The 57,671-nt window shown below is 41.7% G+C and carries 41 protein-coding genes and 1 tRNA gene (2 of these 42 cut by a window edge); 18 read left to right on the forward strand and 24 right to left on the reverse strand.

Features of this window, described 5'->3' with window-relative positions; translation table 11 throughout:
* The 7 genes from ACM0OW_RS14785 to pdxA form a co-directional block, all read right to left on the reverse strand.
* On the reverse strand, positions 1-994 hold the 5' portion of the coding sequence (locus tag ACM0OW_RS14785) for a CO2 hydration protein (protein ID WP_414550856.1). 320 nt of this gene lie to the left of the window's left edge; 994 of the gene's 1,314 nt are visible here — the first part of the coding sequence; the start codon lies at positions 992-994; its stop codon lies off the left edge, out of view.
* Positions 995-1,081: 87 nt separating this feature from the next.
* Complete coding sequence (locus ACM0OW_RS14790; protein ID WP_414550857.1) at positions 1,082-2,584, reverse strand: NADH-quinone oxidoreductase subunit M; 1,503 nt, start codon at positions 2,582-2,584, stop codon at positions 1,082-1,084.
* A 122-nt stretch (positions 2,585-2,706) separates the two neighbouring features.
* Positions 2,707-4,566, reverse strand: a complete 1,860-nt coding sequence (locus ACM0OW_RS14795; RefSeq protein WP_414550858.1) for an NAD(P)H-quinone oxidoreductase subunit F — start codon at positions 4,564-4,566, stop codon at positions 2,707-2,709.
* Positions 4,567-5,035: 469 nt separating this feature from the next.
* On the reverse strand, positions 5,036-6,766 hold the full coding sequence (locus tag ACM0OW_RS14800; protein ID WP_414550859.1) for a diflavin flavoprotein: 1,731 nt from the start codon (positions 6,764-6,766) through the stop codon (positions 5,036-5,038).
* Positions 6,767-6,909: 143 nt separating this feature from the next.
* On the reverse strand, positions 6,910-7,407 hold the full coding sequence (locus ACM0OW_RS14805; protein WP_414550860.1) for a phosphate-starvation-inducible PsiE family protein: 498 nt from the start codon (positions 7,405-7,407) through the stop codon (positions 6,910-6,912).
* A 146-nt stretch (positions 7,408-7,553) separates the two neighbouring features.
* Entirely contained in the window at positions 7,554-9,281 is a 1,728-nt protein-coding gene (locus tag ACM0OW_RS14810) for a diflavin flavoprotein (protein WP_414550861.1), read from the reverse strand.
* A 378-nt stretch (positions 9,282-9,659) separates the two neighbouring features.
* The gene (gene pdxA / locus ACM0OW_RS14815) at positions 9,660-10,742 is read right to left on the reverse strand and encodes a 4-hydroxythreonine-4-phosphate dehydrogenase PdxA (protein WP_414550862.1); all 1,083 of its coding nucleotides are present in this window, start codon (positions 10,740-10,742) and stop codon (positions 9,660-9,662) included.
* 316 nt (positions 10,743-11,058) lie between these two features.
* On the opposite strand from pdxA, the gene ACM0OW_RS14820 reads away from it, so the two are divergent.
* The 3 genes from ACM0OW_RS14820 (at position 11,059) to ACM0OW_RS14830 (ending at position 13,501) form a co-directional block, all read left to right on the forward strand.
* Positions 11,059-11,163: a PetM family cytochrome b6-f complex subunit 7 gene (locus ACM0OW_RS14820; protein ID WP_063872377.1), complete on the forward strand. Its 105-nt coding sequence runs from the start codon at positions 11,059-11,061 to the stop codon at positions 11,161-11,163.
* 231 nt (positions 11,164-11,394) lie between these two features.
* Positions 11,395-12,399, forward strand: coding sequence for an SDR family oxidoreductase (locus tag ACM0OW_RS14825; protein ID WP_414550863.1), 1,005 nt, complete (start codon positions 11,395-11,397; stop codon positions 12,397-12,399).
* Positions 12,400-12,583: 184 nt separating this feature from the next.
* Entirely contained in the window at positions 12,584-13,501 is a 918-nt protein-coding gene (locus ACM0OW_RS14830) for an NAD(+) kinase (protein WP_414550864.1), read from the forward strand.
* A gap of 123 nt (positions 13,502-13,624) precedes the next feature.
* Here ACM0OW_RS14830 and ACM0OW_RS14835 read toward each other — a convergent pair whose 3' ends face one another.
* A complete protein-coding gene (locus ACM0OW_RS14835) occupies positions 13,625-13,780 on the reverse strand; it encodes a hypothetical protein (protein WP_414550865.1) in 156 nt (51 codons plus the stop codon).
* Positions 13,781-13,860: 80 nt separating this feature from the next.
* On the opposite strand from ACM0OW_RS14835, the gene nblR reads away from it, so the two are divergent.
* Both nblR and ACM0OW_RS14845 read left to right on the forward strand, forming a co-directional pair.
* The gene (gene nblR / locus ACM0OW_RS14840) at positions 13,861-14,547 is read left to right on the forward strand and encodes a response regulator transcription factor NblR (protein WP_414550929.1); all 687 of its coding nucleotides are present in this window, start codon (positions 13,861-13,863) and stop codon (positions 14,545-14,547) included.
* Positions 14,548-14,587: 40 nt separating this feature from the next.
* A complete protein-coding gene (locus ACM0OW_RS14845) occupies positions 14,588-14,980 on the forward strand; it encodes a DUF2237 family protein (protein WP_414550866.1) in 393 nt (130 codons plus the stop codon).
* A 24-nt stretch (positions 14,981-15,004) separates the two neighbouring features.
* Here ACM0OW_RS14845 and ACM0OW_RS14850 read toward each other — a convergent pair whose 3' ends face one another.
* The 3 genes from ACM0OW_RS14850 to ACM0OW_RS14860 form a co-directional block, all read right to left on the reverse strand.
* Entirely contained in the window at positions 15,005-16,402 is a 1,398-nt protein-coding gene (locus ACM0OW_RS14850; protein WP_414550867.1) for a Rieske 2Fe-2S domain-containing protein, read from the reverse strand.
* Positions 16,403-16,816: 414 nt separating this feature from the next.
* Entirely contained in the window at positions 16,817-17,275 is a 459-nt protein-coding gene (gene msrA, locus ACM0OW_RS14855) for a peptide-methionine (S)-S-oxide reductase MsrA (protein WP_414550868.1), read from the reverse strand.
* Between the two features lie 291 nt (positions 17,276-17,566).
* The gene (locus tag ACM0OW_RS14860) at positions 17,567-19,102 is read right to left on the reverse strand and encodes an FAD-dependent oxidoreductase (RefSeq protein WP_414550869.1); all 1,536 of its coding nucleotides are present in this window, start codon (positions 19,100-19,102) and stop codon (positions 17,567-17,569) included.
* A 488-nt stretch (positions 19,103-19,590) separates the two neighbouring features.
* Between ACM0OW_RS14860 and ACM0OW_RS14865 the strand changes: the two genes are divergently transcribed.
* From ACM0OW_RS14865 to ACM0OW_RS14880, 4 genes are all read left to right on the forward strand, one after another.
* Positions 19,591-21,918 (forward strand): glycoside hydrolase family 31 protein, encoded by a 2,328-nt coding sequence (locus ACM0OW_RS14865; RefSeq protein WP_414550870.1) that lies wholly within the window; start codon positions 19,591-19,593, stop codon positions 21,916-21,918.
* A 191-nt stretch (positions 21,919-22,109) separates the two neighbouring features.
* The gene (locus ACM0OW_RS14870) at positions 22,110-25,976 is read left to right on the forward strand and encodes an ATP-binding protein (RefSeq protein ID WP_414550871.1); all 3,867 of its coding nucleotides are present in this window, start codon (positions 22,110-22,112) and stop codon (positions 25,974-25,976) included.
* A gap of 284 nt (positions 25,977-26,260) precedes the next feature.
* Positions 26,261-28,891: a DNA polymerase III subunit alpha gene (locus ACM0OW_RS14875; protein WP_414550872.1), complete on the forward strand. Its 2,631-nt coding sequence runs from the start codon at positions 26,261-26,263 to the stop codon at positions 28,889-28,891.
* A gap of 246 nt (positions 28,892-29,137) precedes the next feature.
* Entirely contained in the window at positions 29,138-29,347 is a 210-nt protein-coding gene (locus ACM0OW_RS14880) for a hypothetical protein (RefSeq protein ID WP_414550873.1), read from the forward strand.
* A 216-nt stretch (positions 29,348-29,563) separates the two neighbouring features.
* Here ACM0OW_RS14880 and ACM0OW_RS14885 read toward each other — a convergent pair whose 3' ends face one another.
* The gene (locus tag ACM0OW_RS14885) at positions 29,564-29,878 is read right to left on the reverse strand and encodes an HNH endonuclease family protein (RefSeq protein WP_414550874.1); all 315 of its coding nucleotides are present in this window, start codon (positions 29,876-29,878) and stop codon (positions 29,564-29,566) included.
* A gap of 17 nt (positions 29,879-29,895) precedes the next feature.
* On the opposite strand from ACM0OW_RS14885, the gene ACM0OW_RS14890 reads away from it, so the two are divergent.
* Positions 29,896-30,822 carry a DUF4349 domain-containing protein gene (locus ACM0OW_RS14890; protein WP_414550875.1) on the forward strand — a complete coding sequence of 309 codons (927 nt, stop codon included), beginning with the start codon at positions 29,896-29,898 and terminating at the stop codon, positions 30,820-30,822.
* 112 nt (positions 30,823-30,934) lie between these two features.
* Entirely contained in the window at positions 30,935-32,467 is a 1,533-nt protein-coding gene (locus ACM0OW_RS14895; protein ID WP_414550876.1) for a SagB/ThcOx family dehydrogenase, read from the forward strand.
* Positions 32,468-32,692: 225 nt separating this feature from the next.
* Here the strand turns inward: ACM0OW_RS14895 and ACM0OW_RS14900 are convergent, their stop codons facing one another.
* Entirely contained in the window at positions 32,693-33,763 is a 1,071-nt protein-coding gene (locus ACM0OW_RS14900; RefSeq protein ID WP_414550877.1) for a CobW family GTP-binding protein, read from the reverse strand.
* Between the two features lie 186 nt (positions 33,764-33,949).
* On the opposite strand from ACM0OW_RS14900, the gene cysS reads away from it, so the two are divergent.
* Both cysS and ACM0OW_RS14910 read left to right on the forward strand, forming a co-directional pair.
* The gene (cysS, locus tag ACM0OW_RS14905) at positions 33,950-35,398 is read left to right on the forward strand and encodes a cysteine--tRNA ligase (protein ID WP_414550878.1); all 1,449 of its coding nucleotides are present in this window, start codon (positions 33,950-33,952) and stop codon (positions 35,396-35,398) included.
* A 76-nt stretch (positions 35,399-35,474) separates the two neighbouring features.
* Positions 35,475-36,581, forward strand: coding sequence for an AI-2E family transporter (locus ACM0OW_RS14910; RefSeq protein ID WP_414550879.1), 1,107 nt, complete (start codon positions 35,475-35,477; stop codon positions 36,579-36,581).
* A gap of 168 nt (positions 36,582-36,749) precedes the next feature.
* On the opposite strand, the gene ACM0OW_RS14915 is transcribed toward ACM0OW_RS14910, so the two are convergent.
* The 7 genes from ACM0OW_RS14915 to pdhA all read right to left on the reverse strand — a co-directional run bounded on the left by ACM0OW_RS14915 (position 36,750) and on the right by pdhA (position 45,699).
* Positions 36,750-37,880 carry a mechanosensitive ion channel family protein gene (locus ACM0OW_RS14915; protein WP_414550880.1) on the reverse strand — a complete coding sequence of 377 codons (1,131 nt, stop codon included), beginning with the start codon at positions 37,878-37,880 and terminating at the stop codon, positions 36,750-36,752.
* 5 nt (positions 37,881-37,885) lie between these two features.
* Positions 37,886-38,983, reverse strand: coding sequence for a mechanosensitive ion channel family protein (locus tag ACM0OW_RS14920; protein ID WP_414550881.1), 1,098 nt, complete (start codon positions 38,981-38,983; stop codon positions 37,886-37,888).
* A 1,031-nt stretch (positions 38,984-40,014) separates the two neighbouring features.
* On the reverse strand, positions 40,015-41,664 hold the full coding sequence (locus tag ACM0OW_RS14925) for an alpha/beta hydrolase (RefSeq protein ID WP_414550882.1): 1,650 nt from the start codon (positions 41,662-41,664) through the stop codon (positions 40,015-40,017).
* 152 nt (positions 41,665-41,816) lie between these two features.
* Entirely contained in the window at positions 41,817-42,896 is a 1,080-nt protein-coding gene (gene fba, locus ACM0OW_RS14930) for a class II fructose-bisphosphate aldolase (protein ID WP_414550883.1), read from the reverse strand.
* Positions 42,897-43,318: 422 nt separating this feature from the next.
* Positions 43,319-43,390: transfer RNA gene (locus ACM0OW_RS14935), tRNA-Lys, on the reverse strand.
* Positions 43,391-43,447: 57 nt separating this feature from the next.
* Positions 43,448-44,320 carry an aldose epimerase gene (locus ACM0OW_RS14940; protein WP_414550884.1) on the reverse strand — a complete coding sequence of 291 codons (873 nt, stop codon included), beginning with the start codon at positions 44,318-44,320 and terminating at the stop codon, positions 43,448-43,450.
* Positions 44,321-44,664: 344 nt separating this feature from the next.
* A complete protein-coding gene (gene pdhA, locus ACM0OW_RS14945) occupies positions 44,665-45,699 on the reverse strand; it encodes a pyruvate dehydrogenase (acetyl-transferring) E1 component subunit alpha (RefSeq protein ID WP_414550885.1) in 1,035 nt (344 codons plus the stop codon).
* Between the two features lie 694 nt (positions 45,700-46,393).
* Between pdhA and ACM0OW_RS14950 the strand changes: the two genes are divergently transcribed.
* Both ACM0OW_RS14950 and ACM0OW_RS14955 read left to right on the forward strand, forming a co-directional pair.
* Positions 46,394-48,652, forward strand: coding sequence for an IMS domain-containing protein (locus ACM0OW_RS14950; RefSeq protein ID WP_414550886.1), 2,259 nt, complete (start codon positions 46,394-46,396; stop codon positions 48,650-48,652).
* Positions 48,653-49,283: 631 nt separating this feature from the next.
* The gene (locus ACM0OW_RS14955; protein ID WP_414550887.1) at positions 49,284-50,543 is read left to right on the forward strand and encodes a DUF4912 domain-containing protein; all 1,260 of its coding nucleotides are present in this window, start codon (positions 49,284-49,286) and stop codon (positions 50,541-50,543) included.
* Positions 50,544-50,948: 405 nt separating this feature from the next.
* Here ACM0OW_RS14955 and ACM0OW_RS14960 read toward each other — a convergent pair whose 3' ends face one another.
* Together ACM0OW_RS14960 and ACM0OW_RS14965 are read right to left on the reverse strand one after the other, a co-directional pair.
* Positions 50,949-51,605, reverse strand: coding sequence for a DUF2301 domain-containing membrane protein (locus ACM0OW_RS14960; RefSeq protein WP_414550888.1), 657 nt, complete (start codon positions 51,603-51,605; stop codon positions 50,949-50,951).
* Positions 51,606-51,658: 53 nt separating this feature from the next.
* Complete coding sequence (locus ACM0OW_RS14965) at positions 51,659-52,480, reverse strand: S-adenosyl-l-methionine hydroxide adenosyltransferase family protein (RefSeq protein ID WP_414550889.1); 822 nt, start codon at positions 52,478-52,480, stop codon at positions 51,659-51,661.
* Between the two features lie 106 nt (positions 52,481-52,586).
* Between ACM0OW_RS14965 and ACM0OW_RS14970 the strand changes: the two genes are divergently transcribed.
* Positions 52,587-52,745 (forward strand): hypothetical protein, encoded by a 159-nt coding sequence (locus ACM0OW_RS14970; RefSeq protein WP_414550931.1) that lies wholly within the window; start codon positions 52,587-52,589, stop codon positions 52,743-52,745.
* Positions 52,746-52,863: 118 nt separating this feature from the next.
* Here the strand turns inward: ACM0OW_RS14970 and ACM0OW_RS14975 are convergent, their stop codons facing one another.
* Positions 52,864-53,793, reverse strand: coding sequence for a PRC and DUF2382 domain-containing protein (locus tag ACM0OW_RS14975; RefSeq protein WP_414550890.1), 930 nt, complete (start codon positions 53,791-53,793; stop codon positions 52,864-52,866).
* A gap of 356 nt (positions 53,794-54,149) precedes the next feature.
* On the opposite strand from ACM0OW_RS14975, the gene ACM0OW_RS14980 reads away from it, so the two are divergent.
* Entirely contained in the window at positions 54,150-54,965 is an 816-nt protein-coding gene (locus ACM0OW_RS14980; protein WP_414550891.1) for an S-layer homology domain-containing protein, read from the forward strand.
* A 217-nt stretch (positions 54,966-55,182) separates the two neighbouring features.
* On the opposite strand, the gene aspS is transcribed toward ACM0OW_RS14980, so the two are convergent.
* The gene (gene aspS / locus ACM0OW_RS14985; protein WP_414550892.1) at positions 55,183-56,970 is read right to left on the reverse strand and encodes an aspartate--tRNA ligase; all 1,788 of its coding nucleotides are present in this window, start codon (positions 56,968-56,970) and stop codon (positions 55,183-55,185) included.
* A gap of 445 nt (positions 56,971-57,415) precedes the next feature.
* Here aspS and ACM0OW_RS14990 point away from each other — a divergent pair, with 445 nt between their 5' ends.
* Positions 57,416-57,671: the 5' end (the start) of an FkbM family methyltransferase gene (locus tag ACM0OW_RS14990; protein ID WP_414550893.1), read on the forward strand. 452 nt of this gene lie beyond the right edge of the window; the window shows 256 of its 708 coding nt (coding positions 1-256); it begins with the start codon at positions 57,416-57,418; its stop codon lies off the right edge, out of view.

Genomic DNA, 57,671 nt, shown 5'->3' on the forward strand with positions numbered 1-57,671 from the left:
GAATACCTGCTGTACCCACCGGAAAGACATCAGCATAAAGAATACCATAGTGGAAATCTTGTTGCTTATTTGGTACTTGACCCGCTTGAGCATTATAAGATTTTGTTCCCCTAAAAGGTGCTGTCCGATAAAAAACAGCTTCTACATAAGGTAATGCAGCTTCATACAACCAGACAAAACCTTCAGATTTGGGAACGATTTCGTAGCATTCACCACGGATATAAACATGATGGTAAATTGGACGACTTGCCACTGCAAAAATGCCATTTACCAGAAAATTCATAGCTTCTGGGACAGTGGTAATTTTCCCTTCGTCATATAAATCTGACATTTCAAAAAATACCGGAGCCATAACTTCCCAGAATAGCCCCAAATTAGAATAGTAAGACATTTGGCGGCACTGTTCTAAAAACATATCTGGGAACAGTTTATAAAGCCCCAACATTACCGGGTTTCCTTGGAAATAAGCTTTGATAGCTCTATCAGCGTTGGCTTTATATTCTGGGCTATCTAAATAAGGGTCAAATTTACCACCCATTCCCCTGTGCCACAACATAGCCCGCATACAAGCTTCAGCAAATTCCATATTGATGCGGTCATGGAATAAGTGATGTAATAACTTGGGCATTTTCAAGGTTTCACCCTTTTCCATAAATGCCAAAAGTTCAGGATGTGCAGTAGCTTCACCGCGCCAAACTCTCAATTCTGCATCATCACCAGCATAATGATTATGCAATTCTAAATACTCTTTAGGTAAGAAGTATTTGAAAAAAGGCAACGGATTTAAAAATACACGTTCAGCAATATAAAGCAAGTCACGCCAGTAGAAATCCATCGGTACGGCATAAGCTTTATAAATGCCGATAATTTGCTTTAAATTTTCAGGTGTATCTGGCAACATCGAACCACCTGCTTCTAGCCGATGAATGATATCAGCAAATTCATGTTGAGAAGGGGGTAATTTACTAGTAGACTTTTCTGGAGTTTGTACCATTGCTATTGCCTCTAAACTTAGTGATATTTAAATTTAATTTCTCTCTTGGCGCTCTTGGCGACTTGGCGGTTCGCTCATTTTCATATTTTATTTAACAACAACTTGAGCAACCACCGTTTTTTCCATAGGGGTAATTGTCGCCACCATAGCTGTAGTCGTAGTTTCACTCCAGCGCACTAACCAAGTTGGTTGTATACCCAAAAAGATAATCAGAACTGCCAAAACTAAAGCCGGAATTTTTTCAGCCCAGACAACTTTAGGGAAGTAAGCTAAATTATTATCAAGCTTGCCAAAACAGGTGCGGTTGAGGAGAATAACGAAATACACTGCTGTTAAGCCGCTAGACGCTACACACAATAGTGTGGGTAAAGGAAAGGCTGAAAAACTACCTTGAAATACAATAAATTCCGCCACAAATCCTGTTAAACCTGGAATTCCCGCACTAGCCATACCACTGAGAACCAGTAGGGCGCTAATTAAAGGTAAACCGCGAATAGGACTCATTAAGCCGTTGAGTTTTTCTAATTCACGCGTACCAACTTTTGCTTCTATTACCCCGACTAAGTGGAAGAGAATTGCCAGAATTAAACCGTGGCTGAACATTTGAGCGACTGCACCCACCATTGCTAACGGTGTGCTAGAGGCGCTGGCTAATAAGACATAACCCATGTGACCGATAGAACTGTATGCTACCATGCGCTTGATATCTGTTTGCGCGATCGCAATTACCGCCCCATAAATAGCACTAACAGCCCCCCAAATTGCTAAAGTTGGTGCAACCACAGTCCAAGCTTGGGGAAACATTCCCATCCCAAAGCGTAATAGTCCATAGGTTCCCAACTTCGCCAACACGCCACCCAACAAAATCGCAATGGGTGCGGAAGCTTCAACATAAGCATCAGGTAGCCAAGTGTGGAAGGGAACGAGAGGAATTTTAATCCCGAAACCAATAATAATTCCTATCAGGAGGACGAGTTGTAAACCTGCCGAAATATTTTGGGTAGATACAGCATCGAAGGCAAAACTGTTAGCACCAGTTAGGAATACCAGACCTAAGAAGGTAGCTAAAATGAAAGCACCGGAAACAGCAGTATAAATTAGAAACTTGATGCCAGCATAAGCCCGTTTTTCTCCTCCCCAAATGGAAATTAATAAGTAGAAGGGGATTAATTCTAGTTCGTAGAACAAAAAGAATAACAACAGATTTTCTGCTAAAAATGCCCCAGCAACGCCACCACTAATAAATAAAATTAGGGCGTAAAAAAGCCGTGGGCGTTCAGTTTCTTTATCACTGCTGTAAATAGCAATCCAGGTGAGTAAACTATTGAGTAGCAACATCAGAATTGATAACCCATCAACCCCTAGTTGATAAGTCAAACCCAAAGTTTCATTCCAAGGCAGATATTCTTCAAATTGCATCCCTGGGGTGCTGATATCGAATTTCAGCAAAATAAACAAGTTCCAGCATAAAACTATGCCTGCTACGATTAAAGATACTAAACGGATGCGACTAGCTGGGACAACTTTACTGGGTAAAAACCCGATAATTACAGCACTGAGAATTGGTATCCAAATCAGAAAACTCAACATATTAATTTGGGAATTGGTGATGGACTAGAATTTATGCAAAATTATGGAGAAAAGAACCGCAGAGGCGCAGAGGACACGGAGGAATGAGGGTTTGGGAGAGTTTTTGCGTGATTGGTGCAGTCTTAAAACATTAAATCTAAAAACTGGATTTTCCAGAATGGCCAAGTTATCCAGGCACAGAAAACGCCTACTCCTAAAAGCACGGTGAAGGCATAAGTTTGGGTTTGTCCAGTGGTACTGTATTTTAAACCTTCGCCACCTAATAGTGAAAATAAACCGACTAAATTCACGATGCCATCAACTATAAAGCGGTCAACCATATCAGCAAATTTGGAAAGTTGGGCAACGCCGAAAATGATGGTGACGCGATAGAGTTTTGGTGTGTAAAAATCGTAAGCGAATAAATCTTGTAAAGGTTTCCAAGGAAGGCGAATGGGTTTGGGAATATTGCCTAAATAAATGACGGCGCTAATGCTGCAACCAAAAATACTTGACCAAATTAGTAATAGCACGACATCTTTATTCAGACTTGCCCAATCAGGTAATATTGATAAGCTTTGTAACACTAAAGGCAAATGCAGCACAAAGCCAAATAAAATCATCATGGGCATAGTCATCGGCCAATGAACTTCAGGCGATCGCTCACTCATTTGTTTAGCTTTACCACCGAAAATCAAGCCAAATTCTCTGGTTAAACTGAAAGCTGTTAAAGCGTTGACTAAAATAATCACTCCCACTAACCAAGGGGAAGTGTCCCACAGTCCATCAGCTAATTCCACCAAAGCCCAAAAGCTACCTAACGGGGGAACAGCAATTAATCCCAACGTACCCACAATGAAAGCTAACCCAGACATGGGACGACGTGTCCACAGTCCGCCAAGTTGAGTTAAATCTTGGGTGATACTATTCCAGACAATACCGCCGGTACTCATGACCAATAATGCTGAAGCTAAAGCATGGGTAAGTACTAACAATAGTGCTGTTTCTTCTTGTTGTGTGCCTACAGCAATAAACACTAAGCCCATGTAAGCACTAACAGAATAAGATAAGCAGCGTTTCACGTCAATTTGAGCGATCGCAATTAAGGATGCACCGACAGCCGTCACAACACCAATGGCGATAATAAACGATGAAACTACAGGCGATAACGTTAATACAGGTTGCAGTTTAATTAATATCCACGCACCACTCGCAACTACTACCGAGTTCCGCAAAATTGTACTGGGAACAGGGCCTTCCATCGCTTCATCTAACCACAAATGCAAAGGAAATTGAGCGCATTTACCCATCGGACCAGCAACTAATGCTAAACCTACTAATGTAATCACCTTGGGGTCTACTTGAGTATTACTAGCCCATGCTGCTAATTCTGTATAATCCCAAGTACCTGATAAAGTCCATAAACCCAAGACTCCCATTAGTAAGAATAAGTCTCCTACCCGCTTGGTTAAGAAAGCATCTCTAGCACCAGTTACTACCAAAGGTTGACTAAACCATAAACCGACTAATAAATAGGTTCCTAATGTTAGGACTTCCAAAATCACATAGCTGAAAAACAGGTTATTGCACAAAGCTAAAGCACATAATCCCGCTTCAAACAATCCCAATAAAGAATAGAAGCGTCCCCAACCCCAATCCATTTCCATGTAACCCAGGGCAAAAATTTGAGCTAAGAAATTCAAGCCAGTTACTATCACCATTGCGCCTACACTTACCGAAGAAATTTCTATAGCAATGGTGAGGTTTAATCCTGCGGTAGATAGCCAAGGAATAAATATTTCTTGGGGTGGTTGATTCCAGGTAAATTGTAAAGCTAAGACACTATGAACTAATGCCAAAAATGTCATGATTAAGTTGACATAACCTGCTGGTCTTGAGCCAGTTTTGCGAATGATTCCCGGCGACCAGGGAATTGCTAAAAGTCCACCTGTTAAGGCATAGAAAGGAACTAGCCAAACAGTCTCCAGGAGAAACTGAGCCATGAAATTAACCTCTGTATTGATAGCACAAATTAGCCATGCTGGGAGCAAACTTCACCTCGCTCTCAGTCAGCAATTGATAGTAAATAAAGGAAATTTATTTTTGCTTAATATTATTTTTATCTTACCGTTATATTTACCAAAAAGGAAATATCTAACAAAATAAATCGATAATGTCTACTCTAATTAATTCTTATATAATCATTTTATGAGTTTAACCATAGATTATACTCTATGGATTGGGTTGGAGTTTAATTAATACCATTTACGTTCCTGATGTTAACCATAGATGATGGTCTAGGAATTAGGATTAGTTTTAATTGATACAGCAAAATCAGTTAACAGTTATCACGCTGATTTACTTAAGTATTTCTACTCAACTATGTCTCACGCAGAGGCGCACCAGAGGAATCAAGAATGTGGTCTAAATACATGAAAACGGCTGTCACTGATAACTGATAACTGATAACTGTTAATATTGGCTACCTGATTTGCGATGTTCAACCGCAGTCACGCCATCGTTTTCTAACACTTCGCCTTGCTCGACTGTGGCATAAATTAAGCATCTATCACCACATTCAAGTAGGTTGGTGACGGTACATTCTAAATAAGCTAATGCTTCAGCTAAGACTAAACAACCATTATCAGCAGTTTTTGTCTCCAGATTGGTAAAGGGATTTTCTCCTAATGTGCTTTGACGGAAAAAATAACGTCGTAAATTTCTACCTTCTTTGAGGATATTCAACACAAATCTGTCCCCAGGTTGACGCATTAAGTCTGCATTCTGTTCTTGAGCAACAGCAATCATAATTCCTGGGGGATTAAATGTGGCTTGAGATACCCATGAAGTTAAAATACCTTTATGAGTTTCTAAATCACGGGTGGTTACTACACACAAAGAACCAATAATTCTGCCTACTGCTTGTTCGGTACGGTCGATTTTGGCTTCTGGAACGACTTGGCGAGGAGTACGTAGTTTCTTGGTTTTCTTTAAAGTTTGGGCAAAAGTCGCACCTGCGGCTTGACATTGTTCGAGAATTTCTTGTGTAGGGCTAAAGCGTACTCGAATTGTTTCAAAACCTAAACGATAGTTGCCATCTTTGAGTTTACCTTCAATTAAATCTATGGCTTCGCCACTCCAACCGTAGGAACCAAATACTCCAGCTAACTTAGTTTTCGCCGCCGTTGAGAGGACTATACCTAAAGCTGTTTGAATTTGAGTTGGTGCATGACCGCCTAAAGTGGGAGAACCGATAATAAATCCATCGCTAGCGTCGATTATCCGGGTAATGTCTGCGGGATCTGCGAGTTCACAGTTGATAGATTCGACATTCACACCATTTTCAATCAAACCTTGAGCGATCGCATGAGCTAAAATTGCTGTACTACCATAAGCAGAAGTATAAAGCAAAGCAACGCTTAAATCTTGAGATTTTTGTGCTTGACACCATTGACGGTAATCATAGTTAAAACGACTCAGACTATAACGCACCACTGGCCCATGACCAGGAGCATAACATCTAGCTCCCAACACTGCCAATTTATCTAAAACTGTTTCAACTTGTTTGGCTTGGGGTGCATGAAGACAGTCGAAGTAATAATGGCGTTCCGCGTCTAATATTTTCCAGTCTTCATCAAATAAGGTATCTTCGCAAATATGAGCGCCAAAAAACTTGTCTGTGTACAAAATCTTGGTTGCAGGGTCGTAGGTACAAAGACCATCAGGCCAACGGGGAGTTGGAACTGTGATAAATTTCAACTTATGTCCTTGTCCTAAATCAAAAGTATCTTCAAAACGGACAGCTTGAATGCGTGATTCCCACTCAGGAAAATCAGTTTTCAAAGCATTAGCAGCAGGACGGGAGCAAATCAAGGTAGCTTGCGGTGCTAGGAAGAGTAATTCTTCGAGGGTAACTCGGCGGTTGGGGTTGACGTGACCGAGAATAATATAATCAAGGGTACTGAAATCAAGATGTTGTGATAATTGTTCTATGTAAATAGCCGTGAAAGATTCACCAGGAGGGTCAATTAAAGCTTTTTTATCAGCCTGAATCAGATAAGAATTGGCTGTAGTCCCCTTTTGACGGGAATACTCAACTTCAAATTTTAGACGATCCCAAGTACGCGATCGCAACATTAGCGTTTGTTCACCAATATTTGCCACTTGTACATCTCTGGGGCGACTGAATGTAGCAACGGTCATAATCATCTCCTCTCAGTTGGGTACTAGGAATTAATCAGCTAAAAACATCTAGTTGGCATATTTAAATTAGATGAAAATCTTGTGGGGAGGGCAAATATTCCCGCCCATGTCATGCAAGTTAAATGTGGAACAGCTTACTCTCTTCAGTATTCTTCTTTATGGCGCTTTCGATAGTGTTGGGATATTTTTTGTTCTGGGTCAATACCGTCAAAGGTAGGGGGTAGCCAAACTCGCAGAATTAACAGGATTCCTAACACTAATAGGAAGGCACAAGTCGCTAAAACTTGACTCCAATTTGTTTCTAGTACGCCTTTAACAATCACTTCTCGTAAGGCGGAAACAATGGAGACTTCTACAGCAACTCCAATAGATATGCGTTGTTCTTGGAGGTAAATAATTAGCAGCCGAAATAACTCTACTAAAATTAGCAAAAATAAGATATCGGCAGTAACTACATGGAAATCTAAGGGAGGAAGTAGGGAAAGAAACATATCCCAGACTTCAATAGCCATGAAGCTAAATAAACCAATACATAAGGAAATCACAATCACATCTTGAATGAATTCCAAAGAGCGGACGATGCGACCCCGATTAATTTCGTAAACAGAAACTTTGCCATTTTCTGAAACAGGTTTGTACATATAGCCGTCCTATTTGATTTATGAATTTATCGTTCGCGTAGCGCATACCGCCAAGTCGCCAATGTCGCCAAGTTAAGAAGTTCAGAAATGATTTAGGACTGCTATATCATTGGGGATTGGGAATGGGGTTTCAATCTAAAATTGATTTAATAATGATTGCCGATTTTGCGATGATGAACGGTGGTCATGGCATTGACATTGGCGACTCTACCTGTTTCGACAGTGCTGTAAATCACCCAATGGTCGCCACAATCCATGCGGCTGGTGATTTCACATTCCATATAGGCTAAAGAGTCTGCGAGGATGGGGGAACCATTAGTTGCTGGATAAGTTTTTACTCCTTCAAAACGGTCTGCACCAGGAGCAAAACGCTTGAGGAAATGTTTCATTAATCCTTGATAGTTATCTTCTCCGAGGACATTTAAAACGAAGTTATCGCCTCGTTGCATTAAGGATTCAATTGCGCGGTCTTTAGAAACTGCAATGGCTACTCCTAAAGGATTTAAACTGGCTTGTATCACCCAAGAAGCCAACATTGCACTTTGAAGTTCACCTTTTTCGGTGGTGATGATATATAATCCAGTGCTAATTCTGCCTAAAGCTTTTTCTAAATCGCTGTTGATGGATTTATTTTTTTTGATAGTGCGATCGCGAGTCAACCATTGACCCATATCTGTACCCGCTTCTTCACACAATTGTTCTGTCCTTTTTACCGGAGCTTCTTTAATTAGAATAGGTGGAAATGCCTCAACTAATCCTAACTCTTGAAACTTATTACGTAAGGGGTAAACAGGTTCATCTTCTCCGCCACCAGACTCTAATAAACCGATTGTTTGCTTCTGATGCACAGCTGCCAAAATAGTATTTACAGCAGCTTGAGCCGTAACTGAATATTGCGATGGCATAGCAATCACTATACCAGCAGCTTGAGATACTAATTCTCTGACTTCTTGTGGTTCAGTACTATTGATGTCTATCAATTCTACAGCTACACCTGTTTTAGTACATCCATGACCCAAAGTATGGGCTAAATGTTCACTATAGCCGTAATCTTCAGCATAAAATACAGCAACTAATATCTCTGTTTTAGCTTGTTCTAAACTCCAGGTTAGATACTTGTTTAACCATTGAGGAATATGATGTTGTAAGAGAGGTCCATGACCTGTAGCTACTGTCTTGATTTCTAAGTTTCCAATCCGTTTTAAAGCTGCTAAAACTGACCGTGCATTCGGTCCCATGAGACAATCATAGTAATACTTAAAATCATCTTCGATGATGGAGAAATTTTCATCATAGGTATCGTCATCACAATAGTGCATCCCAAACACATCACAGGTGTAGAGAATTCCTGTTTTGTGATCATAAGTCAAAATTGTATCAGGCCAGTGTAAGTTAGGTGCAGATATAAATTCTAAGTTGTGACCATTACCTAACTCTAAACGCTGTCCGCTTTTTACCACCAGCGATTTAAATGGCTGATGAACCATATTTTCTAGAAACTGAATTGCTACCTTAGAACCAACAACCGTAATCTCAGGAGCTAACTGTAAAATATCTTTAACTAAACCACTATGGTCTGGTTCCGTATGACTAATAATCAAATAATCTATTTTATTTGGATCAATTAAACCTGCCACTATCTCAAGATATAGTTCCTCAAATTTGCGATGTGAAGTATCAACTAAAGCAGTTTTTTCAGCTTGAATTAAAAATGAGTTATATGTTGTTCCATTTCGTAAAACAAATTCCACATCAAAACGCTCCCGATCCCAATCGAGACAACGAATAGCAGTGGTTTGATCAGCAATTTCTACCGTTTGAACAGTTAAACGTCCGACATTAATAGCTTGAGTATTGTCTGTAAGTATGACCATTAATTTTCACCTACAAAAATCTAGAAACTTCAATATGCTTTTATATTGAACTAGAAACTCCAATTAGTAAAATGTCAATTTCTCAAGTTACTCATTAGTAATATTTATGGTTTATTCGCATTAAAGCAGCATTGACTTTCATCAATACTAATCATTAGTTTGATGCTGCATGATAAAGTTCTTAACTCTGCGTCCTCTGCGCCTCTGCGGTTCAGTAAATTTGTGTTGAAACCTAGAAAGCGCTGAAAAAACCAAGGTTACACCACTTTAAAAAGAGAATGCGACAGATACCCATCATCAAAGCCTTGTTATGTCTGGCTTTCTTAATTTTGAATTTTGTTCACGCAGCGTGTCCGAAGGAGATATTTTGAATTGGTATTACTCTACACCACCAACCCGCAACCTTTGACAAACTAACTCAGCCGCCAACTCTATAGCCGCCTTCATACTCGTAGCATCAGCAATTCCCTGACCTGCAATATCAAATGCTGTACCATGATCTGGTGAAGTCCGCACAAAGGGTAAACCAATGGAAGTATTCACGGCGCGGTCAAAAGCCATCAACTTCACTGGAATTAAGCCTTGGTCGTGATATAGTGCCAAATAAGCATCGGCAGGATTTTGAATAGCAGAATTGCCATACCAAGCTTGACCAGGTTTAACCCACATTGTATCTGGTGGTATGGGTCCATCTAGCTGAAAATTGGGGCGTTTTTGCCGTTCTTGTTCTAACCAGGGAATTAACCAATCTTGTTCTTCTGTTCCCAGTTGTCCCTGTTCGCCACTGTGGGGATTTAATCCCGCGATCGCAATTCTCCCATTTTTTAACCCAAAGTCTGCGGCTAAACACTCCACCAGTAAATCTAATTTTCTTGTCAATAACTGCGGTGTTAATGTATCAGCTACTTGACAAAGAGGTATATGTGTGGTTGCAAGTAGAGTCCTAAGTATCCAATTAGTATAAGGCGATCGCGCCACAAATAACATTCCGAAGCGGTCAACACCAGATTTTTCGGCTAAAAGCTCCGTTTGCCCTGGATAATTGTAACCTGCTAACTTCCAAGCAGATTTCGCAATGGGGCCTGTGACAATACCATCAAATTTACCGGATAGCGTGCAGGCGATCGCATACTCCATATAGGCAAAACTCGCCGCACCACTAGCAGCATTACCATTACCTATAATAATATTGTTGGCAATATCCCTATCTAATGGCACATCCATAACTTTTAACTCCTCTGGATTTGCTAAATCTGTGGCATTCAGCCTTTCATAAACCTGAATCAGCAAATCCCTACTACCTACCACAGTCACGTCGCAGTTTTGACCAATAGCTGAATCTGCCAAAGCCTTTAAAATGACTTCAGAGCCAATTCCCGCCGGATCTCCCAGAGTCAGCGCCAAACGTGGGCGATTGACTTTTGATAAATTTACTGTGTTATCTTGAGTGCTTTGATACATAATATTACTTAACAATCTGGTAAATAAACGACTGCCATCAGCCAAAATTAGAGATTGATCATCAAACTGGTTTAGAATTATTTACACAGGTCTAATTAAACAGTAGCCTTTGTAGAGCTTTTGGTAGAGCTAGTTTACCTAAAACTACATCAGGCAATTGGTAGACATAAAATTAAAATGCTTACACTTCTGGGTTTAAGCAAGAAAAAAATGTGAGCATTTGTGAGCATTTTTGAACCAGTCCCAAAACAGTCAATCTCAGGGAAAACCTGAAGATTGACTGACCATCAACCATTCGTAAAGGAGTATCACACCAATGGGCGGCGAAATTCTCAATGCAGCGCTATTGTCTTTCAGCTTAATCTTCGTGGGTTGGGCTTTAGGTGCTTTGTTACTGAAAATTCAGGGCGCAGAGGAATAATCCTCGCAGAAGAGGAACGGGGGCAGGGGAGAAGGGGAAAGGTTGTGAAGCATCAACCGGGAATGTAAAGTAATTTCTAACTCACCCCCGCTCCCTGCTCCCCCGCCTCTTCTCCCCACTCCCCTGCCTTTCTGTATGAATAAAGTTTATTAAAATAACGTAAACTTTTGTTTAGAGAGCTAATTCTGTTAAGATTCATTTCATAAAAGTTAAAAATTTATTACTACCCTCATGACTTTATTAATCGTCGGTGCCACTGGCACCTTAGGAAGACAAGTGGCTCGTCGTGCTATCGATGAGGGGCATAAAGTACGCTGTCTGGTGCGGAGTCCCAAAAGAGCCGCATTTCTCAAAGAATGGGGTGCGGAATTAGTGCGCGGAGATTTATGTAACCCTGAAAGCCTCACAGCAGCGCTATCTGGTGTAACAGCAGTCATTGATGCGGCGACATCTCGTGCTACAGATTCACTGACTATTAAACAAGTCGATTGGGATGGACAGGTAGCATTAATTCAAGCTGCCAAAGCTGCGGGTGTAGAACGTTTTATATTCTTTTCTATTCTTGATGCCGAGAAGTATCCTGAAGTGCCACTGATGGAAATTAAGCGGTGTACAGAAGTATTTTTAGCTGAATCTGGTATAAATTACACAATTTTACGGTTAGCTGGCTTTATGCAAGGCTTAATCGGTCAATATGGGATTCCGATTTTGGAAAATCAACCGGTTTGGGTAACTGGTAATTCTTCCCCCGTGGCTTACATGGACACTTTGGACATTGCTAAATTTGCGATTCGCAGTTTGAGTGTGCCAGAAACCCAGAATAAAGCTTTCCCTGTAGTGGGTACTCGTCCTTGGAGTGCTGAAGAAATCATTGGTTTGTGTGAGCGTTTGTCTGGTAAAGATGCCAGAATCACCCGAATGCCAATTAACCTGCTGCGTACCATCCGCCGTGTCATCCGCTTCTTTCAGTGGGGCTGGAATGTTGCAGACAGATTGGAGTTTACAGAAGTCTTAGCCAGTGGTAGACCGTTAAATGCGCCAATGGATGAAGTATACCAAGTTTTTGGCTTAGACCAAGGACAAACCACAACTCTAGAAAGCTACCTGCAAGAGTATTTCAGTCGCATTATGAAGAAACTCAAAGAGCTAGACTACGAGAAAACTAAATCTAGAAAGAAAAAAGAGAAGCCCAAAAAAACTCCGTTTAAACAATCTTCCAAAGCTAATAGTCAATAAAATTATTTGTCATGAGTCATTGGTCATTGGGAAGTTACCGTCTTCTCCCCCCTGCACCCTGCACCCTGCACCCCTGCCTCTTCAGGGGTTTGAGCTAATTTTTTTGCAGACTAATGACTACATTGGCCAAAGTATGTCACGATGGCATAAGTAAAAAGCATCTTTTAAACTTGGATATTTGAGTGTGCCGAAAGCAGGCATTATTTACAATGACATTAAACCGATAGCGGGTCGCATCGCTATCGAACTGAAAGACAGTCTCACCGCAGCCGGTTGGGATGTAGTTGTCACCAGAAGTATTGGTGGCATATTGGGCTACTCTAACCCAGAGAGTCCTGTGTGCCACACGCCCATTGAAGGACTTACTCCTCCTGGTTTTGACTCAGAAATGAAGTTTGCTGTGGTCTTAGGGGGAGATGGCACTGTTTTAGCAGCTTCGCGTCTAGTCGCTCCGACTGGTATTCCCCTGTTAACGGTGAATACTGGTCACATGGGATTTTTGACGGAAACTTATATAAATCAACTGCCGCAAGCCATAGAGATGGCAATGGCGGGTGATTTTGAAATCGAAGAACAATCCATGCTGACTGTGAAAGTTTTTCGCGGTGAGTCTGTGCTGTGGGAAGCTTTGTGCTTAAACGAAATGGTTTTGCATCGAGAACCATTAACTTCGATGTGCCATTTTGAAATCGCCATAGGGCGACACGCACCAGTGGATATTGCTGCCGATGGTGTGATAGTTTCTACCCCCACAGGTTCCACCGCTTATTCATTAAGCGCTGGTGGTCCGGTGATCACTCCGGGTGTACCTGTATTACAGTTAGTCCCCATTTGTCCCCACTCCCTAGCTTCCAGGGCGTTGGTATTTCCAGATACGGAAATAGTTAACATTTACGCAGTTAATATTCCTCGACTGGTGATGGTAGTAGATGGTAATGGGGGATGTTATATTTTCCCAGAGGATCGGGTAAATTTAGAGCGATCGCCCTATAAAGTCCGATTCATTCGCCTACAACCACCGGAATTCTTCCGCATTTTGCGAGAAAAGCTCGGTTGGGGTCTACCACATATCGCCAAACCAACATCAGTAGAGTTACCCTAGAACCGTAGGGCTACCGGAGGGCGGAAGTCAAAAGTCAAAAGTCTTGATTTCGGGATTTGGAAATTTTTGAACTGGTATACCTATTTACGCCTGGCTGTAATAGTACAAATAAATCAGCTTCGTTTAAAGATAGCGATCGCCGGAGGCGGGGCTTTGCCCATCGCTATCTACATCCACAATGGAATTAGGAATCAGGGATAAAAATTGCATCTGATAACTCAATGGCTGATACTTGAATGTGTTAAAACACTCAGCATTACCATCATAAAAAACCTGCAATTACATATCTGGCTGATTTATGGACTTTCTTCCGAAGGTCTAGACAATCTTAAATCCCCAATCCAAGATTCCAAATTATGATGACAATTGCTCACAGTCCCTGTGTTTTGGTGATTGAAACCGATGAGAGTCTAGCAAATCAGTTGTCCTTTGATTTGCGAGAAGCTGGTTATGAAGCGATTTTGGCTCATGATGCGGCTAGCGGTTTACAATACTCCCGCGATCGCCAACCTGCTTTAATTGTTATAGACCGGATGCTCTCAGGAGAATCAGGACTATCGTTGTGTAAAAATCTCAGAATTGCTGGGATGTGCGCCCCTGTTTTGGTACTCATGGCCAGAGATACAGTAGATGACCGAGTAGCTTGTTTAGAAGCTGGGGCTGATGATTATGTCCTTAAGCCTTATCGCCCAGAAGACTTTTTGAAGTTAATTCGCCTCTATTTAAAACCTGAAGTTGATACCAGCGAACAGTTACGCTTTGGGGATTTAATTTTAGATGTCGCCACCCGTCGCGCTATACATAACGGGCGGACAATTGACTTAACCATGAAAGAATTTGAACTCTTAAAATTTTTAATGGAACACCCCCGTGAAGTATTAACCCGCGAACAAATTTTAGAAAACGTCTGGGGTTACGACTTTATGGGTGAGTCGAATGTCATAGAAGTTTACATTCGCTATTTACGCCTCAAAATTGAAGATGAAAGTCACAAGCGCCTGATTCAAACAGTGCGGGGTGTGGGTTATGTTTTACGCGAGTCTTAAAGTTAATATGAGAATTATCCCAAAAAATTAGGAATTAAGTATGGCAGATGCCAAAAACGTACTAGGGACAGACCTGGAGAGTTGCTGTACATCTCCCATGACTGGCTATTACCGCGACGGGTTTTGTAATACAGGTGGTCAGGATTTTGGGATGCACGTTGTTTGCGCCCAAGTCACAGCAGAATTTTTAGAATATACCAAATTGCAGGGAAATGACCTCAGCACACCAGTTCCCGAATTTAATTTTCCCGGATTACGGCCAGGCGATAGCGCCAGCGCTGCTGCTAAAGCAGATCGCTGGTGTTTATGTGCAGCGCGTTGGCAAGAAGCTTTAGAAGCTGGTGTTGCGCCGCCAGTTGTCCTGGCAGCGACTCATGCTAGAGCCTTAGAGGTGTGTTCTCTAGAAGATTTGCAAAAACACGCCGTCAGGTAGGGAGTGGGGAGTAGGGAGTGAGTATTAATCCGGTAAGTTACGTGGCGGTACAGTTCTTCCCTCGTAGAATTGTTTCTGAAGTTTAGTTAGTCCTAACCATGCGGCTCCAAAGGCGAGGGGTGTGATAGTCTCAAGGACAACGGCTAAAACTGACGTAGTATCAAAATATAGTCCCAATATGGGAATACTTGCTAAAGCCAATACTGCTATCACGCCACACCAAAATTTCAGGCGTTGAATCTGTGCGATCGCACCTCGACAACTGGCACAATGGACAGTATGAGAATGATACCTCTCTAGCAGATGTTCTTTAGGTATTGCTGGCGGGAAACTTTCACCCGGAAAAGGTTCAGCTTTGTATTGGTTCACCCATTGACGCAACTCAAACACAAAACTATCAGCTTTAGTAGCTAGATAAAACGCTTTCGTAAAATTAGGGCTACCCCCCTTCGCAGCTAAATAACGTTCTTGATAGTGCAGAAAAATTTGGTCATCTTCTAAAACACCATTTTGTCCAATATGGACATACCAGCGTGGTCTGAGTTTAATCAAGAAGCCTGGAAGTTTAGCAGGAAACTTAAAGGGAAAACGAGCAAATAAACGACACTCGCCTTTACGGATAGGTGTAGCATAAACACTTGTGATCACTCTGCCACGCTCCGAGTTAATATCATGCCACATCAAAGCCGGGGCGACGAAGGTTGTAGATAATTTTCCCGTCTGGTCTGGTCGTAACCCGTGCTGCCAAATGCCCTTAAATCCTTGCTTTCCCGATTCAGTTACCTCCAGTCCCAAAGGTGCTGCATTCTTCCTGTTACCCACCGTTTCATGATGTGTGAAAGATATATGACTGGGGTCGAGGATATTTTCTAGCAGTGTCAGGGCATCATAAGGGACATCTCTAAAAGTATTAATTACAACCCATCCCTCAGCAGATTCTTGCAGAGGTTCAATTACCGGAACTTTAGTGTTTGTCGCATTTTCAGCTTTGCCGGCGAACACAAATAATAGTTCTTGGCGTTCCGTGGTGGGTAAAGATGTCGCACAAGCACGTTTAGAAGTCTCTGCTGTTCCACCTGCAACTTGTTGGGGAATGCGTTGACAATGACCATCTCCAGAGAAAGACCAACCGTGATAAGGACACTCTAACAGCCCATCTTCGTTAATTCTACCTTCAGAAAGCGGTGCTAAACGGTGAGGACATTGGTCTACAAAAGCTTGCCAAGATTGAGTTTCCCTATCCCACCAAATGACAATATCTTTGCCCAACAGAGTAAACGGGGTGGGTTTAGATTTATCTAAATCTTCGAGGTAGTGGACAGGATACCATGCTTCTTGCCAATCAAAGCAATCCGGATCATTACCACCGGGAAGTATTTCTTCTACAGAATTATTGCCTAAATTAGGCTCTATATCCAGCATTTTCTTAAGTTATTAATTTAAATTAAAAGTAATAATAAAATTTATTTTTGCTATTGGCTTTCCTGCCATTGCTTCGCAACGCTGAAGCTAACAATCCAACCCACTTTAATTATATAGCTATTTTTAGGTAAATAGACCACGCGGTAGGGGCGCAAGGCCTTGCGCCCTGACGACAGATGTGGTTCAAATACATGAAAACTGCTATATTCACATCTTGCACCCGTCGCAATAACCCGCCGGAGGTTCAAACCCCCGTCTGATAGCGAAAGTCGTCTAAAGACGACTTGGAAAATATTTCAGTCCATTTTAATGGACTTTAGCTATGAGCGCGGAAATTTATTTCCGCGCGGGTTTTGTAGCTGATTTCAAATGGTGCAAGATGTGAATTAATTCTTCTCCAACCTCAAAAGTCAATTAACGTCGCGCCTTCTTTTCAAAATACTGCTGATGTTCTGCTGTGGCTAAATAATATTCACTCGCAGGTTTAATTTGTGTGACAATATTTTGCTCAAATTTACCAGACATTTGAAGTTTAGCCTTTGACTGCTGCGCTCTTTCTAACTGCTGCGGGTTGTGGCAAAATATCACAGACCTATATTGTTCTCCTTTATCTGCACCTTGGCGGTTGAGAGTTGTCGGGTCATGAATATCCCAAAATACCGCTAGCAAATCATCATAACTTACAGATTCTGGGTCATACTCCACCTGCACCACTTCCGCATGACCTGTAATTCTCGATAACACATCTAAATAACACGGGTTAGGAAAATGCCCACCCATGTAACCGACTGAGGTTGATTTTACGCCTTCCACCTTGCGAAATGCTGCTTCCACTCCCCAAAAACAGCCAGCACCAAAGGTCGCTTTTTCCATAACAGTTTGCAATATGAATTCTTTGAAAATACTAACGTGCTGGCTGAGGATGTTTTAAAAGCCAGTAGTAGCGTGGCAAGACTAAAATGTTGCAATAGATTTTTGAGAAAATTGAGATAAATCAATGTTTTCTGCTTTTCCCTAATGCACTATTTTAAGCTTGTCACGCCAGTAGGGTGGGTTACGCTGCGCTAACCCACCATTATCATTAAGTTTATGGTGGGTTACGGACTACCGTCCTAACCCACCCTACAAATTGGAGATTTTTTTATTTGTCAGTCCCTAACATCTTCAGGTTTGCTTCTGATATACAGGTGCAAGTCCATCAATCGCCGGGCCATTAATTACTTTACCCTTAGCATCAAACCGCGAACCATGACAAGGACAATCCCAAGTTTCTTCTGAAGAATTCCAGGCGACAATACATTTTAAGTGGCTACAGACTGCGGAATGCTCATGCAAAGTGCCGTTTTCGTCTCGGTAGGCGGCAATTTTAGTTAAGCCTTGACGCACTACTGCACCTGTCCCGGCGGGAATCTTTTCCACAGAATCAACTTCCCCTGGTGTTACCCAATCTAAATACTGGGTAGCAATGTTAATATTTTCAGAGACAAAATCACCTGTTGCGCCAATTCTGGTTCTTAATGGGTCGTAAACTTCAGCCCAGGTATTTTTTCGCCCCAAAATCATATCATTGAGTAGCATTCCGGCGATGGTTCCGTGGGTCATTCCTAAACCTGTGTCACCAGTGGCGATGTAGATATTATCTTCATCTAGGGGGTTTTTGCCAATGTAGGCAATGCCATCATCAGCGTTCATCACCTGACCCGACCAGCGAAATAACCTCTCTGTCGCCATTGGGAAACGTTCTCTTGTCCACACTTCTAGTCTGGCATATCGGGCATCAGCATCATTAGCTTGTCCGGTTTTGTGGTCTTCGCCACCCACAATTAAAACATCAGATTGTTCATCGAGATTTTGCAGGCGGATGTAGTGATAGGGGTCGAGAGTATCCCAGTAAAGGGCTTTGGTAATGGAATCGCGAGGAACTTTGATCCCAATCACAAATGTCATGTAAGCCGCCTGCTTGAAGTGCATGGTAGCTAAGTTACTAATTGGGGAATTGGTGGCTACAACTACAGCATCAGCTGTCACAACTTGACCATTGCTGGTTTCTACACGGGCGATCGCACCACCTGTAATTTTTTGTACGTGGGTTCCTGTATAAATTCTCCCACCCCGGCGTTGAATTGCTTCAGCTAATCCGGCTAGGTATTTCAGGGGGTCAAATTGTCCTTGATGAGGAAAGCGCAGACACATTCCTGTATCAAAGCCATTTACTGGTGCTTGGGGGACAAGTTCCACACTCGTTAGTCCGGCGCGGTGTGCTGCGGCTAATTCTCTTTGCATCTCATCCACAGATTCCAGGTCAGGAGAAAAGAGATAACCGTTGAGTCGCTCAAAGTCACAGTCGATTTGTTCACGAGAGGCGATCGCCTGTATGATATCTATTGCTTTAGTATGACTTTGGGCAATCTGCTTTGTCCGTTCTTCTCCGTGGATATCCTCAAGTTCAAAGTAACGATGATACAATACATTGGAAAGGTGAGCCGTTGTCCGGCTAGTTTGACCCCCACCAATAGGGCCATCATCTAGCACCACTACTGATTTACCTTCACGACTTAGCATATAAGCAGTGGACATTCCCGCCATCCCTGCACCGACGACGCACACATCAGCGTGAATATTTTCCGCCAGTACAGATTGATCTGGTACATCTGCTGTGGTCATCCAAATAGAAGTTGTTTTCCCAGAATCGTTTTGCATATTTTTGTAGTTTTTCAAGTCTAAATGATCTGCTGATAGCAGATTATTGAAATCATAAATTCTGTACGATTCTAAATCTAATTTATTAGTGATATATCTGCTGAATGATAGACTTTGCTAATCTACTATTTTGCAGAAGTAATTTTCAATATTTGATTATATGCAATTCCTCTGTAAACTTTAAAAAACTAGTAAATATCTAGCTTTTATTTTATGTCTATTGTTATATAGATAAACAAATATAGCTGTCTTAGGAAAGATATTCGCAATTAAATAATTTGGATATACATACAATAATATTCCTTTAGATATATATTTATATAGCAATCATGAAAATGCCCATAAATGTTAATATTTGGCTGTAAGATAAATCCAGTCAATAGCATTTATCAAAAAATATTAATTTTAATTCAAGTTATTTTATTTTGATAGTTTAAAAACTGCTGAATCACCCAGCCTGAAAGCCAAAATTTAGAGAAGTTATATATATGCCACAGTATTTCGGAAAATTACCAGTAACTCACCAACCGTGGACAACTATTGGGACGGTGCAAACTGTCAGAACAAGCGATCGCACTCTCAGTTTTGTTTGTGGTGATGCACTGCTGACCATCAGCGTACTTGCTGCCAATTTAGTCCGTGTACGCCTAGCACCAACGGGAGAATTTATACCCCGCCGTTCTTGGGCGATCGCATTAGATGATGCAGAATGGGCAACAGTACCTTTTGAGGTCAGGGAAACAGAAGCAACGGTAGAAATTATTACAGTTCAAATGCGTGTGTGTGTACATAAGCAAAACTGCCGGATTACTTGCTTTGACAAAGCCAATCGTCCATTTGCCCAAGATGCAGAAATGAGTATGGGTTGGCGCATGGGTGCGGTTGCAGGTTGGAAGGAAATTGCTCCCAATGAACATTTTTATGGCTTTGGTGAACGCACAGGTTTTCTGGATAAACTCAGCGAAGTTAAAACTAACTGGACGGTGGATGCTTTAGATTATGATGCCCTCACTGATGCCATGTACCAGGCTATCCCGTTTTTTATGGCTTTGCGTCCTGATGTGGGCTATGGTATCTTTTTAAACTCTACCTTCTGGAGTCAGTTCGATATTGGTGTGGCACAACCTGGTGTCTGGAAGATGGAAACTCATGGCAATGAGTTAGATTATTATATTATTTATGGTCCCGAACCTGCTCAAATTCTGTGTACATACACGCACTTAACAGGGAGGATGTCGCTACCGCCAAAATGGTCTTTGGGCTATCATCAATGTCGTTGGAGTTACGACTCAGAAAACGTAGTGCGGGAACTGGCGCGAGAATTTCGCCAACGTCGTATTCCTTGCGATGTCATTCACCTCGATATTGACTATATGCACGGTTATCGGGTGTTTACTTGGAGTCCTAAACGCTTCTCAAATCCCGAAAAAATGATTGCTGATTTGGCTGGAGATGGTTTTAAAACAGTCACAATTATTGATCCGGGTGTGAAGTATGAACCAGAAGCTAATTATCATGTTTTTGACCAAGGAATAGATCACGATTATTTTGTGCGTCAAGCTGATGGAGTCTTGTTTCACGGCTATGTTTGGCCGGATAAGGCTGTTTTTCCTGACTTTTTGCGGTCTGATGTGGGTAACTGGTGGGGTGATTTACACAAAAGTTTGACAGATATTGGTGTAGCGGGAATTTGGAATGATATGAATGAACCTGCTATAGATAATCGTCCTTTTGGGGATGGTGGTCAAAAAATCTGGTTTCCTTTGGATGCACCGCAGGGTATTGATGCTACTCATGGGGAGGTGCATAATTTGTATGGTTTGATGATGGCGAAATCGTCTCATGAAGGTTTGAAACGTCATCGTTCTACAGAGCGATCGTTTGTGTTGACGCGTTCCGGTTATGCTGGTGTGCAGCGTTGGTCTGCGGTGTGGATGGGAGACAACCATTCTTTATGGTCACATTTGGAAATGTCTTTGCCCATGCTGTGTAATATGGGACTTTCGGGTGTGGCTTTTGTGGGTTGTGATATTGGGGGCTTTGCAGGTAACGCCACACCGGAATTATTCGCGCGTTGGATGCAGGTGGGAATGCTTTATCCTTTGATGCGTGGACATTCGGCTTTATCTACAGCTCGTCATGAACCTTGGGTATTTGGCGATCGCACTGAAAATATCTGTAGAGAGTATATTAATCTGCGTTACCAACTATTACCATACATTTACAATCTTTTTTGGGAAGCAGCCACAACGGGCGCACCGATTATCCGACCATTATTATATCATTTCCCTAACGATCCTCAAACCTACAGTCTCTACGATCAGGTGTTACTGGGTGCGTCGCTGATGGCTGCACCAATTTACCGCCCTGGAGTTGAGCATCGTTCTGTTTACTTGCCTGAAGGTATTTGGTATGACTGGTGGTCTGGTGAACGTTACGTAGGACAAACTCACATCCTGGCTCATGCACCATTAGAAAAAATGCCTCTTTATGTCCGTAGTGGTGCAATTATCCCGATGCAGCCTGTCAGCCAATATGTTGATGCCCAACCACTGGAATACATCCGGTTACGAGTTTGGCCTGGTAATGGGATATATACTTTTTTTGAAGATGATGGACATACCTTTGAGTATGAAAAGCAAAATTTTTCCCTGAGAAATATCAATATATTTACACAAGGGAACCAAATAACCGTGGAAATTGGCGACCGAGAAGGTAAATGGACACCGACACCGCGTGACCTAATTGTAGAACTTGTGGGCGTGGGTGAGCAGCGCTTCCCAGATGATGGTCGGGGACGGAGCCTGAAATTTTAAAATTATGTTGAGAGATAGATGATTTTGTCTCCATTATTCTCTAATGTAGACTTTACAAGCAAAAAATATGCATATAGATAGAGAAAAAATTGATAAATAGCGGGTAGCGTAAGTTACGTAGTTATGTAAATTTTAGCTCTTTAGAAATAATACACATTATTACGCTAGACAGTTCGGTGGTAAAAACTTCCATGTTCAACATCAACCGCTTGCAACTGCAAGATTTACATAGATTACGAGTGGTGCAAGTGGCAAGTGCCATCCCAGTATTAGTCGGTGTTTTGGTACTGTTTGGCTGGTTATTTGAGATCGAATTTCTCAAAAGGTTTGGCGATATCAATGTAGTGACCATGAAGCCGAATGCAGCTGTAGGCTTTTTACTATCTGGTGCATCGTTGTGGATGTTGCAGATGAGAGAAGGTAAAAGGGACAGTTATAGCATTGCTTATTTACGCTGGTCGAGAATTTGTGCAGCCGTCGTTACCTTAATTGGTTTACTCACCATCAGTCAATATTTGTTCAACTGGAATTTGGGCATTGACGAGTTATTGTTCCAGGATCAACCGAATGCTTTATTTACATCCCATCCAGGGCGAATGGGGTTTAATACTGCTTTAAATTTTATCTTGGTGGGTATAGCTCTCGAAATATTGGCGCGTCCCAAAAATCGCCGTAATTCTTGGTATATTCAAATTTGCGCCCTGATAGGAATTTTAATGTCTTTACAGGTACTCATTGGCTATGCCTATAAAGTCCAAATCTTCTCCCGTATTGCCTCATTCACAACATCAATGGCATTACATACGGCATTAACCTTCATTGTACTTTGTGTAGGACTGCTGTGGACGCGTCCAAATCAGGGATTAATGCAGGTAGTGATGAGTGATACCTACGGCGGTTTAATTGCGCGTCGGTTATTGCTGGTCGCGATCGCCATACCATTAATTTTAGGCTGGTTAATCCTCCAAGGTCAATTAGCCGGACAATACGGTTCAGCTTTTGCTCTATCGCTATTTGCAATCATTTTAATTATAATTTTTACAACTTTTATTTGGCAAAGTTCAGCCGTAATTTCCCGCCTGTGTCGTCAACATGATGAGGCGCAAAAAAAACTCAGGGCTTATGAAGAAAAACTCAGAAGTTTTGTAGATGCTAACGTGATTGGAATTAAGTTTGGGGATGTGTATGGAGGTATTCACGAAGCAAACGACGCATTTCTCCAGATGATTGGCTACACGCGTGAGGATCTGTTAACAGGCAAGTTAAGTTGGCGAAATATCACACCTCCAGAGCATCTATACTTAGATAAGCAAGGAATCGCTGAAGCCCAAGGAAATCTCAACGGTGCTTGTACTCCTTATGAAAAAGAATATATTCACAAAGATGGTAGGCGAATTCCAGTTTTAGTTGGTTACGTATTGGTAGGCGAAAACCGAGAAGAATCAGTGGTGTTTATTCTCGATTTAAGTGAACGCAAGGCAGCAAGGCAACAAATAGTCCAACTGAATAAGGATTTACAGCGTCGGATTGCGGAATTACAAACTTTATTTCAAGTCATCCCCATTGGGATTGGCATTGCTGAAGATGCGGAATGCAAAACTATTAGAGCTAACCCCTGTTTAGCTCAACAATTGGGAGTATCACCAGATAAAAATGCCTCTCTGAGCGCTCTTGGTACCGAAAAACCGACAAATTTTAAAGTCTACAGCGAGGGTAGAGAATTATTACCGGAAGAACTACCCATGCAGTACTGTGCTGCTCATGGAGTGGAAATGCTTAATTGTGAACTGGATATTGTTCATGAAAATGGCAAAGTTGTGAAGTTGCTAGAACACGTCGCCCCATTGTTTGATGAGGAGGGTAACAGCAGAGGTAGCGTTGGCGCGTTTTTGGATATTACGGAACGTAAGCAGGTAGAAGAAACAATCCAAAATGAGCAAAAATGGCTGGAAGATGTGTTGAATATGATGCCTCTGCCATTACTGTTTATTGAACCAGAAACGGGGCGCGTCATCTTTGCTAATCGAGCGGTGGATGAATTAGCTGGAGGTGAGTTTCCCAAAGGTATCCCAGTGAAAGAATATCACACAGCATATTACTGCACAGATACGGCAGGAAATCGCATCCCTAACGACCAAATACCAGGGGCGCGGATAGCCCGTGGAGAACGTTTGGATGGATTAGAGATGGACTGGCATACGAAAGAGTCTGTACGCTCTATAAGGATATTTTCTGATACCCTCCCAGCAATGCACGGTCATCCAGCTACCTGTGTATCAGCTTTCCAAGACATTACCAATCTCAAGGAAATAGAAAAAGCTAGAACATTAAACTACAGAAGGTTACAGCTGCTATTTAACACAGCCAGCGATTTATTATCCAGTCAGCAGCCATTAGCATTAATTCACAGCTTCTACCAAAAATTGGCGGAACAGATTGGTTTAGATGTTTACTTTAACTATTTAGCTGAAGACAACTCTCAGGTAATGCGCCTAGCATCTTTCACAGGTGTTTCTGAGGAAATCGCCAAAGAACATGAGTGGTTGAATTTTGGTCAATCACTGTGCGGTACTGTAGCCCAAGAACGCCATCCTATATATATCGAAAATGTTCAGCAATCAACTGATCCAAGAACAGCATTAATTCAGGATTTAGGAATTACAGCTTTTTATAGTTATCCGTTAATAGCATCGGAACGGCTTTTGGGTACTGTGTGTTTTGGTAGCCGCAGTTGTTCTCAATTCAGTGAAAATCAAAGAGGGATGATGCAAGCTGTATGCGACCAAATCGCGATCGCAATGGAAAGAGCGAGTTTAATTACTTCTTTGCAGCAGCAAACTGAGCAATTGCGAGAAGCCAACCGCATGAAGGATGAGTTTCTGGCGATATTATCTCATGAGTTGCGATCGCCTCTCAATGCTATTCTCGGCTGGGCGCAATTATTGCGATCGCGCAAACTCAGCGATATTCAAATAGCCAAGGCGATGGAAACTATTGAACGCAATGCGAGGATGCAAACCCAGCTAGTAGAAGACTTGCTAGATATCTCCCGGATGATTAGAGGTAACTTACATCTCAATGTTTGTACTTGCGATTTGGTTCCTTTAATTGAGTCAGCCATTGAGACAGTTCACCTAGCCGCCCAAGCCAAAGAAATTGATTTGAGCATTTCTCTGATTCCCTCCCCAGAAATGCAGCCGGATCATTCGAGATTTTTAGTTTCTGGTGATATTGAGCGGTTACAACAAATCATCTGGAATTTATTATCTAATGCCATCAAATTTACACCTACAGGCGGTAGGGTAGAAATTAGACTTTGCCAGAGCATTGAGGATGGTGAAAAATTAGCCAGAACAATCACTAGCTATGCTCAAATTCAAGTCATTGATACAGGTATTGGGATCAAGCCGGAATTTCTCCCTTATGTTTTTGACCGCTTTCGTCAAGCCGATAGCTCTAGTACTAGGTCTTATGGCGGTTTAGGATTAGGTTTAGCGATTGTCCGTCATTTAGTCGAATTGCATGGTGGTACTATCTCTGTCGATAGTCGGGGTGAAGACCAAGGCGCAACCTTTACTGTTAAGTTACCACTGTTGTTAGAAACTAAGGCAGTGATTCCTGATTCAGTTAATCGGAACAACGCAGATTTTGCTGATCCGTCCCCAGTTCCCTCGCTTTTAGGTGTGCGGGTGCTGGTGGTCGATGACGAAATGGACACTCGTGATTTTATCACTACGGTACTGCAAGAGTGCCAAGCCGAAGTTAAAGCGGTAGAATCGGTTTCAGAGGCATTACAGGTGATTTTAGACTGGAAACCGGATGTTTTAGTCAGTGATATTGCCATGCCAGAAGAAGATGGTTATTCGTTAATCCGGAAAGTGCGATCGCAACCACCAGAAAAAGGCGGTAAAATTCCCGCAGCCGCATTAACAGCTTATGCTAGAGCAGAAGACCGCACAAGAGCCATCCAAGAAGGATATCAGTTACACTTACCTAAACCCATTGAGCCGGCTGAGTTAGCTACAGTAGTGGCGAGTCTTGTAATTCGTAATTCGTAATCATATAAGCTATATCATAGCCCCCTCCTCGCTTGCGGGGCTACGGTGTACACACAAGTGATCTGATCCCCCTAAATCCCCCTTAAAAAGGGGGACTTTAAGAAATTTTCCCCCCTTCTCAAGGGGGGTTAGGGGGGATCGAAACGCTGTTAGGCAACTTGATAAGATTTGTGTGTACACGGTAGCGCTTGCGGGGAGGGGGTTGGGGGTGGGGTTCTTGTCCCTCACTCAACTAGGAAACGCTATATTGCATTACTATCAGCTTGTGCTTGGAGAAGTATTATATGTCCTTTGTACCGTTACATATTCATAGTGATTACAGTTTACTTGATGGAGCCAGTCAGCTACCAGAATTGGTCGATCAGGCGATATCTTTGGGGATGAAGGCGATCGCACTCACCGATCACGGTGTCATGTATGGTGCGGTAGAATTAATTAAAATTTGCCGTAGTAAGAGTATTAAGCCAATTATTGGCAACGAAATGTATATTATTAACGGCGATATCACTAAACAAGAACGTCGTCCGAAATATCATCAAGTCGTTTTAGCTAAAAATACCCAAGGTTACAAGAACTTAGTTAAGATTACCACAATTTCCCACCTCGAAGGTGTGCAAGGTAAAGGAATTTTTTCGCGTCCTTGTATTAACAAAGATTTACTCAAACAATATCGGGAAGGCTTAATAGTTACCAGTGCTTGTTTAGGTGGAGAAATTCCCCAAGCCATCCTCAGTAATCGACCAGATGCAGCCCGGAAAATTGCTAAATGGTATAAAGAAATATTTGGTGATGATTATTATTTAGAAATTCAAGACCACGGTTCCCAAGAAGACCGCATTGTTAATGTTGAAATCGTTAAAATTGCGCGGGAATTAAATATTAAATTTATTGCTACTAACGACTCTCATTTTATCTCTTGTTTTGATGTCGAGGCACACGACGCGTTACTATGTATTCAAACTGGACAGCTAATTAGTGAAGATAAACGGATGCGTTATAGCGGCACAGAATATCTCAAATCTGCCGATGAGATGAAGCAGCTATTTCGTGACCATTTACCAGATGATATCATTGCTGAGGCGATCGCCACCACCGAAGAAGTAGCCGATAAGGTAGGCGTTTACGATATCATGGGTGATCCTCAAATTCCCACACCACCCATACCCTCTGGTCATACTCCTGACACTTACGCCGAAGAAGTAGCTTGGACAGGATTATTAGAAAGATTAAATCGCAAATCTCGCAGCGAAGTAGATGCAGTCTATAAAGAGAGATTGGAATATGAATTAAAAATGCTGCAAACAATGGGTTTTTCTACATACTTTTTAGTGGTGTGGGATTACATCAAATTTGCCAGAGATAATAATATTCCTGTCGGTCCCGGTCGTGGTTCTGCGGCTGGTTCATTGGTTGCGTATGCTATGAAGATTACCAACATTGACCCAGTACATCATGGCTTACTATTCGAGCGATTCTTGAACCCAGAACGTAAATCAATGCCTGATATTGATACAGATTTCTGCATTGAAAAACGTGATAAAGTCATTGAATATGTAACAGAAAAATATGGTAAAGATAGAGTTGCTCAAATCATCACATTTAACCGTTTGACTTCCAAAGCTGTGTTAAAAGATGTCGCCAGAGTCTTGAATATTCCCTATGGGGAATCAGACAAAATGGCGAAATTAATTCCAGTAGTGCGGGGTAAACCCACGAAATTGAAAGTAATGATTTCGGATAAAACCCCAGCCCCGGAATTTAAAGAAAGATATGATAATAATGCCCATGTACGCCATTGGCTAGATATGGCCATCCGCATTGAAGGAACCAACAAAACCTTTGGTGTCCACGCAGCTGGTGTAGTCATATCTGCTGACCCCTTAGATGAAATTGTCCCGCTTCAAAGAAACAATGACGGTTCAGTGATTACCCAGTATTTCATGGAAGACTTGGAATCAATGGGTTTGTTAAAAATGGATTTTCTAGGGTTACGTAACCTGACGTTAATTCAAAGAACAATTGATTTAATTGAAGAAACCAAAGGCTATCGCATTGACCCAGATGAAATTACAGGTCAGGAAAGAAAAGCGCAAAAAATCTTAGCCAAAGGTGAACATAGCAACCTACCCAAAGATGTCAAACAATCCTACGAACTTTTAGAAGCTGGGGATTTAGAAGGAATATTTCAATTAGAATCTTCAGGAATGCGTCAGATAGTCCGAGATTTGAAACCTTCTAATATTGAAGATATTTCTTCGATTTTGGCACTGTATCGACCAGGCCCCTTAGATGCAGGACTAATTCCCAAGTTTATTAACCGCAAACACGGAAGGGAAGCAATTGATTATCAGAGTGCTATTTTAGAACCAATATTAAATGAAACCTATGGAATTATGGTTTATCAAGAGCAAATCATGAAAATTGCTCAAGATATGGCCGGATATACACTAGGACAAGCCGACTTGCTGCGCCGCGCAATGGGTAAGAAAAAAGTTTCTGAGATGCAAAAGCAGCGAGAAAAATTCGTAGATGGTGCGGCGAAGAATGGAGTAAAAAAACAAGTAGCCGATGAATTATTTGAGCAAATGTTGAAGTTTGCAGAATATTGTTTAAGCTATGATACAGAGATTTTAACAGTAGAATATGGCTATATTCCCATTGGGGAAATTGTCGAAAAAGCCATTGAGTGTAGTGTTTATAGTGTTGATAATAATGGTAATATCTACACTCAACCCATTGCACAGTGGCATAATAGGGGAGAGCAAGAAGTATTTGAATATAGTCTAGAAGATGGTTCAACTATTCGCGCCACAAAAGACCATAAATTCATGACAACTGACGGGCAAATGTTGCCAATTGACGAGATTTTCGCCCAGGAATTAGATTTGCTGCAAGTGCATGGTTTACCGGAGTAAGAACCCCACCCCAACCCCTCCCCGCAAGCGAGGAGGGGCTTTGTAGGTAGTAAGGACTTTACCCGGATTTCTCTCCTATCAGAAACCCTACACAAACGAATAAAAAAGGGCTAAATTCATATCTTGTACCAGGCGACTAGAAGTCGCGGCTACACAGGCGAAACCCGCCTACGCGGGTTGAACTTAAACTTTCATGACTCTGTGTCCTCTGTGTCTCTGTGGTTCGTTTATAAAGAGAACTGTAAAATGACCCTTACTTTTAATCCAGATAAATACAAGGAGTTATTAACAGCTTATCTTCCCAAGCTTATCAAAACTGAAGCAGAAAATGAGCAAGCTTTAGCGATAGTTGAAGATTTAATGCACCGGGAACGCACTCCTGAAGAAAATGAAGTTTATCAGCTGTTAATTACTTTAGTTGAAAAGTTTGAACAAGAATATTATCAGCCAAGCTAGCAGAATAATCCTAGAGATATTACGCTTTAATTTATGAAAAAACTTAAGTATTTTAGTGAAGTGTCAAGCTTAAAATGATGCAAAAAATTGTAGGTTGGGTTGACGTAAGGAAACCCAAAATCATTGTTATCGTTGGGTTGCGCTGCGCTTAACCCAACCTACCTCTACTAAACATACATTGGTTTTATCGTGCCTACTTACTTATCATCTAAATTTTTATATGGGCAATGACCAGACTTGTACTGCAAGTTTTGCCATAACATTTGCTCGATTATGAATTTCTTTTTCATTCCAATTTTCAAGTTTTGCCAACGTCCGGTTCAAACGCAGAAGACTATCTGCAAAACCATCTTTCATATCTCGCTTCTCTAAGAATGATTTATCACTTAGTTTAGTGTTATGTCCAGTTAAAGTTAAATTACCACTCTCATTTAATCTCATAACAAGGCTTTCCGTGTCTATTTGTGTTACATAAATCGCAACCATTCCAAGTTTGAGTTGTTTCCCCAGCCATACTGAGATTAGTTTCATCTATCTGGGGGTTGATTATGCAAGTCTCGACAAAATCGCCACAAAAATCTGCTGTGTTGGTGAGTGCTTTATTGGGTGGGGTGATATTTAGTAGTTGTGCTTCTTCTGTGCAGCCATCTTTGGATTCGGCTTTGTCTTCGAGCGATCGCCTTGAGAATTCCGCAGCAGCACCACCTACAATGAGTGAATCTATATCCCAACAGGCGGAAGCTGCACCAGTACCCCGCGCCCGTCCTCAACTGATTAAAAAGGCTGCAATGACTGTAATTGTTAACTCTGTTAGTCAGAGTATCGATGCTGTCTCCCAAATTATTAATCAACAACAAGGAGATTTAATCAGTTTAAACGAACGTCAGCCGACACGGGAAACTTCTCGCCATACTGCATCGATGACGCTGCGAGTTCCGCAAAATCTTTTAGAACCTACTATCAAAGAATTAGCTAAATTAGGCACTGTGAGTAATCGTAATATTACCACCGAAGATGTAGGCGATCGCTTGGTGGATTTCCAAGCCAGATTAAATAACCTGCAACGAACTGAAGCCAATTTGCAAAAAATTATGGATCGGGCGGGTTCCATTAGAGATGTGCTAAGTGTTGCTCAAGAATTGAATAACGTTCGACAATCCATAGAACAAATTGATGCTCAATTAAAAAGCTTAAAAAATCAAGTTGCATACTCCACCATTACCCTGAACCTAGAAGCAGCGATATCTAGCAGCAGTCCCCAGATTACCTTAGCGTCCCAAATTCAGGAAACCTGGAATAACTCCACTGACTCATTAGGTAAATTGAGTGTCGGCTTGTTGAAATTGGGTATTTGGTTAATGGTTTACACTCCGGTGTGGTTCATTTTAGCTGCGGGTATCTATGGCGTTATTCGTTGGCGACGAACCCAGAGGTCAATTTTGGCAGATATCCCAGAATCAAATCATTCCGATTAACGAATTTCCTGAAATCACATAATGAGTTTACAGTTTGTACTAATTAACACGAAACAATGAGGCTGATGAATGTCAAGATCAAAAGGAGGAAGCCAAGAGTATTGAAATTAATATGCCAGAACTACGCGAATCCATCGCTCAACACTACCACGAACGGACTAAATACGATCCTGAGACTCTTGCCTCCAAATCTCAGGGGTTAGACTGGGCTAAACAGCCAGTACCGTTTAAAGAGTACAAAATTGGGACAACTTTCGACCTCAAACCCTATATCCAAGACACATTAGAGACATTTGCTAATAACCCAGATGCTCAATGGTGGCAAAGACTTTCCCGGTTATTGTTTCGCAGTTACGGACTAACGGCAAGAATGCCTTCAATGGGGAGTGCGGTATATTTACGCGCTGCCCCCAGTGCAGGGGGGTTATATCCGGCGGAAGTGTATCTAGTTTCCCGTGGTACGCCCTTATTACCACCGGGATTATATAATTACCAATGTCGGACTCATTCCCTGATGCATTACTGGGAAAGCGATGTTTGGCAGGCTTTACAAGAAGCTTGTTTTTGGCATCCAGCCATTGAAAATACTCAATTGGCAATTGTCATAACTGGGGTTTTTTATCGTTCAGCCTGGCGATACGAAGATAGAGCCTATCGTCGCATATTTTTAGATACAGGGCATCTGCTGGGCAATATAGAACTAGCTGCGGCGATGAATGACTATCGCCCCCACTTGATTGGTGGTTTTGTCGATGAAGCCGTTAATGATTTACTATATATAGATTCGCAACAAGAAGGTGCGATCGCTGTCCTACCTCTGGCAGACTTATTAGATGTGCAACAAAATTTGCCATTAGGATGTACAGCTTTACCATCTGCGAGCGAAACTAATTATCCACCCATTCCCGATGGTGAACTGCTGAAATATTTTCATCGTCGCACCCAAATTCAACCAAGTGTAACTGGTAAGGTGAATTTACCAAAGGTGAAGCCAGAGAAAATCTTAGAAGATAAATACAATTTTCCTTTCTGTCTCAAAATTCCCACAGCTACCACACCGATTTCCTGGGGAGCAAAACTAGCAGATTTGGAAACCACCATGTATAAGCGACGTTCTACCCGCGCCTACAGTGGTGAGAATTTAAGCTTTGATGAACTCAAAAGTTTACTCGATTTCACCTATCAACCACAAAATTACATCGACCAAGGTTTAGATAGTTCTCCAGATTACTTTGACCTGAATTTAATTGAAACATTTATTGCCGTCAGTGGGGTAAAAGGTCTGGAGTCAGGCTGTTATTATTACGCACCCAAAGCCCAAGAATTAAGACAAATTCGCTTTAAAAACTTCCGGCGTGAGTTACACTTTCTTTGCTTGGGGCAAGATTTAGGGAGAGATGCAGCCGCCGTGTTATTTCATACAGCTGATCTTAAAACTGCGATCGCACAATATGGCGATCGCGTTTACCGTTATTTACATACAGATGCGGGACATTTAGGACAAAGGTTAAACTTAGCCGCAACTAATCTGGGTGTAGGTGTCAGTGGTATCGGTGGCTTTTTCGACGACCAAGTAAACGAGATTTTAGGCATTCCCGCAGACGAAGCCGTGATATATGTGACAACACTAGGAAAACCAAGGTAATCAGTTATCAGTTATCAGTTATCAGTTAACAGTTAACTGATTTAAAATTTTAGTTTGTAGAAGGGACTTCCAAGGAATAAAATCCCTACTTTCTTATTTGTAGGGTGGGTTAGGACGGTAGTCCGTAACCCACCATTATTGAAGTTTATGGTGGGTTACGCTGCGCTTTAGCGGAGCCATGCCCCTTGGGCTATACCCACCCTACTGTTAACTAATTTTAAGACGTTAATTTGCAGAAGGAACACAAAGGCAATTTTCTAACTGCGACATCAGAGTTTCACGATCTAAATCTTGACCAATAAACACTAACTGAGTTTTCGGTGTACCTTTCCATTGATCATCATCCAAAGTAAAACGTTTACCGCAAAGGTGGAAAATATGACGGTTGGGACTTTCTTCAAACCAGAGAATTCCTTTAGCCCGGAAAATATTTGCGGGTAATTGATTATCTAAGAAATATTGAAATTTCCTAATCCCCAAAGGTTGGTCACTTTGGAAAGAGATGGAAGTAAAACCATCATTTTCTAAATGGTGGGAATGATCATGGTGATGGTGTTCATGATCATGCTCATCGTGGTCACATTTTGAGTGATCATGATCGTGGTGTTCATGGTCGTGGTCATGCTGATCTGGTTCATCAAAATACTTTTCAGATGCAAACAAACCCACGCTGAGAATTAAAGGTAGTGGAACTTGCGATCGCTCCGTGCGGATAATTCTAGCACCTTCTTTGACTTCATTGATTTTGCGTTCCAAATCATTCAACGCCGCCTCATCAACCAAATCTGCCTTATTCAGGATAATGATATCACCATAGGCGATTTGACTATATGCCGCTTCAGAGTTAAATAAATCCAGACTGTAATTAGCTGCATCTACTACCGTGATAATTGAATCGAGACGGGTTAAATCTCTTAGTTCTGTACCGAGGAAGGTTAAAGCAACTGGTAACGGGTCAGCTAAACCAGTGGTTTCTACTACCAAATAATCAAGATTATCTTGGCGTTCTAAAACTTGGTAAACGGCATCTACTAAATCATTATTAATAGTGCAGCAAATACAACCGTTGCTGAGAGCTACCATATTTTCTTCTGTGGAGACAATTAGCTCATTGTCAATGCCAATTTCTCCAAATTCATTCACTAATACCGCAGTTTTGATACCTTGTTGATTAGTAAGAATATGATTCAATAAAGTTGTCTTACCACTACCTAGAAAACCAGTAATGATGGTGACTGGCATTCCTTGCTTGGGTGCATCCATTGCTGTAAATTCGGAACTAACTACTGATTGCATAGCGCTGTGCTTTTATATCAAAAAGTGAAATAATTCGTAATTCGTAATTACGAGACCGTTAGGGGTTCATTTTCGGGAAGGGATGGTTTATTTCTGCCGTGCCGTACTAGCATAGGGATGATGGGCTGTGATTGCAGCTGTTTTACCCTATTATTACGTATCTCTAGATTTGATAATTATTCTGTTATGACCCTAACTCTTTACAATACTCTCACCCGTCGTCAAGAAGCATTTGCCACAGTGGAACCAGGCAAGGTTAAGATGTACTACTGCGGTGTGACGGTGTATGATTACTGCCATTTGGGTCATGCCAGAGCTTGTATAGTGTGGGATATAGTGCGTCGATACCTCCAGTTTATCGGTTATGAGGTGCGCTATATCCAAAATTTTACCGATATTGATGACAAAATTCTCAAGCGATCGCGCGAAGAACGTTCATCGATGGAAGCTGTGGCGGAACGTTATATCAACGCCTATTTTGAGGATATGGGACGGTTGGGAATTAAGGAAGCTGATGAATATCCCCGTGCGACTCACACCATGAATGGGATTCAGCGCTTAATTCATGAGTTGGAAAATAAAGGTTTTGCTTACCCTGCCAACGGTGACGTTTACTATGCAGTCCGGCAGTTTAATGAATATGGTAAGCTTTCTGGGCGCAAATTAGAAGATATGCAGGCCGGGGCTAGCGATCGCGTACAGGTAGAAGATCCAGAATATCAGAAAAAGAAAGACCCCTTTGATTTTGCCCTGTGGAAAGCCGCCAAACCAGGAGAACCCGCTTGGGAATCATCTTGGGGGCCAGGTCGTCCGGGATGGCATATAGAATGCTCGGCAATGGTGCGCGATCGCTTGGGTGAGACAATAGACATTCACGCTGGTGGTGCTGACTTAATTTTTCCCCACCATGAAAACGAAATCGCCCAATCAGAAGCCGTTACAGGTAAACCCCTAGCAACTTACTGGCTACATAACGGCATGGTGAAAGTTGATGGTGAAAAAATGTCCAAATCCTTGGGCAACTTTACCACTATTCGCGACTTGCTGAATCGAGATGTTGAGCCAATGGCTGTAAGGTTATTTGTCCTCATGGCACAATACAGGAAACCTATAGATTTTACCGACGAAGCGATCGCAGCTGCAACGAACGGCTGGCACACCCTCAAAGAAGGTTTACTATTTGGCTATGAATATGGCGAAAAACTGGGATGGGAACCGGGGACGGGGGAAAATTTAACTTCGGAAATTCACATTCAGCGTTTCCAAGAAGCTGTAAATGATGACTTTAATTTTCCCGGTGGTTTAGCGGTGTTATTTGAATTAGCGAAGGAACTGCGCCGCCAAGGCAATATCATTGTGCATCAAGGAAAAACCGAAACTTCTCCAGAGGAGTTACAAAAACAGTGGCAAACCTTGGTTACATTAGCAGAAGTCTTTGGTTTAGTCGCACAGCCAGAAGCAGAAGCTGAAACAGTTGCAGGTTTAAGTGATGCCGAAATTGAGAACCTGATTGAACAACGACAAGCAGCCCGAAAATCCAAGAATTTTGCCGAAAGCGATCGCATTCGTGATCAACTACAAGCACAAGGTATAACATTAATTGATAGCCGTGATGGTACTCGCTGGCATCGCTAGAAGAGGCAGGGGGGCAGGGTGCAGGGGAGAGAAGACAGTAACTTTCTAATGACTAATGACTAATAACAAATGACCAATGACTAATGACCAGCGTAAATCTATTTCCTTAGCTGACCTCTTGCTAATTGTCGCCGTTTTCTTTCTCGTAGTCTTACTGTGGCAATTACGGAGTTTAATCTTAACTTTAATGATAGCTGTAGTCATAGCAGCTGCGATCGCGCCCTTAGTTAACGCCGCCGAAAAATTGCGTCTTCCCCGTTGGCTAGGCGTAATTGTCGTGTATGTTAGCCTAATTTTTGGATTAATTGGCGCAGGTTTAATCATTGGACCATCTGTTTCAGAGCAAATCCAGCGATTAGCGAGTAAATTGCCAATTTATTTAGATAATTTAGTGATTGCGGCCGAAAATTTCGCCTTGCGATTGGGAATCACTCAAATCGAGTCAGTAGAAGAATTTTTTGATCTTCAATCAGTAACTAATTGGTTATTTCGTTCTAGTCAGCAGCTAGTCGTGCGTTCCTTCGGCTTTACTCGTGGCTTTATTGGCGGCGTAGTCAATCTGATTTTAGCTTTGGTAATGTCCGCCTATATGGTGGCTGGAAGTAAAAGCTTAATTAAAGGTCTGGTGAGTCTGTTTCCCCAACCCTGGGATGAACGTCTAGCCGACCAAGTTATACCAATTTCTCGCCGCATGGGGGGATATATTCAAGGGCGAGTTTTAGTTTCCGCCATTTTAGGGGTTGTGATTACCTTGGGTTTAAGGATTTTGGGACTATCAGAATTTGCCTTAGCTTTGGGTGTAATTGCTGGGTTTACCAACTTAATTCCCTTTGTCGGTCCAGTATTAGGGGCAATTCCGGCATTAATTGTGGCAATTCCCCAAAGTGGCTTGACTTTTCTCTGGGTATTGCTGTTATTTGTGATCATTCAAAATTTAGAAACCTATGTACTTGACCCCTTACTGGTAGGTTCTTCAGTGCGAGTCCGTCCTTTATATCAACTTTTAGCCGTATTGGGAGGAACACAAGTTTTAGGCATTATTGGCGCTGTCATTGTCCCGCCTTGGGTCGCTGGTGTCGGTGTACTGGTGGAAAATCTGTATTTACAGCCGAAGTTGTTGAATGAAGAACAATCCGCTATTTATCTTAGTTCAGATAAGATAGCCGATAGTGTGTCAAAGTAATTCGTAGTTAGAATTAGTGGGGGCGCTTGTACCCATTTAATTACGAATTACGAATTACGAATCACGAATTACGAATTACGAATTACGTTCGCGTAGCGTTTCCGATAGCGCAGCGTGGCTTTAGCCATAGGAAATATTACGAATTACGAATTACGAATTACAAATTAGTCAAAGTGTGACTGGTGAATCTACATAAATTGTCGGTTCTTGCATTGTAAACTCAATACCAAAAGTAACTAGTTTTTTAGAAATTTTTTCATTTGCTAACTCCAATAAACGTTTACGTAATTGTAGAGAGTTATCGCTAGAACCTAATATAAAAAACGTTACTCTTGTGCGAGTTGTCTGCTTTACCAAATTATGATTTAAAAAAGTAATACTAGTGCTTCCTGGATCTATGCCAAACAAGGAGTTCGTACTTTCAGCTACCACCTGCTCAACTAAAGCTTTTTCTTGATGCTCTAGGACGGTGACAAAATCGAGGTAAAGTAACACCATTACTTTCTTACCTCGCGTAATATTTTCAATTTCTAAATTTGCTAATATTGAATTAGGAATAATGAACAACGTGCTTTTAGCCGCAGTCCGAATTTTACTGGAACGAATCCCAATTGATTCAACTCTGCCAAATAATCCTTCCGGGATTTGGGGAGATTTCTGTAAACGAATATATTCTCCAGGAATAAAGGGTCTATCTAAATACAATACAATGGTTCCTAACAACTGCTCTAGTGTCTTTTGAGCAGCAAAGGCGATGGCTAGTCCACCAATACCAAAACCAGTTAATAAACCAATTAAATTAAATTGTTGACTCTGGGCAAAAGCAATAATAGCAATGAATCCAATCATTACATTTGCTAGAGTTTCAAATACTAAAAGCAATTCGTCTACTTCTCGTCCCAATTTACCCACTAATTCAATGCCGTAGGCTCGAATAAATTGCCTAAATAACTGAGAGCATAGCCAAGCTAAACTAATAATAACAGCTAAGTCTAAAATGGGTGTAAGAAATCTATATATAGATTGATATTCGCTAATCCATGCTAAGGATAAAGAAATTAGAATTAAAGTACCAGCGATTCTAAATAAGTTTCTAATAGGTTCAATTAAATTGTTATAAATGCTAGCTACCTGCTGCGGTGCAAAACGTCTAATGACAATTCGCAAAAATGTAGGAGTGTATCTTCCAGCGAGTACAGATAGCAGGACGAACAATAAAAATAAGCCAAATCTAGATAGGAATAATATTGTGCTATCGCGCTGGAGAAAATCCAGGATAATTTGTGAAATCTTGGTCATTGTTTCTAGATGGTAATCGGTGAGTCAACATAAATTGTGGGTTCTTCTATCTCAAAGGCGATACCATATTCTTTCAAATATTGAGTCATGCTTTGAGTTGCTAAATCTAAAAGTTGACGACGTAATTCCATTGAAACATCTCCAGAACCCAAAATAAAGAAAGAAACTTGCGCTTGACTTTTGTCTGGGTCTGTGTTGTTGTTGATATTTTTGAAACTTACGTCTGTATTACGTGAATCAAGTCCAAAAATACCATTTGTACTTTCTAAAATAACTTGCCGAATTAACGCTTTTTCTTCACTGCTGATAGCTCGATAAAAGGTCAAATAAAGTATAGACATAACTTTTTTCGCCCCAGTAAAGTTTTCAATATTTACTTGCGTCAAAGAACTATTGGGAACGATGACTATGGTTCCTTTACCAGAGGTACGAATGCGAGTGGATCTCAAACCGATAGATTCGACTCTACCAAAAGTACCGTCAGGTAGTCCGATGTAATCATCAATGACGAAGGGACGGTCAAGATAGATGACAATTCCACCTAAAACTTGTTCTAGAGTCTTTTGAGCCGCAAAGGCTACTGCTAAACCACCAATTCCTAAACTGGCTAGTAATCCTAAGATATTAATTTGATGACTTTGGGCATAGACTAGAATAGCGACAAAAATAATCAGGATATTCGCTAGCCATTTAAAGAGGATGAGGAATTCACTGCTAATTTTTTGCCCCGTCTGAAAAGCAGCATTTAATAAGTAGAAATCGAAGAAGTTTTTAAATAATTTAGAAGCTAATAGACTTGTGGCGATCGCTAAAGTTAAACTAATGATAATTTCTAGTGTTTTAGACCAGCTATTTTTCGGTAATTCAAATGAAATAAACTCAAGGAGAAAAATTATAGATACAGAAATTATTAAACTTTCATTAGGTTTAATTAGTTTTTGGTAAATAGCTTGATCTTGGAAAAGTTTTAATTGTTTCAAGAGTAATTTTAACCATACAAAACTTAGACGAAAAATTACGAAGATAGCAATTCCCACGATTAGCCCCAGTAAGGCAATTGTGATTTCTTTAATCGTAATAATTTCTGGTAAATAATCTAACATTTATCCTGGGAATAATGCAATTTTCTCTTTGGCTCAATTCAGCACACAAATTAGTGCTGACCACCTCTTACAGACGCGTGCTAGTCAACGATTCAAATTTATTTCGCACTCAATATTACAATAATTGCTCACTCATTTGAGTGCTGAGAAAATGCTATCCACAAGTAAATGCTAGATAGATAGGCTACTGAAATAATGCAGATATTTAATATACAATCAAAGTCTTTCATGTTACTGAACTCAAGGTAAAGGTGTGTGAGAAGCTGGAGAATTTTAGCGGATAAACCTTGCAGTCAACATCCAAATAATAGGATGCTGAAAAATGTGTTTAAGTACAAATGCTTAAACTAAGCCAAATTCATTAGTTCATTTAATAGATGAAACTACAAATTTAGGGCAGATTAGACAAGGCTAATCCCCAGGATTTATTTATCCAAAATCAATGTACAAACGAATACATTTTTCGGACTTACCTCAAACAAATTGAGGTAGGTGGCTAAATAGCTGTGATGAGTTAAACTTGGCTAATCTTTGACTAGCTTTTCACCAAAGCTTTATTTCTGCTGTTAGCCCCACACTGCTGTACAGACCAGCAGCAATAACCAGCTAGCTAGCATAAGAGCCTATTATTATGTACGGTATCCTGATCTTTGCTATTCATTATAAATCGAAACTAGACTAAAGCCCAAAAAATAATTAAAAAATTTAGTCTTTAAACCAGTTGTGCAGAATATGTGATTCATGTATTTGCCATCGAAATTTGCAAAAATCTCTGTTGATCAGGCGATCGCTCGGCAAAACTAGTAATATATACTCACTGCATTTCCATAAAACTTTTAGAACAGGCAAGACTTGTACTGAGCTTGTCGAAGTATGCCTGTTCCACAAGAGAAACATAATGCAATATTTTAAGCTGGCCACGCCACTACAAATAATTTATATTTCTTCATAGACATGGAATTTTTCTCACCTCAGCCATCCGCAATTTTAATCAGAAAATATTCTTTGTTGAAAAAACCAAACATGATATCTTAGTTACTCTGCAATTCTTTAACCATTGATATAGCACTAGGAGGAATTTCTGTGACTAGGCGAAATGGAAAAGTGGGAGTTGAAACCAACTGGGCATAATCTGAGGTCAGAAACACAGCATATTGATCAGCTTCAGGAGTTAGCTGTGCAGCCATTGCTAAAGTGATCGATTTAACGAATTGACGAACATCTACGGCTTGTTCATCAACAATTTCACCACCAGAAAAAGGCGTATTCGGCTTTCCTACTTGATCTAAAGTGGTACTGGGGTCTTTGACGCTCAAATGAGTCCCCCCAATCACGCCAGCTAACCATTTAGGTGCAGGAATTTGATGAAATCCCACTATTTGTTCGGTCAAGGCTGGGGTGCTTTTATCGGCGGAACTTGCTAAAACTAAAGTGGGTACTTGCACCTGAGTTAAACCTGTTTCACCAAACATTAAAGAACTTGTGGGACTCAGAGCGATCGCTTGTTTAATTCTGTCGTCTCGTAGTGTATAGTTATTTTCTGGCAATTCCTGAGCTACACATTGGATAGTTTCCCCCAAACTCAAAATAGCCAAGTTACTTTGGCAGCGTTGTTTGAGGCGTTCCAATTGTAACTCACCACCAGCAATTGTTAAGGCTGTACCACCACCAAAAGAATAACCAAGCACCATCGCATTATTAGTTGCTAGTTTCCCTTGCAATGGGTGATTAGCTGTTTGATTCAGCTTTTCTAATTCATCCAGGACAAAACTAATATCTCTGGGACGTTCTAAAAACTCTTGGGGCTGTAAAAGCCGGGTTTTACCTTTGATTGCTAAGTTAGAATTGGTGGCGTTACTACCGGGATGTTCTAAAGCGGCGACGACATAACCGTGAGATGCTAAATGGTTGGCGAGGTAGCGCAATTCATAGTTCACTGATCCGAAACCGTGGCTGAAGATAATTACGGGTTTTTCGGGAGTTATGGCATTAGATGAGTAAATATCAATGGGAATATTGCGATCGCGCTTTTGGTCATTCCAATTCAACTTCAATACTTCTATTTGAGCCGTTCCAGTTTGGCTGGGGTCAAATGGTAGGGAAATCTGCGGTGTTCTCGAATCGAGTTGGGGTGCGATCGCTAGCATAAACTGTTGCGTGCGCCAAAAAGACGTATTTAAACGTCCCGCCACCTGAAAAGCCTTTAAGAGATTAATTTCTAGGCGTTGACTGGGATAAGCAGCAATAAAATTGAGTATAGAAAGACCCTGGGGTTTCGTAGCACCTAAGACAAATGCGGCTCTGAGTGCTTGTACTCCCGCCTGGTCTTTTCTGACTAAAGCCTCAGAAAGATTACCCAGAATCGTTGTGCCAATTTGAGTATTGAGTAAACTACTCACTGTCACCACATCAAGTGGTACTCTGGCTCTGAGCGCTCCCACTAAGAAATTGCGTTGTGCTTCAGATATTCTCCCAGTGTAAATTTCTAAACCCCTGGGCAATTCCCCAGTATCCGCAGCCTTTTGTAACTCCGCTAAGGAGATAGATTCTGCAAACAGACCAAAACGCACGACAACAGTATCAGCAGCGCGTACAGAGGTATTAGTACCACAAAATTGTGTTACAGCGATCGCGCCCAGAAAACTTGCAACTGTCTTCAGGTTTTTCCAGTTTATTCCCATGAAATATTCACCAATCAACGCTTACGGGAATATAACGGAAATTTGTGTACTTGACTACCCCAGTGATGACAAATTAAAAGAGCATAGTTTTGCTATGCCCCTGTTTTAAAGAGCATAGCGTTGCTATGCCCCTATTTTAATTTTTGGCGAGATTAAACTTTAGCAGAAGCCTTAGTAACCATATTGAGTTCGCCCTTGGTATACTTAGCAGCAAAATCTTCCAAAGAAATTTGCTTAATCTTGCTAGCATTACCAGCAGTGCCAAACTGTTCATAGCGGTCAGCACAAACCTTCTGCATATACTTAATCGAAGGCTTCAGGAAGTGGCGGGGGTCAAATTCCTTGGGATTTGATGCCAAAGCTTCACGAACTGCGGCGGTGATAGCTAGACGGTTATCGGTGTCAATGTTCACCTTACGCACACCACACTTGATGCCTTTTTGAATTTCTTCTACAGGTACACCGTAGGTTTCAGGAATTGCACCACCATACTGGTTAATTAGTGCTAGTAAATCTTCTGGTACAGAAGAGGAACCGTGCATTACCAAGTGGGTGTTAGGCAAACGGCGGTGAATTTCTTCTATGCGGCTAATTGCCAAGATTTCGCCTGTAGGCTTGCGAGTAAACTTGTAAGCACCGTGGCTTGTACCGATAGCCACAGCCAAAGCATCTACTTGGGTTTGTTCTACAAAGTCTGCTGCTTCGTCTGGGTCAGTTAGCAATTGAGAGTGGTCAAGTGTACCTTCAAAACCGTGACCATCTTCAGCTTCACCAGCACCAGTTTCTAGGGAACCCAAGCAACCAAGTTCACCTTCAACGCTGACACCCAAGGAATGAGCAACTTTAACTACTTCACGAGTCACATTGGCATTGTACTCAAAGCTGGCGGGAGTTTTGGCATCAGCTTCCAAAGAACCATCCATCATGACGCTGGTAAAGCCATTCTTAATTGCTGAGTAGCAAGTAGAAGGAGCATTACCATGATCTTGGTGCATGACAATGGGAATATGTGGATAGGTTTCTACTGCTGCCAAAATTAGGTGACGCAGAAAGTTTTCTCCAGCATAAGCACGAGCGCCACGAGAAGCTTGTAAAATTACAGGGCTATCTGTATCTGCTGCTGCCTTGAGAATTGCCTGAATCTGCTCTAAATTGTTAACGTTAAAAGCAGGAATGCCGTAACCGTTTTCAGCCGCGTGATCCAAAAGCAGCCGCATTGGTACGAGCGCCATATTATAGTCCTCCTAATTTGTTTTTCAGCTAATCGACGTGAGAAAAGCGTTATTATTACGCTAATCTTAATACTTTTTTCAACTTATAGGAAATTATAACTAGTGTAGGGTGTTTATGTTGAATAACTTTACGCTCTCTTTCATAAAGATGCCCTATACTTGCCATCTACTACTGTACAGTAAGTTACACTATCATTAAAGGCTTTAGTTACATCAGTTTTCATGTATTTGAACCATATCTGTCGTAGGGGCGCAAGGCCTTGCGCCCCTACAGTTAACTTGCAGAAATCAAGCATCTCCTAGTATCCTTTGAGGCTACTGTGATTTTATACTCAACTTCATCTGCGACAGAATGATTAAGCGTGTGGCTGATCATATTCTGGCGATCGCTCACAATGAAAAAATTACATTAACCTTTAAAGTGGGTCGCCCGAGACTCGAACTCGGAACAAATCGGTTAAAAGCCGAGTACTCTACCATTGAGTTAGCGACCCTTTTTTGTTTTGCAACTTTGCCATCATAGCATGAGCATCTGACATTTGCAACCAATTTTATAAAAGATTTGCTGTTAACTGTACAGATGCCGTGCAGCTAGCCTTTGGAGCTAAGACCGTCAGGTTTGCGCCAGTATTGAGGGCATTACGAGGGGCTGTCCAAGGTTCGAGGCAGTAAAAGTCTTTGCCTTTGACCGTCCAAAACACCAGATGAGAATAGATATTATCGTAATCTAAAGTCAGTTTAAGCGAACGGCTAGGATCGATGACTGTGGCAGATTGGCTAGTCAAATCCTTAAAAGCAACATCAATTTCATCGCGGTTGAAATCAAAGTTACCGTCAAACGAGTGAATTTCCTTAGTATTTTGGTCTTGATACTGCCCAGAGGGGATTTGAAACTCTAGCCGATTTTTATCACCACCAGTCAGAAAGTAAGGATGGAACCCAGCCGAAAACGGCATGGGTGTGGATGACAAATTTTTATATTCCTGCCGAATTGCGAGAGTATTGCCTTGCAATTCATAAGTAAAAATTACTTGAAAGTCAAAAGGATAAACTGCCTTGGTTTGCTCGTTGCTATTGAGTACGAGAGTTAGGCTAGCTTTATCTTCAGTTTTTTGCTCAATCACTTCCCAAGCTAACTCACGCCCAAAGCCATGCTGTTTGAGAGTGTATTGTTGCCCGTTATGAGTGTAAGTATTATCTGGTAAATTGCCACAAATCGGAAACAGAATCGGATTTCCGCCTCTGACGCTCAAATCAGGATGAGTAAAGCGTTCAGTATCCAGATAGAAAATTTCCTTTCCCTGGATGCGCCAACGGGTAATAATACCGCCTCTTTCTGGGACTACTTCTATTTGAGAGCCGGCACTTTCATCACTGAGGATGTAAGTTTTGTATTGTTGCTCTTGAAGGGTAATAGTAAACACAAGTTTTAGTCCTTATTAAGGGTGAATTTAGAATATATCCCCATGAATAAAATATCCGTCTTCGTTGAAACTGTGTAGGGACAATTCCTAAATTATCCCTACTGGCGTGGCAAGCTTAAAATGGTGCAAAAATTGTAGGTTGGGTTGACGTAAGGAAACCCAACATCATTATTGGCGGCGTTGGGTTGCGCTGCGCTTAACCCAACCTACGTTTAATGCACTATTTTAGGCTTGCCACGCCACTACATTCATTCTTTGACCACTCCTGTCCGGGCGGGTTTACTAAGGATTTAGACAAACCACAGATTTACTGCTTAAACCCGCCCCTACCCACTCAGCACTTTCTACACGTCTTCGGCGAATACGAAGCGATATAATTCGCTGGGGTCTGGTTCCGGGCTGCTTTCAGCAAACTTCACAGCTTCTTCGATGACCGCTTGAATTTTCCGGTCAATCGCTTTTAATTCCGCATCGTCTGCTAAATTTTGCTCAACCAGATAAGCCGCCAGTTTCTTAATAGGGTCACGGGAAAACCAGAATTCTTTCTCGGCTTTGCTTCGCATTTCATCTGGGTCTGCGAGGGAGTGTCCCCGGAAACGGTAGGTAAGGGCTTCGATTAATGTCGGACCTTCACCAGCACGGGCGCGAGCGACAGCTTCTTGAGCGACGGCGCGCACTGCTAGCACGTCCATACCATCTACTTCCACGCCGACCATGTTAAATACACTGGCTTTTTTGTAAATCTCTGGTTGGGAAGTTGCTCTTTCATGAGACATCCCAATTGCCCATTTATTATTTTCGACGACAAAAAGAATCGGCAGTTTCCAGAGAGCTGCCATATTTAAAGTCTCGAAAAACTGACCGTTATTAGCCGCACCATCCCCAAAAAAGCAAGCTGTTACTTGGTCGGCTTTTTGGTCTCCCAAAACTTCCCGGCGGTATTTGCTTTGAAAAGCGGCTCCAGCTGCTACGGGAATGCCTTCAGCCACAAAGGCATAACCACCTAGTAAACCATGTTCGGCAGAAAACATATGCATAGAACCACCACGTCCTTTGCTGCATCCTGTGGCTTTACCAAATAACTCAGCCATGACTTCTCTGGCTGGTACGCCGGCACTCAAAGCATGAACGTGGTCGCGGTAGGTGCTGGAAACAAAATCTTCACCCGGTCGCATGGCTTGGATGACACCTGTGGAAACGGCTTCTTGACCATTGTATAGGTGGACAAAACCAAACATTTTGCCCCTGTAGTACATTTCAGCGCATTTGTCTTCAAATGAGCGACCTAGTACCATGTCTTCATACAGCCGCAAGCCTTCTGCTTTCGTGATGTTAGTCGTGGCAGTATCAAATGTAGGTAACGTGCGTTCTTGAACCATTATTTTTTAGTATTCCTATAGTAAAACTGAAATTTACCATGTTAAATAAGTTGCGCTCAGACAATATCTGCTTTTCATTAGCTAGGATGTTCTGAAGTCAACTACCAAAATTTATGCACCAAAAAGGTTTATCAGCAATAGAGGCAAAACAATGAGTGAATTTTTGATGGTTCTACCCACGCTCTGCGAGGATCTTACCCTAACGGCAACAGATACACCCGTGAGTTTTCTCACTCTCTACTCCTGTTCATAGGCTATCAATCAGGATAGCTTGGTTTCTGCCTATCCATGAACAATTTGGCAAAAATGAATCAGGCAATTTTTTTTCTGTAGCTCGATACTTTTAAATTGCAGTCATTTATGCTATAATCACGAATCTTTAATTAAGAATATCCTGTTAAAGATATTTCTTGAACTGCGTAGCCGGAAAAATCCGTGAACGATCAGTAACTATAAGTGCTTACAAGTAAAAATACTCAGAATTCCAACAAAGTATTGGCGCTTTCTAGGCAATGCGAAATATTACCACTAAAATATAATTCAAATTTTAGGAAGTAACAAAAACAATTGTCTCAATATATACTTATAGTATAAGTCGGTCACGGTATTATTAACCGTACAATTGTGGCACGGTTTTACATGGCTGGAATGCTCTAGGTGAATTATGTTGATCACGGTGCAGGGGAAGTAGACTGTGCGAATTCCGCTAGATTACTACCGAATTTTGGGATTACCGTTAGCGGCAAGTGATGAACAGTTGCGGCAGTCGTACAGCGATCGCATTGTGCAGTTGCCGCGACGAGAGTATTCTCAAGCAGCAATTTCTTCTCGCAAACAACTCATTGAAGAAGCTTACGTGGTTTTATCCGATCCAAAAGAACGTAGCAGTTATGACCAGCTTTATCTTGCCCATGCCTATGGCCCTGACGGCAATGGTAACGCTACTGTTGCTGTGGGAACCCACACAGAAAGCAACAAGACTGATCCTGACATCCAAAGTCTGAGTATCGACATTTCCCAACAGGAATTGGTTGGTGCTTTGTTAATTCTGCAAGAATTGGGAGAATATGAACTGGTATTAAAGCTAGGTCATAATTATCTTACGACTCAAAGCGGGATAGCGTCTGCCAGATTGGCTAATAATTTGGCTAGTGAGGAATTTCTCGAAAATTCTGACTACCCAGATATTGTTCTGACGGTGGCTTTGGCTTGTCTAGAACTAGGTCGAGAGCATTGGCAGCAAGGGTTCTATGAAAATGCGGCCATTTCTCTAGAAACTGGTCAAGAACTGCTAGCGCGTGAAGGGCTATTTGCCAGCGTACAGGCCGAAATGCAGGCTGACTTGTATAAATTGCGCCCATATCGAATTTTGGAATTGCTGGCCTTACCTGTAGAAAAGGTGAAAGAAAGACGGCAAGGACTAGCATTTTTGCATGATATCTTGAGCGATCGCGGTGGCATCGATGGTACTGGCAATGATCAATCTGGTCTGAATATAGATGATTTTTTGCGGTTTATTCAACAATTACGCAACTATTTAACAGTTGCCGAACAGCATAAACTTTTTGAAGCGGAAAGCAAGCGTCCCTCTGCTGTGGCCACATACTTGGCGGTTTATGCCCTATTAGCCAGGGGATTCACTCAACGTCAACCTGCATTAATTCGTCAGTCCAAACAAATGCTGATGCGTTTGGGAAAACGTCAAGATGTGCATTTAGAACAATCACTGTGTGCGTTGCTACTAGGTCAAACCGAAGAAGCCACTCGTGTTTTAGAACTAAGTCAAGAATACGAAGCCCTAGCTTTAATTCGCGAAAAATCCCTAGACTCTCCCGACTTGTTACCAGGGCTATGCTTGTATGCAGAACAGTGGTTACAAGATGAAGTATTCCTGCACTTTCGAGATTTAGCTAAACAGCCAGCCTCGCTGAAAGATTATTTTGCTAACCAACAGGTACAAGCTTATTTAGAAGCCTTACCTACTGATGCCGAAACCACTCAAGAATGGGCTGTAATTAACCGTCATTCTTTTTCCCAGCCCCCACACCACAATTATCATTCCACTGGTGTTTCTCCACAATTTGCCCAAGGTAGAAAACCTGTTCCCGATTTAGCCGCAACGCCAAATCACAGAAGACATGAAAATGTCCACGAATCGCCAAGTATTGGGAATACACCACCACATCGAACTTCACCAACAGATGTAGCACCATTTTCTCATCCTGAACACACAAGCAGAGCGACTCAGAATCATCTCAATGGTGCAACTCATTCCACTCCTCCTCGTCAAGTCAAAAAACGCCGGAGGCGAAAGCCGCGTCAAACTAGCAATGGGGGTTATCCCCAACAGCAACAAGCTTTTGCGGCTACCTTAGAAGGGAGAACTCGACTGGTTTGGACTGTATTTGCTTCTTTGGCAGGGATCTTAGTCTTTTGGCTGTTAGTTTCAACAACATTTGGATGGGTAAAAAATTGGTTCTCCCCTGCGCCAGTTTTACAAGGTGAACAGTTATCAATCCAACTTAATGAACCACCCATAGAAATTCCAGACGAAAGCAGTAGTTCGCCACTCCTAGAAAATTCTTTGACGGATGCGACAGCACAAGAAATTATTGAAACTTGGCTATCTACTAAAGCCGCAGCTTTAGGGACAAAATATAATGTGGATGGCTTACAAGAAATTTTAACAGGTCAAACTCTTTCCCAATGGCGGCAACTGGCTCAACAAGAGAGGTTACAGAATCGCCATCGGACTTATGACCACACTGTGAAGGTGGAATACGTTGATCAAAAATTGGATCAAGGTGTAATTGTGGCTACAGTCAGGGAAGTAACGCAGTTCTATGACAAGGGTCAGATTAGAAATTTTACTGATGAAACCTTACGGGTACGATATTCTTTAATTCGACAAGGCGGTGTTTGGCGTATTCAAAGTATGTCAGTGATTAATTAGCTGAAACCGTTATAGCTGAGACGGTTGGAGAGACGCGATTTATCGCCGTCTCTACAGAAAATATATCCGTCAATTATTTTGTGACAAAATACTAGGTTTCTCCTCAGCATTTGGTGTCCGGGCGGGTTTACTCAGGATTTCGACGAACCACATTTGTTGTAGGGGCGCAAGGCCTTGCGCCCCTAACCACTCAACACTTTCCTTTGTGGATTGGGGTTTCTAGCTGCTTTGCAATTAAAATATTATGAAAGCATGACATTTAGTCCATGCCATCAAACCGAATTAGCTGTATTGTCAGGAAACCATGACAATATGATCCCCAAAAAGCTGATGAATTCGTACAACAGGCAAAAGAGTGGCTGTAACCCCCTTGATCCCTAGCAAGGTTTACTGGTTAATATTTACTTAACAAAAGAACTTCTCCGATCCCAAAGAAATGCTGATCATGGCATAACCGAGGAATCGAAAGGTCGTGACTCTCAATTTAAGAACAAACTAAAAATTCTAAAACTGGGCAAAACCAGAAGTCAGGAATCAGAAATTCATCTGGGGTAGATGACATTTTATTTTTATAGAAGATTCTGTAACCCAGGGAAATCATTTACCTTACAAACTACTGGAGTCCAAAAGTATGGCAAAAGAACGCCCACCACTAGAAGAGATGACATTAAGGCAACTACGCAAAGTTGCCAGTGAATATAGCATCTCTCGCTATAGCCGAATGCGTAAGTCTCAATTGCTGGCATCGATTCAAGAAGTCCAGCGCAGCAAAATATCGCTTAGTCCAACTCGTTCACTGGAGGCACAGGAAACCGTGGAAGCAGCAAAATTTGAATTAGGTCAAGAAGACCGGACTGGTGGTTCTTTGGCTGATGTTGATGAAGGACTGGCAGACTTACCACAAGGTTATGGTGAAAGTCGGATTGTACTTTTACCCCGCGATCCTCAATGGGCTTATACCTATTGGGATATTCCTAACGAACACAAAGCAGAACTACGGCAGCAAGGCGGACAGCAACTAGCCCTGCGGATCTATGATGTTACCGACATCGACATTGATCACCAAAGTCCTCATAGTATTCAAGAATATCCGGCTGATGAACTGGCCAGAGAATGGTATATTCCTATTCCAGTGAGCGATCGCGATTATGTCATAGATATCGGCTACCGTACAGCTGATGGTCGTTGGTTAGTATTGGCACGTTCGGCGAGAGTACACATTCCTCCTGTTTATCCATCTGACTGGATTGAGGATGCCTTTGTGACTGTCAATTTTGAGGAAGATTTACGTGGCCAAACTGTTTACGAATTAGTTCCCCCTGCGAAGAAAGCAGCAGCAGCAGCTTCAGCAGGAGTAGCAGTACATGGTAACAGTAACCCCATATACGAAGAAATCTTTGGCTTGGCTGAATCTGCTGAATCACAACGAGTTGCTGGTTCTATCTTCGGTTCCATGCACCAAGTACCAGGTTCAGCACGTCCCGAAGAAGCGATTAGTTCCTACGTTTTCCCCTCTGGTGTTGGGATGTGGGCGGTTCCTACTGCTTCTGGTTTAACCATGTCTGGTGTGGGGATGTCTGGTGCTGGCTTCTCGGCTGGCGTACCCATGAGTCCCCGCAAATTCTGGTTAGTTGCTGACGCTGAGTTGATTGTCTATGGTGCAACTGAACCTGATGCAACTGTTACCATTGGTGGTCGTCAAATTAAACTGAATCCAGATGGGACATTCCGCTTCCAGATGTCTTTCCAAGATGGTTTAATTGACTATCCAATTGTGGGTGTGGCGGCTGATGGTGAACAAACACGATCAATTCAAATGAAGTTTAACCGTGAGACTCCTTCTCGAAATACTAATACGAAGGATGAAGCTGTTTTAGAATGGTTTGCTTAAGTTGCTGATGGTGAATTGAGAATATTAAAAACTTTCCCGCTATATTCATTTTATGGCGGGATTTTTATTTATCTGTGTGAATCACCCCACCCCCAGCCCCTCCCCGCAAGCGAGGCTACCGTGTACACACAAGTCTTATCAAGTTGCCTAACAGCGTTTCGATCCCCCCTAACCCCCCTTGAGAAGGGGGGAAAATTTCTTAAAGTCCCCCTTTTTCTACGCCGAAGGCGCATCCCCGAAGGGGTTTAGGGGGATTTAGGGGGATCAGATCACTTGTGTGTACACGGTAGGCAAGCGAGGAGGGGAGAATATGAAGCAAAAAATCTCTGAAACTCTCATGACTCTGTGTCCTCTGCGTCCTCTGTGGTTCGTTCTTTCCTAACAATAAGAGGAAAGCGTCAAGAGTTAAACCTTCGCTAAACTTTGAGTTTTCAAGTAAGTAAATACAGATTTATCGCCAATATCTGGGGGAATGGCTTGGAATGCTTTACGCAAGGCAAATACTAGAAACAAAATTGCCCAAGTTCCTAATAAAACTTTTTCCCAATGAGTTGGTAAAATGCCGACTAAATGTCCTAGCAGAAGTAACGGTACTATGGGAGTTAATAATTTAGTTTCTAGGCGATTAAAGCAAAAAGCTTCTTTGAAGAAAATACCTGTTAATGCTACGAAGGTAAAACCTATGCCAAATAATGTTAGGGGTTGGTTGTAAACTGCGATCGCCAAAGGTTCACTACTAGACAATGCCAGTACTACTGCTGATATACTGCCGATAGCCCAAAAAACTTGTAATAGTCGGTGCAGGAATGCCATGTAAATGTGAATGGTCAATAAGCTGACACCCAGACCTAGACTAAAACAGGCATATAAAGGGGTTAATGCGGCTATAGTATTAGGATTATTGTTGAACAAAACCAAAAGGCTACCTATAGCAAAGCTGAGTGCAGCTACCATTAAACCAGCGCGGTAGATAATCACGCCAGTGCGATCGCTATCATCAACTGTAAATTCCCCAAACTGACCTTGATAAACTTCTGGTGTAGATAGTGTTTGTGTATTCATATTTAGTTAATTTTGTCAATAGTATTTCAACTGGAAATTTAATTTTCTCAATTCTATGCGGTTTGGTTTGAGTTCAAGTATAAGACTTGTAACGCATCTTGCCAGTTAATCTGTAATTGAGAGGAAGCATTACCGCTATTGATGGCGATTTCTACCCAGCCATGACTACCAACTAAAGCGGCTACTTCTCCGAGTTTAACATCACTATAAGTTTCACATCCGGGTATAGTTAACCCCGCAGCTTGCACACACCAATTTTTACCTTGCACATATTTTCTGGGAATATTGCTGACTAAGTTGCCAAAATAATCAATATATTGAATACAACCTGTGACCCTGGCATGAGTTTGGTGACATTTGCCTATATCCAACTGTACCAAAGTTGCTGGATCGATTTCTTGTCCTAGCTGTTTTAAAGCGACACCGCTAGCAAGATGAGCGCCCACAGGTGCAAAGATGTCTCTACCGTGAAAAGTTTTACTGGGTTCAGGTGTGCGCCAATAATTAGGGTTTGTGAGTTCAACGGTATGAATGGCTGGACTTTGACTTAGTACCCCGCTAAATATGCCATTATCTGGCCCTACCAGAAACCCTTGAGCAAATTCTACCGCGATCGCTCTGCGCTTACTGCCCACTCCAGGATCTACAACTGCTACATATACTGTACCCACGGGGAAATATGGGGAAGCATTCATCAGACAAAACCTGGCTGCGGCGATATTTTGCGGCGGAATCTGGTGTGTTAAGTCTACCACCCTGATTTGGGGATTGATTTGAGCCACAACTCCTTTCATGACACTAACATAAACATCGCGATCGCTAAAATCGCTCAGTAGTGCCAGAAGTGATCCTTGATTGATTTCTGTTTCAGGCATGGCTTAATAATGAAATTATATTAAGACACAATTTTCTGTATCGACAGATACGAAATATATGATATGTTAAGGATAGCAGACATAAGAAAAATTAAACAGGAGTATTATGATGAGTCAGAATAGACTACAAGCTATGAGTCAAGCACAACAAACTCATAGAGTGAATATTCAAAAAAGCCTAGAGCATCGCTTGCAAGTAGCCAAGGCTAAGAGTGACGAGCAGCTGATTCATCAACTCGAAGCTGAAATTAAATATATCCGTTAAATAAAAAGTTTGTAGTTCATAGTTTTTTGTGTGAAACCCAGCTTCGGCGGGTTTTTTTTATGGAAAGGGGTTGCCAAATCATTGACAACCCCCAAATCTTACTACATTCAACTAGAAATTAAATCCTTCTTTTACCAGAGCGCTTATTACCCTTATTCACGTCTAATTCTTCTCGACGCAGGTTTTCTTGAGCCTCAACGGTATCCGTTTCTACAACTTTTTTAACTTCTACTTCTTCACGCACAACCGCTTCCTTCCGAATGTCAGGAGTTTCTTCGTGAACATCCATACGTGCAACTTCACCCTCACGGAAGTTAGCTTCACCAGGAGCAACTACGCGTCCTGCATCTGTTGGGGTAGTGCGTTCAATCACTACACGCTCTTTTTCAATTGGTACAGAAACTGCTGCTCTATCAGTTTCAACGTGCTTACCAACTGAGACATCTCCTGTTTTAACACGGGTTTTATTAGCAATTAACCTTTCTTCGTATAGTTTGAGGTTTTGATGATTGCTCTGACTGGTATCATACAAATCCGGTTCCTGGTCGTAAGTATAGGTATCACGATTATAACCAGTCCTGGGTGCAGGTGCAGTTCTTCTGGCTGTAGTATCGGCATAAGCCGATGGAGTATCTAAAGGTGCTGTAGCCTCTACAGGTGTAGAAGTTTCTAAAGGTGTTTCTGCAAAGGGAGTCCGATAAACTCCGCGTACTTGCTCTTCGTAATCGTAATCAATTCGTTCGAGGTCGTGAAAATCAGGTAAGCTTTCTACTTGCTCTTGGGTAAGTCCTGTAGCGTAAACTCGTCTATCTGCATAGCTAATGCGAGAACGCCCAATTGGTAACAATACTTGCTTACCAAAAATCCAAAAACCTGTATCAACAACTAGATAACGAAAACGTCCTGACTCGTCCACTAAAATATCTTTAACTGTGCCAACTTTTTCATCATTGATGTCTGAGTAAACATCAAAGTCTCCGATCTGATAATTATCAGAATCAGTAATTGTATAGTCAGCCGTCAAATCTTCAAGTTTATAAAGAACCATATTAACATTTACCTAAATCAACAACTATAATCTTAAAAGATATATGAGATTCCTACTTCTTTCTGAGGATGGAATTGCAGGAATATCCTATTTAATACTTCCAGTAGATTTACTAGTTAGATAAGCAATAATTTGAGCCTCATATACCATACCCATACAAGATTTTGGGCATCTTTTGGTTCGTAATTTATTGAGGATTCCTATAGCTTAATTAGTATTCAGCAAATCTGACTTATAACTTTAGACACAATTGTTTTAATCGACAGATAGATAACTATTGAAAGAGAAAAAAATACGATATAGATATAGATATAAATTTAAATCTAAATAATTTAAATAAATGGAGGTGTGTTTGGATGTCTAGCTTATCCCGGATTTCTGCATTAGGAGCATCTTTGGCAACTTTAGGGCTAGCAGCAAGTCTAACTTCTCCAGTTTTATCACAAAGTACTTTTCCTGATGTTCCCCCTGATTACTGGGCAAAACCATTTATTGAGCGTTTAGCCCAAAAAAATATAATTGTGGGATATCCAGATGGCACATTTCGACCCGAACAGGCTGTACAACGTGATGAATTTGCAGCTATGCTTCGTCAAGCTTTTGATCGAGAACCAGTGCGAGAAATAGAAGATGCAAGCGCCTTTCAAGATGTTCCTGAAGGATATTGGGCATCTCCAGCCATTGAGTCAGCCTATCAACAAGGATTTATGAGTGGTTATCCTGGTGGTTTCTTTGGCCCCAATCAACCAGTTTCTAGAGTAGATGCCTTAGTTACCTTAACTAGAGGTTTAAATTTAGCACCAGAACCTCGGCGAGTTGTGAGGAGGCCTGTATATTTACCACTGGCCATGACTTCTTTAATGCAACCTTTAGTAGCAGCCGCACCCCAGCCACCTACCCCTGTAGCAGCACTTGCAAGGGATTATTATGTTGATGCCCAACAAATTCCTCCCTATGCTATTAATGATATCGGCATAGCAACACAACAAAATTTGGTGGTTAATCATCCTAATCCCAGAGTGCTTGAACCTAACGAACCTCTTAGACGTTCAACTGCGGCGGCTTTTATCCACCAAACTTTGGTCGCTCAGGACAGAATGGAACCTCTGCCTAGTAATGTGGAAGCTTATAACTATATTGTGCGTCCGGAAGTTACCCAAGCTGCACAATAAATACAAGAGTTCACCAATTAGATGATGTCAGCTAAATCACCGATAATAAACAGTTTGTAGTAGGGGCGGGTTCACAGATATGCTCAATTACCAACAATGATTTTAATAAACCCGCCCTTACTGATTAACCGGACATGATATGAGATATCGGCCAAATTCAAATATGCTTCCGAGAACACCCGTGTAGAGACGTTTATACAACGTCTCTACATTCTGATTAAGACTTGGGTTTGTACGTCGAAGCAACGTGTAAGTCTTTCAATTGCTTGACATCTACCCCTGAAGGTGCATCGGTGAGCAAACAACGGGCTTGTTGTGTTTTGGGGAAAGCAATCACATCGCGAATCGATTCTTCCCCAGCTAACAACATTACCAAACGGTCTAAACCGTAGGCAATGCCACCATGTGGGGGTGTACCGTATTCAAAGGCATCTAAGAGAAAGCCAAATTTATTCTGTGCTTCTTCAGGAGACAAACCAATGGCTTCAAATACCTGCTGTTGAATATCCCCTTGATAAATTCGCAGACTTCCGCCACCAATTTCTAAACCGTTTAACACCAAATCGTAAGCTTGGGCGCGGGCAGTTTTTAAATCACTCACATCTTCAGGATGGGGTGCGGTAAAGGGGTGGTGGAGTGCTTCTAAGCGTTTTTCGTCAGCATTCCACTCAAACATGGGGAAATCTGTAATCCAGAGTAAGTTGGTTTTTTCGGGATTAATTAATTTAAATTCCCTAGCCACAACTTGCCGCAATCTGTCTAAAGTTTTATTAACTGTAGCAGTGTCACCAGCCCCGAATAATAACAAATGTCCGGGTTTTGCACCTGTGCGTTGCAAAATTTCCTGTTTTTGCTCTGCACTGAGGTTGTCTTTAATTGCGCCAATGGTGTCAATTTCACCATTTTCTCGCACGCGGATGAAAGCTAAACCCTTTGCACCGGCTTCACTAGCTTCTTTAAATAAGTCACCACCTGGCTTAATGCGGACATTAGAAATGGCATCGTTACCGTTGGGAATTGGCAGAATTTTAACAGTACCACCATGAGCGATCGCATCCCGGAAAACTTTAAAACCAGAGTCTTTTAAAACATCCGCAACATTGACTAATTCCAAACCATAGCGGGTATCTGGTTTATCGCTACCAAAGCGTGACATCGCATCGGCGTAGGTCAACCGGGGGAATGGTAAGTTTAACTCAATGCCTTTAACTGCTTTGAAAATATGAGCAACTAACTTTTCATTTAGGGCAATAATTTCTTCTTGGGACATGAAACTCATTTCCATGTCCAACTGAGTAAATTCTGGTTGTCTGTCAGCGCGTAAATCTTCATCACGGAAGCAACGGGCAATCTGATAATATCGATCCATGCCCGATACCATCAGTATCTGTTTGAATAGCTGGGGTGATTGGGGTAAAGCAAACCACTCGCCAGGATTGGGACGACTGGGTAAGATGTAATCTCTCGCACCTTCTGGAGTGGAACGGGTGAGGATGGGGGTTTCGATTTCAATAAAACCTTCTAAATCTTCTAAGAACCGACGCATGGCTTTAACGACTTGATGACGCAATTGCATATTCTGCGCCATGCGTTCTCGTCGCAAATCCAAATAACGATATTTTAGCCGCAAGTCTTCCCGTACAGATTCACTGTAAGCGCTGGAAACTTGAAATGGTAACTGTTTACCAACGCCATTGAGGAGTGTAATTTTATCGGCGTAGATTTCTACTTCGCCCGTGGGCAGGCGGAGATTCAAAGATTCTTCGGGACGTTGCGTTACTGTCCCAGTAACTTCCACAACGTATTCATTCCGCAGGGTATTTGCTAGATCGTATGAATCTGGGGTGCGTTGCGGATCACTAACAACTTGGACAATGCCAGAGCGATCGCGTAAATCTAAGAATATCACGCCCCCATGATCGCGGGGACGGTCTACCCAACCGTACAAGGTAACAGTTTCTCCAATATCTTTTTTTCGGAGTTCGCTGCAATAGTGAGTTCGCATAGGTGTTAGTCTTATTCTGTCGGGCTAGATGGGCTAATAAATCTCAAAGCTTTCCCATTATCTAGCATCAATAGTAATTGTAGTAGTTTCAGTTGAAGAAAAAAAAAGATTTACAGTCATTGCGAGCCAATCGACGCAATCCCAGCCTTGGCGATTGCTACCCTTCTCTACGAGAGGCTATGCCAACAAGAAGGCTTCCGCTATGAGTCTAAGCGCAGCCATACTCGCAAGGCTTTACTACTGAGTGCTGATGTATTTGATTCAGCCCCGCATTGAAAATGGGCGGTCTTTCAACTCAGCACTCCTGATCAAGTCCCAAGTAACAAAACATGGTAATATAGCTATGTTCGATTCAGTCATGCACTGGAAAAAGCCACAGCCAAAAATGTAAATTTTACATTTATAAACCCTTTTTTACGCTAGCACTTATTATCCATAAAATTCCATGACTGAAATTTCCTTCCGGCCTAATACAATCGATGCAGTAGCCTTCCGTTATGTTGTCGAAAAAAACGAATATCGAATTCCTGAACAGCTTCAAGCAGAAGATCGCATCATTGACATTGGAGCGCATATCGGGTGTTTTTCTTACTTATGTTGGCAACGGGGGTCGCGAAAGATTGAAGGGTTTGAAGCTAATTTAGAAAATGCTGAACTAGCACGAAAAAATCTTGCTTCTACAAATGTGGTAATCAATTCCA

It is taken from the genome of Anabaena sp. CCY 0017 (assembly GCF_963920885.1).
In the GTDB taxonomy this organism is placed as follows: Bacteria; Cyanobacteriota; Cyanobacteriia; order Cyanobacteriales; family Nostocaceae; genus Nodularia.

Bases quoted from the DNA above. Each gene is read 5' to 3' on its own strand.
- aspS (WP_414550892.1), bottom strand. From the start codon at position 56,970: ATGCGAACTCACTATTGCAGCGAACTCCGAAAAAAAGATATTGGAGAA.
- ACM0OW_RS14975 (WP_414550890.1), bottom strand. From the start codon at position 53,793: ATGGTTCTTTATAAACTTGAAGATTTGACGGCTGACTATACAATTACT.
- ACM0OW_RS14920 (WP_414550881.1), bottom strand. From the start codon at position 38,983: ATGTTAGATTATTTACCAGAAATTATTACGATTAAAGAAATCACAATT.
- ACM0OW_RS14850 (WP_414550867.1), bottom strand. From the start codon at position 16,402: ATGCTGGATATAGAGCCTAATTTAGGCAATAATTCTGTAGAAGAAATA.
- ACM0OW_RS14890 (WP_414550875.1), top strand. From the start codon at position 29,896: ATGCAAGTCTCGACAAAATCGCCACAAAAATCTGCTGTGTTGGTGAGT.
- cysS (WP_414550878.1), top strand. From the start codon at position 33,950: ATGACCCTAACTCTTTACAATACTCTCACCCGTCGTCAAGAAGCATTT.
- ACM0OW_RS14800 (WP_414550859.1), bottom strand. From the start codon at position 6,766: ATGACCGTTGCTACATTCAGTCGCCCCAGAGATGTACAAGTGGCAAAT.
- ACM0OW_RS14795 (WP_414550858.1), bottom strand. From the start codon at position 4,566: ATGGCTCAGTTTCTCCTGGAGACTGTTTGGCTAGTTCCTTTCTATGCC.
- ACM0OW_RS14970 (WP_414550931.1), top strand. From the start codon at position 52,587: ATGATGAGTCAGAATAGACTACAAGCTATGAGTCAAGCACAACAAACT.
- ACM0OW_RS14885 (WP_414550874.1), bottom strand. From the start codon at position 29,878: ATGAAACTAATCTCAGTATGGCTGGGGAAACAACTCAAACTTGGAATG.
- pdhA (WP_414550885.1), bottom strand. From the start codon at position 45,699: ATGGTTCAAGAACGCACGTTACCTACATTTGATACTGCCACGACTAAC.
- ACM0OW_RS14960 (WP_414550888.1), bottom strand. From the start codon at position 51,605: ATGAATACACAAACACTATCTACACCAGAAGTTTATCAAGGTCAGTTT.
- ACM0OW_RS14910 (WP_414550879.1), top strand. From the start codon at position 35,475: ATGACTAATGACCAGCGTAAATCTATTTCCTTAGCTGACCTCTTGCTA.
- ACM0OW_RS14820 (WP_063872377.1), top strand. From the start codon at position 11,059: ATGGGCGGCGAAATTCTCAATGCAGCGCTATTGTCTTTCAGCTTAATC.
- ACM0OW_RS14825 (WP_414550863.1), top strand. From the start codon at position 11,395: ATGACTTTATTAATCGTCGGTGCCACTGGCACCTTAGGAAGACAAGTG.
- ACM0OW_RS14870 (WP_414550871.1), top strand. From the start codon at position 22,110: ATGTTCAACATCAACCGCTTGCAACTGCAAGATTTACATAGATTACGA.
- ACM0OW_RS14980 (WP_414550891.1), top strand. From the start codon at position 54,150: ATGTCTAGCTTATCCCGGATTTCTGCATTAGGAGCATCTTTGGCAACT.
- ACM0OW_RS14790 (WP_414550857.1), bottom strand. From the start codon at position 2,584: ATGTTGAGTTTTCTGATTTGGATACCAATTCTCAGTGCTGTAATTATC.
- pdxA (WP_414550862.1), bottom strand. From the start codon at position 10,742: ATGTATCAAAGCACTCAAGATAACACAGTAAATTTATCAAAAGTCAAT.
- ACM0OW_RS14900 (WP_414550877.1), bottom strand. From the start codon at position 33,763: ATGCAATCAGTAGTTAGTTCCGAATTTACAGCAATGGATGCACCCAAG.
- ACM0OW_RS14915 (WP_414550880.1), bottom strand. From the start codon at position 37,880: ATGACCAAGATTTCACAAATTATCCTGGATTTTCTCCAGCGCGATAGC.
- ACM0OW_RS14880 (WP_414550873.1), top strand. From the start codon at position 29,138: ATGACCCTTACTTTTAATCCAGATAAATACAAGGAGTTATTAACAGCT.
- ACM0OW_RS14965 (WP_414550889.1), bottom strand. From the start codon at position 52,480: ATGCCTGAAACAGAAATCAATCAAGGATCACTTCTGGCACTACTGAGC.
- ACM0OW_RS14865 (WP_414550870.1), top strand. From the start codon at position 19,591: ATGCCACAGTATTTCGGAAAATTACCAGTAACTCACCAACCGTGGACA.
- ACM0OW_RS14810 (WP_414550861.1), bottom strand. From the start codon at position 9,281: ATGGTCATACTTACAGACAATACTCAAGCTATTAATGTCGGACGTTTA.
- nblR (WP_414550929.1), top strand. From the start codon at position 13,861: ATGACAATTGCTCACAGTCCCTGTGTTTTGGTGATTGAAACCGATGAG.
- ACM0OW_RS14895 (WP_414550876.1), top strand. From the start codon at position 30,935: ATGCCAGAACTACGCGAATCCATCGCTCAACACTACCACGAACGGACT.
- ACM0OW_RS14875 (WP_414550872.1), top strand. From the start codon at position 26,261: ATGTCCTTTGTACCGTTACATATTCATAGTGATTACAGTTTACTTGAT.
- ACM0OW_RS14955 (WP_414550887.1), top strand. From the start codon at position 49,284: ATGGCAAAAGAACGCCCACCACTAGAAGAGATGACATTAAGGCAACTA.
- msrA (WP_414550868.1), bottom strand. From the start codon at position 17,275: ATGGAAAAAGCGACCTTTGGTGCTGGCTGTTTTTGGGGAGTGGAAGCA.
- ACM0OW_RS14925 (WP_414550882.1), bottom strand. From the start codon at position 41,664: ATGGGAATAAACTGGAAAAACCTGAAGACAGTTGCAAGTTTTCTGGGC.
- fba (WP_414550883.1), bottom strand. From the start codon at position 42,896: ATGGCGCTCGTACCAATGCGGCTGCTTTTGGATCACGCGGCTGAAAAC.
- ACM0OW_RS14845 (WP_414550866.1), top strand. From the start codon at position 14,588: ATGGCAGATGCCAAAAACGTACTAGGGACAGACCTGGAGAGTTGCTGT.
- ACM0OW_RS14860 (WP_414550869.1), bottom strand. From the start codon at position 19,102: ATGCAAAACGATTCTGGGAAAACAACTTCTATTTGGATGACCACAGCA.
- ACM0OW_RS14805 (WP_414550860.1), bottom strand. From the start codon at position 7,407: ATGTACAAACCTGTTTCAGAAAATGGCAAAGTTTCTGTTTACGAAATT.